This window comes from Planktothrix mougeotii LEGE 06226 (genome assembly GCF_015207485.1).
In the GTDB taxonomy this organism is placed as follows: domain Bacteria; phylum Cyanobacteriota; class Cyanobacteriia; order Cyanobacteriales; family Microcoleaceae; genus Planktothrix.
This window is the reverse complement of the sequence record NZ_JADEWU010000044.1, coordinates 1-46,927: the sequence shown is the minus strand read 5'-3', so window position 1 is coordinate 46,927 and position 46,927 is coordinate 1. Positions and strand designations below refer to the sequence as shown.

The 46,927-nt window shown below is 39.1% G+C and carries 42 protein-coding genes, 1 tRNA gene and 1 pseudogene; 24 read left to right on the top strand and 20 right to left on the bottom strand.

Going from position 1 to position 46,927, the window contains the following annotated elements; translation table 11 throughout:
- Nucleotides 1-220: 220 nt before the first annotated feature.
- Nucleotides 221-1,834 carry a murein biosynthesis integral membrane protein MurJ gene (gene murJ / locus IQ236_RS17570; RefSeq protein WP_193870490.1) on the bottom strand — a complete coding sequence of 538 codons (1,614 nt, stop codon included), beginning with the start codon at nucleotides 1,832-1,834 and terminating at the stop codon, nucleotides 221-223.
- A gap of 72 nt (nucleotides 1,835-1,906) precedes the next feature.
- Between murJ and sfsA the strand changes: the two genes are divergently transcribed.
- Nucleotides 1,907-2,668, top strand: coding sequence for a DNA/RNA nuclease SfsA (gene sfsA / locus IQ236_RS17565; protein WP_193870489.1), 762 nt, complete (start codon nucleotides 1,907-1,909; stop codon nucleotides 2,666-2,668).
- Between the two features lie 8 nt (nucleotides 2,669-2,676).
- Here the strand turns inward: sfsA and IQ236_RS28065 are convergent, their stop codons facing one another.
- The 5 genes from IQ236_RS28065 to IQ236_RS17545 all read right to left on the bottom strand — a co-directional run bounded on the left by IQ236_RS28065 (nucleotide 2,677) and on the right by IQ236_RS17545 (nucleotide 6,508).
- Nucleotides 2,677-2,799: a hypothetical protein gene (locus IQ236_RS28065; RefSeq protein ID WP_255528402.1), complete on the bottom strand. Its 123-nt coding sequence runs from the start codon at nucleotides 2,797-2,799 to the stop codon at nucleotides 2,677-2,679.
- A 37-nt stretch (nucleotides 2,800-2,836) separates the two neighbouring features.
- The gene (locus IQ236_RS17560) at nucleotides 2,837-3,445 is read right to left on the bottom strand and encodes a CHAP domain-containing protein (RefSeq protein WP_193870488.1); all 609 of its coding nucleotides are present in this window, start codon (nucleotides 3,443-3,445) and stop codon (nucleotides 2,837-2,839) included.
- Nucleotides 3,446-3,699: 254 nt separating this feature from the next.
- Nucleotides 3,700-4,785 (bottom strand): 4-hydroxyphenylpyruvate dioxygenase, encoded by a 1,086-nt coding sequence (gene hppD, locus IQ236_RS17555; RefSeq protein ID WP_322744231.1) that lies wholly within the window; start codon nucleotides 4,783-4,785, stop codon nucleotides 3,700-3,702.
- A gap of 32 nt (nucleotides 4,786-4,817) precedes the next feature.
- A complete protein-coding gene (locus tag IQ236_RS17550) occupies nucleotides 4,818-5,069 on the bottom strand; it encodes a hypothetical protein (RefSeq protein ID WP_322744230.1) in 252 nt (83 codons plus the stop codon).
- Nucleotides 5,070-5,107: 38 nt separating this feature from the next.
- Nucleotides 5,108-6,508 (bottom strand): PIN domain-containing protein, encoded by a 1,401-nt coding sequence (locus IQ236_RS17545; protein WP_193870487.1) that lies wholly within the window; start codon nucleotides 6,506-6,508, stop codon nucleotides 5,108-5,110.
- A gap of 350 nt (nucleotides 6,509-6,858) precedes the next feature.
- On the opposite strand from IQ236_RS17545, the gene IQ236_RS17540 reads away from it, so the two are divergent.
- Nucleotides 6,859-7,260 (top strand): hypothetical protein, encoded by a 402-nt coding sequence (locus IQ236_RS17540; protein WP_193870486.1) that lies wholly within the window; start codon nucleotides 6,859-6,861, stop codon nucleotides 7,258-7,260.
- 129 nt (nucleotides 7,261-7,389) lie between these two features.
- Here IQ236_RS17540 and IQ236_RS17535 read toward each other — a convergent pair whose 3' ends face one another.
- From IQ236_RS17535 to crtW, 4 genes are all read right to left on the bottom strand, one after another.
- The gene (locus IQ236_RS17535) at nucleotides 7,390-8,598 is read right to left on the bottom strand and encodes a PAS domain S-box protein (RefSeq protein WP_228041707.1); all 1,209 of its coding nucleotides are present in this window, start codon (nucleotides 8,596-8,598) and stop codon (nucleotides 7,390-7,392) included.
- A gap of 214 nt (nucleotides 8,599-8,812) precedes the next feature.
- Complete coding sequence (locus IQ236_RS17530; protein WP_193870484.1) at nucleotides 8,813-10,144, bottom strand: glycosyltransferase; 1,332 nt, start codon at nucleotides 10,142-10,144, stop codon at nucleotides 8,813-8,815.
- A 147-nt stretch (nucleotides 10,145-10,291) separates the two neighbouring features.
- Nucleotides 10,292-10,564 carry a hypothetical protein gene (locus IQ236_RS17525; protein WP_193870483.1) on the bottom strand — a complete coding sequence of 91 codons (273 nt, stop codon included), beginning with the start codon at nucleotides 10,562-10,564 and terminating at the stop codon, nucleotides 10,292-10,294.
- Between the two features lie 21 nt (nucleotides 10,565-10,585).
- Nucleotides 10,586-11,404, bottom strand: coding sequence for a beta-carotene ketolase CrtW (gene crtW / locus IQ236_RS17520; RefSeq protein WP_193870482.1), 819 nt, complete (start codon nucleotides 11,402-11,404; stop codon nucleotides 10,586-10,588).
- Between the two features lie 429 nt (nucleotides 11,405-11,833).
- Here crtW and IQ236_RS17515 point away from each other — a divergent pair, with 429 nt between their 5' ends.
- The gene (locus tag IQ236_RS17515; RefSeq protein WP_193870481.1) at nucleotides 11,834-12,070 is read left to right on the top strand and encodes a hypothetical protein; all 237 of its coding nucleotides are present in this window, start codon (nucleotides 11,834-11,836) and stop codon (nucleotides 12,068-12,070) included.
- 82 nt (nucleotides 12,071-12,152) lie between these two features.
- On the opposite strand, the gene IQ236_RS17510 is transcribed toward IQ236_RS17515, so the two are convergent.
- A complete protein-coding gene (locus IQ236_RS17510; protein ID WP_193870480.1) occupies nucleotides 12,153-13,160 on the bottom strand; it encodes a ligand-gated ion channel in 1,008 nt (335 codons plus the stop codon).
- A gap of 48 nt (nucleotides 13,161-13,208) precedes the next feature.
- Here IQ236_RS17510 and IQ236_RS28375 point away from each other — a divergent pair.
- Nucleotides 13,209-13,357, top strand: a pseudogene (locus IQ236_RS28375) (IS701 family transposase); the annotation flags it as partial.
- A gap of 100 nt (nucleotides 13,358-13,457) precedes the next feature.
- Here the strand turns inward: IQ236_RS28375 and smc are convergent.
- Nucleotides 13,458-17,114, bottom strand: a complete 3,657-nt coding sequence (gene smc, locus IQ236_RS17505; protein WP_193870479.1) for a chromosome segregation protein SMC — start codon at nucleotides 17,112-17,114, stop codon at nucleotides 13,458-13,460.
- Nucleotides 17,115-17,368: 254 nt separating this feature from the next.
- On the opposite strand from smc, the gene IQ236_RS17500 reads away from it, so the two are divergent.
- The 3 genes from IQ236_RS17500 to glyQ all read left to right on the top strand — a co-directional run bounded on the left by IQ236_RS17500 (nucleotide 17,369) and on the right by glyQ (nucleotide 19,532).
- Nucleotides 17,369-17,728 carry a hypothetical protein gene (locus tag IQ236_RS17500; protein ID WP_193870478.1) on the top strand — a complete coding sequence of 120 codons (360 nt, stop codon included), beginning with the start codon at nucleotides 17,369-17,371 and terminating at the stop codon, nucleotides 17,726-17,728.
- Nucleotides 17,729-17,852: 124 nt separating this feature from the next.
- On the top strand, nucleotides 17,853-18,311 hold the full coding sequence (locus IQ236_RS17495) for a DUF29 domain-containing protein (protein WP_193870477.1): 459 nt from the start codon (nucleotides 17,853-17,855) through the stop codon (nucleotides 18,309-18,311).
- Between the two features lie 354 nt (nucleotides 18,312-18,665).
- The gene (glyQ, locus tag IQ236_RS17485) at nucleotides 18,666-19,532 is read left to right on the top strand and encodes a glycine--tRNA ligase subunit alpha (RefSeq protein ID WP_193870495.1); all 867 of its coding nucleotides are present in this window, start codon (nucleotides 18,666-18,668) and stop codon (nucleotides 19,530-19,532) included.
- A gap of 43 nt (nucleotides 19,533-19,575) precedes the next feature.
- Here the strand turns inward: glyQ and IQ236_RS17480 are convergent, their stop codons facing one another.
- Nucleotides 19,576-21,573 (bottom strand): DNA polymerase III subunit gamma/tau, encoded by a 1,998-nt coding sequence (locus tag IQ236_RS17480; protein WP_193870476.1) that lies wholly within the window; start codon nucleotides 21,571-21,573, stop codon nucleotides 19,576-19,578.
- Between the two features lie 514 nt (nucleotides 21,574-22,087).
- Here IQ236_RS17480 and IQ236_RS17475 point away from each other — a divergent pair.
- Complete coding sequence (locus IQ236_RS17475) at nucleotides 22,088-22,969, top strand: hypothetical protein (protein ID WP_193870475.1); 882 nt, start codon at nucleotides 22,088-22,090, stop codon at nucleotides 22,967-22,969.
- A gap of 66 nt (nucleotides 22,970-23,035) precedes the next feature.
- Here the strand turns inward: IQ236_RS17475 and IQ236_RS17470 are convergent, their stop codons facing one another.
- Nucleotides 23,036-23,776 carry a phycocyanobilin:ferredoxin oxidoreductase gene (locus IQ236_RS17470; RefSeq protein ID WP_193870474.1) on the bottom strand — a complete coding sequence of 247 codons (741 nt, stop codon included), beginning with the start codon at nucleotides 23,774-23,776 and terminating at the stop codon, nucleotides 23,036-23,038.
- 93 nt (nucleotides 23,777-23,869) lie between these two features.
- Between IQ236_RS17470 and IQ236_RS17465 the strand changes: the two genes are divergently transcribed.
- Nucleotides 23,870-24,064, top strand: coding sequence for a Sec-independent protein translocase subunit TatA/TatB (locus tag IQ236_RS17465; protein WP_193870473.1), 195 nt, complete (start codon nucleotides 23,870-23,872; stop codon nucleotides 24,062-24,064).
- Nucleotides 24,065-24,171: 107 nt separating this feature from the next.
- Here IQ236_RS17465 and IQ236_RS17460 read toward each other — a convergent pair whose 3' ends face one another.
- Entirely contained in the window at nucleotides 24,172-25,707 is a 1,536-nt protein-coding gene (locus IQ236_RS17460; protein ID WP_228041705.1) for a tetratricopeptide repeat-containing S1 family peptidase, read from the bottom strand.
- A gap of 251 nt (nucleotides 25,708-25,958) precedes the next feature.
- Here IQ236_RS17460 and hisF point away from each other — a divergent pair, with 251 nt between their 5' ends.
- From hisF to IQ236_RS17435, 5 genes are all read left to right on the top strand, one after another.
- A complete protein-coding gene (hisF, locus tag IQ236_RS17455) occupies nucleotides 25,959-26,744 on the top strand; it encodes an imidazole glycerol phosphate synthase subunit HisF (RefSeq protein ID WP_193870471.1) in 786 nt (261 codons plus the stop codon).
- A gap of 582 nt (nucleotides 26,745-27,326) precedes the next feature.
- Complete coding sequence (locus IQ236_RS17450; protein WP_193870470.1) at nucleotides 27,327-27,557, top strand: hypothetical protein; 231 nt, start codon at nucleotides 27,327-27,329, stop codon at nucleotides 27,555-27,557.
- On the top strand, nucleotides 27,511-27,936 hold the full coding sequence (locus IQ236_RS17445) for a type II toxin-antitoxin system VapC family toxin (protein WP_322744228.1): 426 nt from the start codon (nucleotides 27,511-27,513) through the stop codon (nucleotides 27,934-27,936). Before IQ236_RS17450 ends, IQ236_RS17445 begins: the two co-directional genes overlap by 47 nt.
- Nucleotides 27,937-28,287: 351 nt before the next feature.
- Nucleotides 28,288-28,566 carry a hypothetical protein gene (locus IQ236_RS17440; protein WP_193870497.1) on the top strand — a complete coding sequence of 93 codons (279 nt, stop codon included), beginning with the start codon at nucleotides 28,288-28,290 and terminating at the stop codon, nucleotides 28,564-28,566.
- Complete coding sequence (locus IQ236_RS17435; RefSeq protein ID WP_193870468.1) at nucleotides 28,563-28,982, top strand: type II toxin-antitoxin system VapC family toxin; 420 nt, start codon at nucleotides 28,563-28,565, stop codon at nucleotides 28,980-28,982. The genes IQ236_RS17440 and IQ236_RS17435 overlap by 4 nt, the downstream gene beginning before the upstream one ends.
- 180 nt (nucleotides 28,983-29,162) lie before the next feature.
- Here IQ236_RS17435 and IQ236_RS28230 read toward each other — a convergent pair whose 3' ends face one another.
- Nucleotides 29,163-29,876 carry a rubrerythrin family protein gene (locus IQ236_RS28230; RefSeq protein WP_193870467.1) on the bottom strand — a complete coding sequence of 238 codons (714 nt, stop codon included), beginning with the start codon at nucleotides 29,874-29,876 and terminating at the stop codon, nucleotides 29,163-29,165.
- 136 nt (nucleotides 29,877-30,012) lie between these two features.
- On the opposite strand from IQ236_RS28230, the gene IQ236_RS17425 reads away from it, so the two are divergent.
- The 3 genes from IQ236_RS17425 to IQ236_RS17415 all read left to right on the top strand — a co-directional run bounded on the left by IQ236_RS17425 (nucleotide 30,013) and on the right by IQ236_RS17415 (nucleotide 30,988).
- Nucleotides 30,013-30,477, top strand: coding sequence for a Fur family transcriptional regulator (locus IQ236_RS17425; RefSeq protein WP_228041704.1), 465 nt, complete (start codon nucleotides 30,013-30,015; stop codon nucleotides 30,475-30,477).
- Between the two features lie 121 nt (nucleotides 30,478-30,598).
- Complete coding sequence (locus tag IQ236_RS17420; RefSeq protein WP_072717818.1) at nucleotides 30,599-30,811, top strand: hypothetical protein; 213 nt, start codon at nucleotides 30,599-30,601, stop codon at nucleotides 30,809-30,811.
- Between the two features lie 104 nt (nucleotides 30,812-30,915).
- Nucleotides 30,916-30,988 (top strand) — tRNA-Ala (locus IQ236_RS17415).
- A 4-nt stretch (nucleotides 30,989-30,992) separates the two neighbouring features.
- On the opposite strand, the gene IQ236_RS17410 is transcribed toward IQ236_RS17415, so the two are convergent.
- The gene (locus tag IQ236_RS17410) at nucleotides 30,993-32,522 is read right to left on the bottom strand and encodes a carboxypeptidase M32 (RefSeq protein WP_193870466.1); all 1,530 of its coding nucleotides are present in this window, start codon (nucleotides 32,520-32,522) and stop codon (nucleotides 30,993-30,995) included.
- 287 nt (nucleotides 32,523-32,809) lie between these two features.
- Between IQ236_RS17410 and IQ236_RS17405 the strand changes: the two genes are divergently transcribed.
- From IQ236_RS17405 to IQ236_RS17380, 6 genes are all read left to right on the top strand, one after another.
- The gene (locus IQ236_RS17405; protein WP_228041703.1) at nucleotides 32,810-33,505 is read left to right on the top strand and encodes a hypothetical protein; all 696 of its coding nucleotides are present in this window, start codon (nucleotides 32,810-32,812) and stop codon (nucleotides 33,503-33,505) included.
- A gap of 46 nt (nucleotides 33,506-33,551) precedes the next feature.
- Nucleotides 33,552-35,435, top strand: a complete 1,884-nt coding sequence (locus IQ236_RS17400; RefSeq protein ID WP_193870465.1) for a hypothetical protein — start codon at nucleotides 33,552-33,554, stop codon at nucleotides 35,433-35,435.
- A 215-nt stretch (nucleotides 35,436-35,650) separates the two neighbouring features.
- Entirely contained in the window at nucleotides 35,651-36,358 is a 708-nt protein-coding gene (locus IQ236_RS17395; protein WP_228041702.1) for a hypothetical protein, read from the top strand.
- 41 nt (nucleotides 36,359-36,399) lie between these two features.
- The gene (locus IQ236_RS17390; protein ID WP_193870464.1) at nucleotides 36,400-38,901 is read left to right on the top strand and encodes an ATP-binding protein; all 2,502 of its coding nucleotides are present in this window, start codon (nucleotides 36,400-36,402) and stop codon (nucleotides 38,899-38,901) included.
- A 6-nt stretch (nucleotides 38,902-38,907) separates the two neighbouring features.
- A complete protein-coding gene (locus IQ236_RS17385; RefSeq protein WP_228041701.1) occupies nucleotides 38,908-40,368 on the top strand; it encodes a DUF1802 family protein in 1,461 nt (486 codons plus the stop codon).
- 53 nt (nucleotides 40,369-40,421) lie between these two features.
- A complete protein-coding gene (locus IQ236_RS17380; protein WP_193870463.1) occupies nucleotides 40,422-41,030 on the top strand; it encodes a cyclin-dependent kinase inhibitor 3 family protein in 609 nt (202 codons plus the stop codon).
- Between the two features lie 52 nt (nucleotides 41,031-41,082).
- On the opposite strand, the gene arfB is transcribed toward IQ236_RS17380, so the two are convergent.
- Both arfB and IQ236_RS17370 read right to left on the bottom strand, forming a co-directional pair.
- Nucleotides 41,083-41,499 (bottom strand): alternative ribosome rescue aminoacyl-tRNA hydrolase ArfB, encoded by a 417-nt coding sequence (arfB, locus tag IQ236_RS17375; protein WP_193870462.1) that lies wholly within the window; start codon nucleotides 41,497-41,499, stop codon nucleotides 41,083-41,085.
- 355 nt (nucleotides 41,500-41,854) lie between these two features.
- Nucleotides 41,855-43,072, bottom strand: coding sequence for a glycosyltransferase family 4 protein (locus IQ236_RS17370; protein ID WP_193870461.1), 1,218 nt, complete (start codon nucleotides 43,070-43,072; stop codon nucleotides 41,855-41,857).
- Between the two features lie 288 nt (nucleotides 43,073-43,360).
- On the opposite strand from IQ236_RS17370, the gene IQ236_RS17365 reads away from it, so the two are divergent.
- Nucleotides 43,361-44,176: a hypothetical protein gene (locus IQ236_RS17365; RefSeq protein WP_193870460.1), complete on the top strand. Its 816-nt coding sequence runs from the start codon at nucleotides 43,361-43,363 to the stop codon at nucleotides 44,174-44,176.
- 88 nt (nucleotides 44,177-44,264) lie between these two features.
- Here IQ236_RS17365 and IQ236_RS17360 read toward each other — a convergent pair whose 3' ends face one another.
- Nucleotides 44,265-46,736 (bottom strand): ATP-dependent Clp protease ATP-binding subunit, encoded by a 2,472-nt coding sequence (locus IQ236_RS17360; protein ID WP_193870459.1) that lies wholly within the window; start codon nucleotides 46,734-46,736, stop codon nucleotides 44,265-44,267.
- Nucleotides 46,737-46,927 lie beyond the last annotated feature (191 nt).

Here is a 46,927-nt window from a genome sequence, read left to right as displayed (position 1 = left end):
TTCTAAAATTGGGTGATTATCCATCCCGCCCAAACAACACCCCAAATATAACCCTTATTTCTAAAATTGGGTGATTATCCATCCCGCCCAAACAACACCCCAAATATAACCCTTATTTCTAAAATTGTGTTATTAAGCGTTGATTAATATGGGCGGGAAGGGACACAAGCCCCTACGCAGGATAACGAATAATATGGGCGGGAAGACCCCGCCCCTACCGTTATCGTTGAAACTTTTGGCGGAGTCGAGAGACTAATAAATCGACTTCGGGTAATCTGAGAAATAGAATTAAGATGGCAAAAACCGTTACCCCCACAAGACCCGGAAGCACTAATTCCATTAATAATACTAAAAAGTCATTACTGCTAATTAACAATCTTAACCCTTGTAAAGTTCCCCAACTCACAGCCCCAGAAATAACACTAATAATTGTTAATCCTAAAAACGGTAAACTCCATTCCCGCCAAGGTAAACCATTTAATCTAATATGTAATAACCATAAAAACATTACCATTGAGACAATATTAACGCCAACCGTTGCTAAGACTAAACCGGGCGCACCCCAAAATTTAACCAAAATAAAATCTAAGACCCCATTTAAGAAAATATTAAAAATACTGACTCTAAACGGCGTTTCTCCATCTCCTAAGCCATAGAATACCCGGACTAATACATCTCGTCCTAAATAAAAGAACATCCCCACCGAATAAGCCATTAAAATTGAGGCGACAAACTCTGAAGCTTCTAAATTAAACGCATACCGTTCATAAACGACCCTCACCGTCGGTAACGCTAAAGCGACCATTAATGTACTTAAGGGTAACATCGTAATTGCTGTTAAAATTAACGACTGACGAATGCGGTCTTTTAATTCTGGCCAATGTTCAGGATCTCTCAAACGAGCAAAAAGGGGTAAAAATGGAACCAAAATCATATTAGAAATGATTCCCAAGGGAGTTTGAACTAATAACCCAGAATAGCCCATTGCTGATGCAGCTTGAGGAATATAAGAGGCAAAAAATAAATCCGTATAGACATTAATTTGTAACATTCCTGATGATAAAGTTGCAGGTAACATCACTTTCATCACATCTTCTAACCCCGCAATTTTAAAATTAAATCGGAGTCGTAAGGTTCCTAACCCTGATTTCCACATCGCCGGAACTTGAATAATCCATTGTAAAACCGCCCCCGCTAAGGTTGACCACGCTAAAACTTCTCCCCCTAAAACCATATATTTAGGACTATCAACATCATCTCCTAAAATGCCAATTAATACCCCTAATCCTAAAATTAAAGCCGCACTGGAAAATAACGGACTAATAGACGGTAACCAATACATATCCGCCGCATTTAACGTGCCAAATCCAATCCCAATTAACCCTGCAAATAAGGCCATCGGAGCCATAATTTTTAACTGTTCAATGGCAATACTTCGAGTCGCTATTCCTTCCGGTGTTAACATTAAACCCGGAGCCATTAAATCAATTAAAGGAGTGGCAAAAATGACTAATCCGACGGTTATAATTAATAAAAATATTCCGACTAAGGTAGAAACCGTTTCAACTAAAGCTTCGGCATCTTTGCGGTCGCGGTTGGCTAACGCACTGACAATAGCACTATGAAAGGGGCCGTTAATTCCCCCTAATAATATTAATAAAAATCCAGGGATAACATAAGCATAATTATAAGCATCAATGGCTGGCCCCACACCAAAAGCCGCCGCCATCACTTGTTGACGAACTAAGCCAAAAACTTTACTAATGAGGGTGGCAACTGCAACAATAGTAGCAATTCCGACTAACGAACGAGAGCGTTTTGGTTCTTCTGACACGAAACATCCACAGGGGTTAAAATCCAAACCCTAGTTTAATCGGGAATTGACCAATATTCAAACAGGTTCATCATGGGTTCTTATTTGTATCGCTATCCCTCCCTGGAGTCTGGGGTTTTGCTCAAACGCTATAAACGATTTTTAGCCGATATTCAGTTAAGCTCTGGGGAGGTCATTACCGCCCATTGTCCCAACACAGGGCCCATGACCGGGGTTTGTATCCCTGGAAACCCGGTCATGGTGTCTCACAACTCCGGGAAAACACGCAAATATCCCTACACTTGGGAGTTAATTCAGTTAACTTCGGAGGTTGACATCCTCAATAATCAGTTAACTTGGGTGGGAATTAATACCGCTTTACCCAATAAAGTCATTCATTTAGCATTAATAGAACGTTTATTTCCAGAATTAGGAAATTATAGCGAAATCAAGAAAGAAGTTCCCTATGGAATAGAGTTAAAAAGCCGTGTTGATTTTGTTTTGAAAGGAGAAGATCAAGCTATTTATGTAGAAGTTAAAAATACAACTTGGTGTAAGGGGGAAATTGCTTTATTTCCTGATACGGTGACAGACCGAGGACAAAAACATTTAAAGGAATTAATTGAAATTGTTAGACAAGGCGATCGCGCGGTGATGTTATACTTTATTAATCGTGGAGATTGTACCGAATTTGCCCCCGGAGATATCGCTGACCCGGTTTATGGTCAACTTTTAAGAACTGCCATTTCAGAAGGGGTAGAAATCTTACCTTGTCGGTTTGAAGTTACCCCAGAAGGAATTCAATATTTAGGATTAGCAGCCTTACCCTTTTTGTCCGGTCTTAGTAATCCTTAAAAACTCGGTTATTCTGATTTCTTTTGAGTATTTAAAACCTTCCACATCACGAACAATAAAATACTCAAATATCCGAATACTGCTAACCAGTCGAGGATGCGACTATCAATCGTGAAAGTTGTAGAATTCATGAGCCATAAAATATTGCTTAATCAATTTTTCTGTTATTTATTTTTTATGACCTTTATCCGATTTACCCCCAATTAATCGATCTACTAAATCTTTATGATAATTGGGTGGAACTTTAACAACTTCACGCTGGGGTGGAGTAGGGGTTGGCGTAGTTGGACGAGAAACTTGAGTTTGGGAGGCGACGGGATTGGTATAGGGGGGACGTCCGAAGCCTAAAATAATCCCTGGAGTGCGGGTACGTCGCATGACTTGGCCTCCATTAGCATCATTTCCGACTCCTGTATTTCCTTCAATACTAATAATACTGCCATCGGATTTAACGGATTCCACAATGCCAACGTGATCCGCAATTCCATCTCCTCGCCAACAGAAAAATACCACATCCCCGACCCTGGCATCGTAAAACCATTGACCCCGATTTCTAAACCAAGACACCCCATCGGGACAGTAGGCGAATCCTTTACTACTTCTAATCGGCAGGGGTAAACTAATTTTATCAAAACAGTAGGATACAAAAATTGCACACCAAGGAACGTAATTCATCCCGTACCATTGGCCATACTTATTACCATTACTACCCGCAGGATATTCCGCATACCCCACTTCACCAGCAGCAATCCGAATTAAATTAGCAGCAGTTGTCATTAGAAGTCTCCAAAATTTTAGATTAATGGGGATAAAGTAGGGGGATAGAGGTCTTATTTGTTTCTGTTTTGGCGTGATGGGGGTTCCCGACTAACATTGTGTTTACCACTGTTCTAACATAAGTTCTCAGGGTTTTTAGACCCTCCAGTCCACTTCAGGTTTTTTAAAGAATGATACCATCTCAATATGCCTCATTCTCCTCAAGTACCTGCTCATCTATTTCAGGGAAATTTACGGTTAATCCGACTTGATTTTTAAATTGAGGCTTGGCGTTTAATTTGTTCCCGTTCTATGGCTTCAAATAAAGCTCTAAAATTCCCCTCGCCAAAACCCTGAGCTTGTCGCAGTTGACCTTGAACAGTACAAATTTTTCGTTCAATAAATTCAAAGAAAAACGTCGGTTCTTCAAAAATCGGTTGGGTAAAAATTTGTAATAGCATTGCTTCTGGGGTTAAGGGTTCCCAATCGATTAAAATTTGCTCCGCTTTTAAACGTTCCCAATCGATTAATAAGGGGGAATCATGCCAACGGTTTTGTAATTGCAAATAATATTCATCGGGAACGGTTAAAAAAGATAATCCTCTTTGTCTCAAATGATTAACCTGTTGCCCTAAATTTGAAGTTTTCAGGGCGATATGTTGAATTCCTGAACCGCGATTAATCTCTAAAAATTCTTGAATTTGAGAATTAGCTGATGTGGGTTCATTAATTGGAAACTGAACTTGACCTTGGGGATGAACCAAGACTTGACTATTTAATCCAGAACGTTCAGTTTGAATTTCAAAACTCTGTTGCGGTTGAAACCCTAAATAATTTTGATACCAAGAAATGGCGGTTTTTAGATCTCCAGATTGTACATTTAAAACAACGTGATCAATGGACAGTAAACCCGGAGCAGCGAGAGGAAATAGCTCTGGAAAACCCGGAAGCAATTTTCCAGGGAAAGAGCCCGTTTGTTCAGTAAAGGTATGACGTAATCCTTGCCATCCTTCTAAGGTTAAGCATTTTAAAGTTTCTCCTTGATAGGAATAAGATTTTAAGGGGGAAATGACCCGAACGCCTTGTTCGAGAAGGGGTTTAATCCTTAATTCTAAATCTTGAACTTGAAAGCCAACATCTACCACCCCAGACGGATGAGCCTGCAAAAATTGCGCCACAGGACTCTCAGGAGTCAGGGGGGAAGACAATAGAAAATAAACTGAACCTTGGTAAACGATTTCGGTTTGGGTGTGAAAAAGGTTCCGACTCCCAATTCCTTGAAATCCTAAATTATGAATAAACCAATCCCGTGTTCGTTTGGCATCTTGAACATAGAAATGGACATGATCAAACTCCATCATTCAGCGTTCAATAAGCAACACTATAATTAATTTTAGAAGAATAAATGACTTTCGGGTTGAATATTAATTTCCATTGGAATGGCCTGGGGTTCTACTGATAACGCATAAAGAATGGAGTTAGCGGCCGTTTCCGCACTCAACATTTTTGAGCGATCAACTTTTAAACTGACGTTATCCCAAAAGGGAGTATCGACACCCCCAAAATAGAATAAGGTCACTTTAATTCCATAGCGTCTGACTTCATCATTCTTTACATTTCTTAACGATTGTTCTGAGTATAACAAATCTTGTCAATTTTGTAGAGACGTGGTAGGTTACATTTCTAGGGGGATTGTAATTTAACTTTCCAATCTTTATCGGTTTTTTCTAAATTAAACGAATTGCTTAACGTTAAGAGCTTTTGAAAATTTCCTCCTAATCTTAATTTTTTGATAATTTGAGTAATCGGAACGCCATATTTTCGATTGAATTGGCTGCCTAAAATTGATAAAGAAACATGATTTTCAGAAGAATTTAAGGTCAATTCCTGCATAATTTCAATTAAGGCATTTTCCAGATCTTCTAAAGACTCAATTACAGGAAGTTGAGAGAATTCTGTTTCGGGTAAAGCGTGGGGTTGAGTTGAGGAAGGTTGAATCTCAAATAAAGTAACATAGCTGGGAGATTTCTCAGAAGGTTGATGAACGACAAAAATATGGGGATTTTTGACAAAGATATCTCTGCCTTGATAATCGGAAAAATGGGAAGCCACAACTTGGCTAACGGTTAAATGATAAGTATCTTTATACAAAAAGGCAACCCGATTCAGTTTAATCCATTGGCAATGAGATCGTTTTTGCTCTAATTTAATAATTTCTTGTAATTGCACAATAAATTGATCTAAAGTCGGAATGGGAGGAATGGGAGTTAAGGAATAAGTATTGATTTGACCTGTCCGGGTATTTAGCACTGTAATTTTAGATCTATTTTTACTCACTTGATAAACGGTTAACCCATGATTTTGTAAGGTATTGCATAAATGAGTTAAACCAAGATCGGAAGAACAAACTAACACTTCTTTTGCCGTTGGATAGTGAACAAAAATAGAGGAACCCACCGTTGACATTTTTAAATCCGCGCTATCTTTGCCGGGGGGAACGTGAATTAATTGATAACCCCGTTGATGATATTCTAAATCTTTTTTTCCCATGCTACGCCAATTCGCAAAGGCGACTTTAATTTGCACGGGATATAAGCAAATGGTTTCTAAAAATTTCTCCGTTTCCAAATCTAAGGGCAGATTTTCAACATCTAGTAATAAAATACTAATTCCGACTTCGCTGGGACTTCTGCCATTAAATAAACCGTGAGAAGGGGATTGATTCACTAAAGAATAATCCGCAAATAATAACGCTAAATCGGGGTCTGTGAGTTGTTCTAGTTTAACAATTAAGGATTTATACTCAGGAGAGCGTAAAAATTCAACACTGAACAAGCGGTTTAGATAGGCTTTTAGTTTAACAAATAGTGCCTCTTGATGTCTAGCTTGACTTAATCCTTGATTAAGCTGACGAATCAATGAGGATTGATATTCAGATTGTTGCCAAGGAATATGACGATAACGGGAGTTAATCCAGTTAGGATGTTGATGCTGAAAATTCACTAATGTTCGACAAACATAGTGACTGATGGCGGGAACAACAAGGGTTCCATTGTCTTGAATTTTGCTGGCTTGCTCGAACATAACCCTGACTTGGCTACGGGTTGTCTTGTGTTATTAAGGTTAGCACGTTTGGGAGAAACCCAACAGATAAGCTATCCCTACCACAACTTACGGTTGAGATCGGGCGTGGTGTGTCCCCCAGGTGGCAGATGTCAGGAGTTGCTGATTTCTACCTCGGTTGATTTGAGGTGAAATCAAGAGATTTTAAAGGCTTAAACAATCTATATCTTCTGCTAGAGAGAAAATTAAAGAAAGGGTTTGTGGGAAACTAATAACTTATTACTTATGATAGAGGAATAATTATTTTAATCTCGTTACCGTAGATTTGGATTAAAAAATAAAATCCTTTTGAAAATAGGAATAAATTAATCATGAAATCTGGCTTTTTTAGAATGGTTTCTAATATCCGTTCTTTTTTAATGCAGCTTCAAGTTCAACGTTTTTTTGCTGTGGTTTTAGTAGGCTTTGTCTTGCTGAACACAACGGTTGATGTTCAAAAATATGATAGAAGTAACCCGGTTAATAAGGAAAGAATAGACCAAGTTGCTCATCAAAAAGATTCCGATAGACCCAAAACGACCGGAGAATTTTTAGACGAAGCGGAAGGAGATGTTCCCTTAAATGAACGCTTCAAAAATATTACCAGAGATTCAGCAGAAGCCTTTAAAGATTGGGGTGAAACTTATTCAAAAGGAGTTCAAAACACGGGTGATAAATTAAAAGACAATACCACAGAAGCAGGCAAAAATATCATTGATAAAGTTACACCGTAATTTATAGTCACGGTTGTTTCCGGCATTGCTTAAAAAATCCTTGGGAACACATTCCCCTGTAGGGGTGAGGAAACCTCGCCCCTACGATGCCCCGTAATTTGTACACCGGAAGATAGGGGATTTTAATTATCAATTCCTATTGTTTGAAAGCATTAAATTCTCAATCAGAATAATCTGTCTTTTTTCATTAAAGGTAATTTTTTTCTGCTCTTGAAGTTGTTTGAGTAAGCGAGTAATGGTAACACGGGTTGTGCAACAAGCCATCGCTAATTCTTCATGGGTGAGACGAATATTCAGACAAATTCCTTCATCAACAGGTGTACCGACTTCCTTTTTTAATAAATGAAGTAACTGATACAAACGAGTGGCAAGTTGTCGTTCTCCCGATAATGCTAATAAAGCTTCAGTTTGGTGCAGACGAGAAATAATACCCGTCAATAAAAGTTGAGTTAAATCATGAGATGCTGCGACTTCAGCAGGGGTAAAACTGATTAATTCAACATGAGAAAAAGCACTCGCTTCATAAATTGCTAGAGACGTTAATTCTTTACCAAAAGAAGCTCCTGGCCCTATTAAACCCATGAGAATTTCTTGACCTTGGTGATTGAGGGTTGTTAATTTAACTAATCCTTGAACGACATACCACACCGTTTCTTGAGGGAGGGAAATTAATTCCCCTAAATGATAACTGAGCAAAGGATAATTTTCCATACAAATCGTCCTTTGCTCTGAAGAATTAATCGGGTTTTGTTGTAATAAAGCAAGGCGTTTGCGTTCAGTCAGATCTCTTAAAACCCAATGAATACTAACGGGTTTGTTAGTTTGATCTCGGTTAATTTGGGTTATACAAGCGACATCTAAAGATTTTCCATCCCGACAGGTTAATCCGATTTCCCACTCATGAAAACAATCTCGTTCTTGTCGGCGAATCAGTTCTGAACGAAAGAATTGACGGTCTTGTTCACAGATATATAAAGATAAGGGTTTTCCTACAATAAATTGTTCAGGAATTCCCAATAGTTCTGCGGCTGCGCGATTTGCTTGTTGAATAGTTCCTTCTAAACTTGTGATCAAATAAGGTTCTGGAGCTAAATAAAATAAATCTTCATACCGTTTGCGTTCATGAACAGAAGCTTCTAATGCTTCTGCTAAAACCATATTTTTCTGTTGTAATTCCTCCTGAGCAACTTGTAACTCCTCCAACGCCCAACCCATCTCCATGACAAAGGTAGAGCTTAATTGGGGAGTTAAAGCTTTGATGGGTTCAGCCCCATGAAGTAACCTAGAAAAGCGATCTTGCATCGCCAGAACTTGTTTAGAGAAACGATTCAGATCCATGCCCATAGACTCTACGAGGTTTTATGAATCAAGACTATAGAAAATTTTTTCTTTTTAACATGACCTAAAGACAGAAATCTTGAGTTTGACTAAAAATCAATTCTGTCTATTGATGATTATTTATGATGATGAAGGTTTGAACCATTTTAGAACATTTAACACAATATTGGCAGGAATAGTATGACCGCCCGCAAACTCTTGATAAACGACTTTATTATGGTTTTGCTTCATGGGTCTTGCTGATAAGTATCCGGTTTGAGTAGATGGGTTCATGATAATTGTGGGGGTTTAGAGGTTGTTTAAGACACTGTTCTATAAGATCTGCGGCTCGTTTAACACCTCCAGCTTGGCGAATAGAATCCCTAATTTTTAAGGCATTTTCTGAATAAGAGTTTTCGGTTAAAACCTGTTGAATTGCTTGTCGCAATTTAGAAACATTTAAACGGCTAACCGGGATGACTTCTCCGGTTTTTGTCCAACGAATGCGCGCCCCGGTTCCCGGTTGTTCAAAGGTAATGGGAATGGCGACTAAAGGAACCCCATAACTTAAAGAATCCATCACGGTATTCATTCCTCCATGAGTAATTGTTAAACTTGCTTTTGCTAATACTTCAACTTGAGGTGCATACTCAACGACTAAAGGAGAACCGGGTAAGGTTTTAACTTCAGTTTCGCTCATCCCCCCTCCATGAGTAATTACTAATTGAGCATCTAATTCTTGACAAGCTTCTGCAATTGATCGAAATAAATTAACCTTTGTATTTTGTACACTTCCTAAAGACGCATAAATTAAAGGTTGTCCGGTCAAACGTTCATAAGGAAAGGAAACATTTTGGGGTGATTGATTACGAAAAGGGCCTGTATAGTAGAAATTTTTGGGTAAATTCGGAATCGGAAAATCAAAGGCTTCTGGTTGTTGGCTAATATGGGCGAGTCGAGTTGAAGTTGCGCCATATAAATGAGGATAAGGCGGTAATTTCCACTGTTGTCGGTAATGATTAATTGTGTTTAAAATCCGTTGACAACTATAATCTAAAATAAAATAGGCAATTTGATTGCGAAGTTTTGCCCAGGGTTGATTTTGATATAACCAAGGGGTAAAAAAAGGAGGAACATCCCCACGACGATGAATCGCTTGACCACAGGACACCACAATTAAGGGTAAATTGAGGTATTCTGCAATCGTTTCTCCCACAGGTTCAAGTTGATCAACTAATAAAGCTTCTATTCCTAATTTAGCGATCGCTTTGGGTGCATCTTGACACAAAATTTCTGTGAAGTGTTGACAGAAATCGACGGAATATTGCAGAGCTTTAATTCCACTTAATTGACCCAGTTGCTGAAAGGTTTCTGCTAAGAGTCCCGGTTGATAAAGAGACAGTCCAACAGAAAAAAATTCTAAGCCTTCGGATTGAACTTTTTTCTCCAGATCAATTAGTTGTAAAACGGTAACTTGATGTCCTCGTTTTTGTAATTCTCGCCCTAAAGCAGACTGAGGATTTAAGTGACCGGGATAGGGGGGGCAAATAATACCAAAATGCGTCATAAATCATTAAGGGTTAGGAATGATAGATAGCAGAGATATACTTAATTTTGCAAAAAAAATACTATCACTGACATCATCCTTAATGTTGACTATTAGCGGTTAACTGTTAACCGTTGATGTTCACTTTTAACCTAAGTTTTATTAATTTTAACTAGATGGAAATTCATCAATATGAGCATTGGCTTTAAGATGTAACCAACCTGATGTAATTTCAAATTGATCGAGGGTCAGGGTTGTCCCTGCTTTTTCCAAATTTTTGAGATCAAGAATTTCGCTAAAGGTCGTAAAGAGATGGGTGATTTTTTGCAGATTTGTTTCAATATCAACTTCTAATTTTTGTGCCTTAATTTGGGTAGAAAGGGCAACTTCTGCAATTTTATTCAGGGTTTGTTTTGCAAATCCAGTTTTTTCTGACATCATTTTTCCAGGGAGGGTAAAGGATTAAGGGTTGAGTTGAGGGTTGCGAACATTGGGAAGTTGCCACCAAGGAACATTAGGATATTGATGGTGTTCTTGATGATAACCAAAGTGATAACAAGTCATAAACGACCAAAAAATAGGTAAGGAATTACTTTGAGCACAGTGATCATTTTGATATCCTCCTGGGGGTTCTCGATGGGTGAGAAAAGTTCCAAAATAAAATAATTGAAAGGAACTACAGATAAACGGAATGATCCAAAATAAAGCCAAATTAAGGATAGAAATATGAAATAAAATTTGAATGCTATGGAATACAAATGCCCATTTAATTAACCGCCACCAACTCCAGTATCGGCTCATAAAATAAAGATACCAAGAGATGAGATTTTGATGCTCACCATCATGGAAGTCAGGATCATTGTCACTGGCGGGGTAGCGATGATGCAGCCAATGTTTTTTGAGCAATTCTTCATAGGAGAATAATCCATAAAGCGTGACCGCAATCGACCCAATTAAATGATTCAGCTTTAGATTATTAGGATAAAGAGAACCGTGCATGGCATCATGAGCCGTAATAAACAAACCTGTATATAAAAAGGTTTGTAAAAGCAGGGCCAACCCAATTATAACCCAATTAGTTTGAGGCAGATCTAAAGATAAAAATCTGATGAAGCAAACTGTCCAGATTGCTATAATAGTGAGGGCAATCCATAACCCAGCTTGGGTTTTTGTTGTTGAGTTAATCTGAGCTTCAGTAGAATTTTTATTGATTGCTAATTCTGAAGGAATAGAATCTTGGATATCAAGATAGTGGTAATCTAAGACTGAGGGATTAGACATAAAAAAATCTGTATTTTTATATACCATAAATAGTTAATTTGTTTTTTATTGGCTACACAAAATATTCAACGACACTGTTCTGAGTTTACGGAATTCATATCAAAAAACTGTCTATCAAAAGAAATAAAAAATAAGGGTAATGCGAGGCGACCGATACTACTTGTAGCTTATTTATAATGATTGAGATTAGGATATCAAAAATAGTTATCATCGTATCCATCACACTCAGACTGGTGGCAAAGTTAGGATATAATGTTAATTTTTGATGTGATTGCCTGAACTCGTTTCAATCGGAATAGGGAATTAGGAACAGAAAATAGATCAAGGTTGAGATTAAATTATAGCTTTAGATTGAAGGATTATTGATTGATATTTTTTAGAATTAAACCATTAAGAAATTAATTGTTAATCGAGTTCAAGGTTAATTTTATGATATTCCCATTGATTATTTTCTATTCTCCTACACCGCCCGTTATTGCTCAAATTAGCCCCATTCCTGACCCAACGGTTCCCGATCCACTTCCGAACCCAAACCCCATTCCTGACCCAATTCCGAACCCAATTCCCAGCCCCGACCCCATTCCTGACCCAGTTCCACCCATTCCTCAGCCTGTCCCTGGGCCAATTCCTCAACCTGTACCTGGGCCAATTCCTCAACCGTTATAAGGGTTTTAAAGTTTAATACCCAAGACTTGGGTGAACGCACCTCTGGCTTGGGTAACACTGATTTAGACTTGCTATATCATATTTAATTGTGAGTCGCTGCTCCTATCATTAACACCACAATACAAGCCAATAAAGCCAATGTACTCACTACACCAACTTGCGAACTAATCCGTGTTAGAGCAGGTAAATCGCCTTTTTTTTGAACTTGCAACCAAATATAAATTGCAATTGCAGTCGCGACTAAAATATATACAATCACTGCCAAATGAATACAATCAATCAGTGTTAAATATGCCATTGAACCTAAGTCGCCACTATTACTACGCAGACTCAAAATAACGGCAAATAGGGAAGTTCCGTGTAGTCCAAAGCGGGTTAGAAGTGATCCGATATCTGGCTCATAAAGAAAGTAGGACACTAAACATAATCCTACCGATGCCAATGCTCCAGCAATCATTTTAAAGAAGCCAGTAATATTTGTGCGCTGCAATTCAATCATAATTTCAAATCGGGAATATGCACTGGCTGCACCGGGTGGTAAAGTTGGATTACCAAAGTTAGAAAGATACTGTTTATCAATCGCATTAAGGGTAAATTTCTTGATTTTCCAACCCTCTAATTGAATATCCTGATCGATGGAAGAATTACCGATATCGGGTTGATAACTAAATGAATGAATATCATCTTCCGTTTCTTCAAAAATAATTTTCAGCTTTTGCGTATCAAATGGAAAATTTCGCATATTCCAATGATGACGAAATGTTCCACTTACCTTTTTTTGAACCCAAATTCCCTTAGATGTAGGAATAGTTAAATTGTTAGGTGTTTCTATTCTAAGAGCATTCATAAATTCCAGAGAATCAAAGGGATTTTTTTCGCCTTTATCAATGAGGCTCCAGAGCCAGAAGTTTGCTGAAAATGAACCATTAGAAATGTTAAAGTCACTCAGTGTATCTATGAAGATACCTATAGGAGCTTGCTGTTTTTGGGTTAGTGTTTTTGCGTGGACTGGTAATGGGTTCTGGATCAGAAGAATAATGAGACAACCGAAAAAGAGTGCTAATTTAATCAGACGTTTAGGTAATATCATATAATTTAAGCCTTCAAAGTTACCAAACCAAGATTAGTCGTTGATTTACACAGAAAAAGCGGGAACTTGACATGGGGAGTCCGACGGCAATATATCGAGGAAATTGGCAAAACAGACAATGGAATCGTCGCAGCGACTAGCCATCTTTATGATTGGAAAAAGATTTCACCCTGACAATAGAATTATATCAAAAAGCAGATGTCGATTGCCCAATTATTTGTCAGTGATGATTGGAAAAAACAAGAGGAACTGAACTTTTTCAATACCAGGGCCAATTCTTCAACCGTTATACGGGTTTTAAAGTTTAATACCCAAGACTTGGGTGTAGGCGCCTCTGGCTTGGGTAACGCCAATAGTTCGTTGAGACGCTTCCATCATCGGACGGCGTAAACTAACAACAATAAATTGCGCTTGTTCGGTTTGACTTTTAATCATTCTTGCCAATCTTTCCACGTTTGCCCCATCTAAAAACATATCCACTTCATCAAAGGCATAAAAGGGTGAAGGACGATATCTTTGTAGAGCAAAAATAAAGCTTAAAGCCGTTAAGGATTTTTCACCCCCTGACATTGAGGTTAACCGTTGAACGGGTTTTCCTTTCGGGTGAGCAATTAAATTTAACCCACTACTAAAGGGGTCTTCTGGGTTATCAATTTCTAAATAACCATCCCCTTCAGACAGTTGAGCAAAAATGGTTTGGAAATTCTCATTAACGGCATCAAAGGCTTCTTGAAAAGCGCGACGGCGTAAGGTGGTAAAATTCTCAATTCTCAGCAGTAATTCGGTTCTTTCCCCTTCTAAGGTGGTTAATTTTTGGGTTAATTCTTCTAAGCGAGCTTGAGTGCGTTCAAATTCTTCTAAGGCTAACATATTCACAGGTTCTAAGGCTTCCATACGTTTTTGGAGCGATCGCAATTCTCGCTGTAAACTAGCTAAATCTAAATTTTGAGGAATATTCGGTAACGGTTCAGGAAGTTCAGTCCGAATAGCGGCAATTTGTTCTAATTTAATCGTTAATTGTTCCCGTCTTCCCTGTTGGGTTTCTTGCAATTTCTCAATTTGCCAATCTAATTGTTGTTTGGCTAACCGCAATTCTCCTAACTGCGTTTCTACCTGATCCCGTTGTTTTTTCTCCTCTCCTAATTTCCCTTCTACTTGGGACACTTTTACACGGGTTTGTTGAATTTTTTGATGAATTTCTGCCAATTGAACCTTGACATTTTCTAGTTTTTGTGTTAAAGATTTCTGTTCTTGACGAATGGCTTCTAATTTCTGATTTCCCTCTTGAATTTTATCCTGTAAACGGGTTTGTTGATTCTCAATTTCAATTAACCGTTGTTGCACAGTTCTGAGGGCATTTTCCTTTTGTTGTAACTCGGTTTCCTGGGTTCTTAATACCCCTTGAAGTTGTTGCCATTCACTATGACTATGGGTGGCTTCTAATTGGGCTAACACTTCCCGATCTTGTTGTAATTTCGTTTCTAAATTAGGAATTTCTGCCTCTAAATTTTTTAAGCGAATTTGGGCGGTATTCAATTCTTGGGTATTTTTTTCTAATTGCGATCGCAATTGTTCTTGCTGATTTCTTAACGTTTTAATTTCCGACTCTAATAAAGAAACTTGCTGTTGATGATCTCGCAAGGTTTGTCTAACTTCATTCAGTTGTTGCGATCGCAATTTCACCGTTTGACTCGTTTCTTCAATACTGCGGTTACACCGTTCTAAAATTCGTTCAATTTCCTCTAACCGTTCCTTCAATGCCGCAATATTTCGCGCTTCCGCCGACCCTTGATCCGTGCCAAAATGTAAGCTCGACCGAGAGGAAACACTTCCCCCCGTCATGGCTCCAGTTGTTTCTAGTAATTCCCCTTCTAAAGTTACAATGCGATATTGTCCTAACACTTTTCGAGCATTACTTAAATTATTAAAAACTAACGTATTGCCAAAAACATAAGCAAAAATATCTTGATATCTGGGTTCATATTCGATTAAATTCACCGCTAAATCAATTAACCCTGGCAAATTTCGCATCGTGGCTAAATTAGGAAGATTTGAACGATTTCCCTGAATTTTATTTAACGGTAAAAACGTCGCCCGTCCCGCTTGTTGGCGCTTCAAAAATTCAATAGCCGTCGCCGCCACACTATCATCTTCAACCACAATATGACCCAACCTCGCCCCCGCCGCCGTTTCCAAGGCTAACTGATATTGAGGTTCAACTTGTCCCAACTGACACACTAACCCACAAAGTCCCGAAATACCCGACTGAGCAATAATTTTAGTCGCATAACTGCCCGTCGCCTCCTGTTGGGCTTGGTGTTGGGCTTCTAATTTATCCAATTTGCGCTGACGTTCCCGTTGTTCCTGTAACAGACGGGTTTGGGTTTCCTGCTGTACCTGTAAGTCAGTTTCCGCCTCCGTCACCTGTTGAGTTAGAGTCGTCACCTGTTGAGACGTTACATCCCGTTGAGTGGTAGCACTTTCTAGTGCTATTGTTTTTTGCGATAACTCCTCCCCCAAGGTCGCCAAAGACTGTTGCTGTTCAGAAAGTTGCTTTTGCAGTTGATCAACCCGTTCCCGTAGTCGCGCTTGTTCGGTACGATGGGGGTCAAGGGTTTTTTGTAACATCTCAATTTGTCGGTGCAGTTCCGTTTGTTGCACCATCCAACTTTCCGCCTGTTGTGCCACCTCAGACGTCGCCTCCCGACTGCGTTCTACTGTAGCTTGCAGGGTGTCCCGTTCCCGTTGGCGTTGACCCAAATTTAAGGTTTCCTGGTCTTTTTCAATAGCCAGACCATCCAAGGTTTGATACTGTTGACGGAGTTCCTGTTCCGTTTGGTGAATTTGGGTAACGGTTTGTTGCAGCGCGGTTTCCAGTTCCGCAGACCGGGTTTGCAGTTGACGCTGTTGGGCTTCTTCGGTTGCCAAACTCGACTGAAGGGCGATCAGTTCTTCCTCCCCCATCGCCTTAACATGAGCGTTGAGAGCTTCGAGTTGTACCGAGGTGGTGTGAATTTGTTGATCTTTTTGTTGACGTTGTTCGTTGAGTTCCGTTAACGTGCGATCATCGGCTTCAATTTGTTCCCGCAGTCGTCCTTGTTGTTGTTGTAACGTTTGATAATTAAGAACCGTTTCCCACTGACTTTTTTGTTGAAATTCTTCTCGAAGTTGTTGATATTTTTCAGCTTTTGAACGATCCTTATCTAAGCGATCGCGTTGAGTAATTAATTCTTGTTCTACAATACGACTCCGTTCTTCTCGATCCTTAACCGCATCTAATTTTTCCTTGGCTAAGGTAATTTTTCGATCAAAGGAAGCCACCCCCGCCAACTCATCAATAATTTCTCGACGTTCACGGGGTTTCATGGTAATAATACCCGTCACATCCCCTTGTAAAACCACGTTATATCCTTCAGGATATATTCGCAATTTATTTAACTGTTCATGGAGTTGTGTTTGAGTACAAGCTTCCCCATTAATATAATAAGTTGAGGTATAAGTTCCCTGTTTTGTAACTCTTAATTTCCGCGCAACCGTCCATTCTAAATCAACTGGAACTCCCAGTGGAACAGGCATCTTGCCTGTCTCTGTCTCAATTTCTAATCCCGTTTCTTCCCCTAACTCTTCCATTTCCGAGGATAAACCATTATCTATTTCCTCACTATCCCTTCCCAAAGGTTCACCCTCATAGTCAGAGAGGTCAAAGGTAACGGTAACAAGGGTTTCAACGGTTCCCTTACGGCTTTGGGCATTATTCACCAGATCGGGTAAACGTTCCGCCCGCATTCCCTTAGAAGAGGATAACCCCAAAGCAAATAATAACGCATCCAGAATATTCGATTTCCCCGAACCATTCGGCCCAGAAATGACCGTAAAACCCGGTAGTAATGGGACTGCTGTTGTCCCACCAAAGGATTTAAAGTTAGTCAGTTCGACGCGCTTGATATGAACCATTTGGGCGGATGTAAACGAATCATCTGAGTGGGGACAACTCAAGGGGGTAGTTGTCGGAAGAATCAACAATATTATCAGTTTAGCGTTAATCAAGCAAGGATGAGAGCATTTTTCAACTATACCATTTATAAATCGAGAGATGGGTAGCCCGATTTTTTTAGGTAACAACGAGTTAACATTTATCTAACCCGTCTCAATCAGTTATAAAAATCCATTATAATTGATAACAAGATTTCTAAAAAGTAGGTGATAAGATGTCTTCAATTCTCACGAATCCTCAACCCAGTCAGTCTGAACCCATGACTCAAACGGCCTCTGAAGTCTCCTTTATGGAATTATTAAACGAAATCCCAAAAACCCCTAGAGAATATTGGTTTCATTTGTTCCAAATTCTGCACGCCTTTCGAGAAAGTGTTACCCTTCAACCTGAGCAGTTCACCTCTGTAGAAAAAAAGACTAACTCTGAAGTTCAGGAGTCAGAAATTTTAATTAACCAGCATGAAGCACTGAAGGCATTAACAAAACAATGGATGGAAGAAGGAGACGAAACAGAACAAACAGAAACCTGGGAATATTTGCGCCAAGCACTGGCAGAAGATTCAGTTAAAATTTAATCAGGGTTGCCATGAGCAGATTAATTTTACTCGATACAAATATTTGTAGATGCTAGAGAATGGCAATCTATTGAAGTTTGCGATCGCTAATTTATTATATGATTAAATTCAGGAAAAATCAATCATGCAAAGCTTATATGAACAGGATTTTTATGGCTGGACACAAAAACAAGCTCAGTTACTCCGTGAACAACAATGGCATCACCTGGATCTGAACAATTTAATTGAGGAAATAGAATCTTTGGGAAGACAAGAACGCCAACAATTAAGAAACAGACTCAGTATTTTAATTGCTCATTTATTAAAATGGGAATATCAACCCACAAAACGCAGTCGGAGTTGGTTAGCAACCATTCGGGTACAACGGATTGATTTATATCAATTACTAGAAGATAGTCCGAGTTTAAAACCCTATCTAACAGAAGCGATCCAAAAAGCTTATATTAAAGCTGTAGAATTAGCAGCAAGTGAAACGAATTTACCCTTAAAAACATTTCCGTCTGAATGCCTTTATACTCTTGAACAAGTATTAGATAATCGCTTTTATCCAGGCGAACCAAGTCTTGAATTAGAAGGAAACTAATTTCCCGCCACTAGATCTCAATGACTCGACCTGCTAAAGTTTGAGAGACAAGCAGCCGCAGTAGTACCAGAAACCGGGTTTCTGAAACTCTTTTAATTTGTAGTAATTAATATAAAGGAGAAACCCGGTTTCTAAGTTTCTCAGATTTAATATCGTGATAAAATAAATTAGGAAAATAGGAGGAGATTAAGACTAAATGGAAAATACAGGGGTATTAGATGCAGTCATGGGAGGAATAGCGATCGCAATTGTGATCGGAGGATTAATCATGCTATTTAAAGGCATTTCATCGATGCCCAAAAACTAATGGTAAAATTGATCAACGTTAAACCCATTAGAAAAATATTGCGTCCCGTGAATTTTCAATCAATTATTGCTACCCTGAATCAATTTTGGAGCGATCGCGGCTGTTTGATTGCTCAACCCTATGATACCGAAAAAGGGGCGGGAACCATGAACCCCCATACCTTTTTACGCGCCATTGGCCCCGAACCCTGGTCTGTCGCCTATGTCGAACCTTGTCGCCGTCCCACCGATGGCCGTTATGGAGAAAACCCCAACCGTTTTCAACATTATTATCAATATCAAGTCTTAATTAAACCGTCTCCTGATAATATTCAAGAGATGTATTTAGACTCCTTGAGACTGTTAGGAATTCACCCCGAAGATCATGATATTCGGTTTGTAGAAGATAATTGGGAATCTCCTACTTTAGGCGCTTGGGGTGTGGGTTGGGAAGTGTGGTTAGATGGGATGGAAATTACTCAATTTACCTATTTTCAACAATGTGGTAGTCTTGATTGTCGTCCCGTTTCCATTGAGATTACTTATGGCTTAGAACGTTTGGCAATGTATCTGCAAAATGTCGATGCGATGACTAAAATTTCTTGGACAGATACCATTAATTATGGGGACGTTCACTTACAAGGCGAAATTGAACAATGTACCTATAATTTTGAAGCCTCTAACCCAGAATTCTTGTTTACCTTATTTGGATTATATGAACAGGAAGCCGAACAATTAATCGAAAAAGGGTTAGTTTTACCCAGTTTAGATTATGTTCTCAAATGTTCCCATAGCTTTAATTTACTAGATGCACGAGGGGTGATTGCAGTAACAGAACGGACTCGTTATATTGGTAGAATTCGTAATTTAGCCAGACGAGTCGCCCAACGTTATTTAGAACAGCGAGAACTCTTAAATTTCCCCCTAAAAAGATAATTCAGTAGGGTGCGTAAGCGCAGCGCACGCACCACTCCATCCATTAAAAATCATCATAATTATCTTCTTCTATCTCATCAGATTCTATAAAATTATCATCCTCACTGCTGTCAACAATATCATCTTTTTGGCTTAATAAAATAGCTGTTTTAGAAGTTTGTTTTTCTCCTAAATCAATCATTTGACCTTTGAAAAATTCAGCTAATTTCTGAGAAGCCATCAGAACAGCTTGAGCATCCATTTCTTCAGGAGTTAATTCAACTTTTTCAAGTGGAACAGGCATCTTGCCTGTTTCCATTTCCCTTTCCATTTTAACCTGATCTATTTGATCAGATTCTCGAATATCCTGATCAGGAGAAGAAGAAATTTGTTGTTGTTCTTGATGATTAATTGAAGAATTGGGTGATATTTCTGGAGAAGAAACCCTAGAAGTTTCAACCGGGGAATAAGAGGGAGATGGGGGAGTGACTTCTTGTACGCGATAAGCAGACGTTCCTCCTCCGGTATCAAAATTAATTTTAACCGGATGACCAAAAACCTGTTGAAATGCCTTTTCTAAACTGGATAATTTTTGTTTAGTCTGTGCCATTTTTAATAAGGTTGAAGAAGCCATTTTAATCATAGCAACTCCAGCATTATATTGAATTAAACGACCTTGTTGACGAAACATTTGTTGTGTTCCGAAAGGTTGAACATAAGCTAATACTTGTTGCCAAATTTGTTCTATATTACCATCAATAACAATAGGAGGTTCTGGGGGAGTTGCCGGAATTTCTGCTTTAACTTGAGGTTGAGGTTCTGGGTTAGATGTTGGTTGATAGACAGGAACATTAACGGGGTTTTGGGGAGGAGGTGAAGGTTCTGAACGTTGTACATATTGAGGTGGAGTTTGAACCGTTGTTTGAGGGGTTTGAACAACAGAAACCGTTTGAGGAATAACTGATTTTTGTAACGCTGCGGGAAGTAACCCTAATAAGGTAATTTCTAACCATAAACGCGGTTGAGTGGTATGTTTAATTTGAGCTTCACTTTCCCGCAAATGTTTCTGACCTGCTAAAATAATAGCATGATCCCAATGTTGAGAAAATTGACATAATTTTTCCCAAGTGGGTTGAGTTAAGGCAACTAAATCTGGACGATCTGGTGCGCTTTTAGCAATTAATAAATCTCGATAAAATCCGGCTAAATTTTGCAGGACAATTAAAGGTTCCCGTCCTCGGTTGAGCAACTGACGAATACAGTCTAAAATAATCGCTGTATCCCCTGAGTTAATAGCTTCTAATAAACTAATTAAATCTCGTTCAGGAACTGCCCCCACTAAATCCCAAACTTTTTCAACGGTAATTTCACCGGATAATAAACTAAGTTGATCGAGTAAACTTTCTGCATCCCTTAACCCCCCTTGGGCAATTTGAGCCACCATAAAAATAGCATCGGACACAATATTAATATTTTCCTGTTGGGCAATATAGTGTAAATGTTTAACCATTGAATCTAACGGAATTCGTCGAAAATCAAACCGTTGACACCGGGAAATGATGGTAGCTAATACCCGTTGTGGATCGGTAGTTGCTAAGACAAATACAACTCGATCTGGAGGTTCTTCTAAGGTTTTTAATAAAGCGTTAAATGCTGCGGTACTTAACATATGGCATTCATCGACAACATACACTTTATACCGACATTGAACGGGGGCAAATTGCGATCGCTCAATTAATTCTCGAATATTATCAACTCCAGTATTACTCGCAGCATCAATTTCAATGACATCTAAAGTAGACCCATTGGTAATGCCTTTACAAACATCACAAACACCGCAAGGGGTGGCCGTCGGCTTCCCAGTGGCCAAACAATTTAAAGATTTCGCTAAAATTCTCGCACTAGAGGTTTTTCCCGTTCCTCTTGGCCCGGTGAAGAGATAGGCGGGAGCGATGCGTTGAGACTCGATCGCATTGGTGAGGGTAGTTGCGATCGCTTCTTGTCCGACCAAATGGGCAAAGGTTTGGGGCCGATATTTGTGGTGTAGGGGCTCGTAACTCACAACGTCACACCAAAATCAAGGGAACAGGAAACACTCTTAGCTCGAATTGCAGTAGAGTATAGAGATAAACTGGGCTTGTAATGTAGCATAAAAACTTAAGGATGACCGTATTGCTGAGAGGGAATTGTCTAGCATCACTGTTTAGGATCGAATCAGTACAATTTTACCCATTGAACTGACCTGAACCATTCACTGAATTTTACCCAAATCCTAGGCAATGTAAGTAAATTTTTGATAACTTAGAGTTAAGTAGGGTCATCTTGCCAAGATCAGGACGTTAATGGGGTTTCTCTTAATAGCCTGATCAGAAATTTATCAAACTGAAAAGGATGTAATTTCGGACTGACATTAAAGGAGAAAAACACTAACGATTTCCCATCAATAAATTCAGGACATTAAAAAACTACAGAGCCAGGATTGTTGACCTGTTTTTATTTTAACGTATTCTGAATCCGTTGAAACCTTGTAACCCCAAATTGAGTAAATTAAGTATACAGCTTAATCATTATAACGTATGTCTAATCAACTGATCAGTGTTCAGCCTTGGCTGGCGGCAACTCCCCCTAAACCCCATACCGCTATCACCGCCAAACTGGGTAGTGATGTAATTTGGATGGGTTCGTCCGGTGTTTTGTTTTTGTTACTGTTGGGAAGTATCATTTTTTTTCAACTCAAAACTCGTTCCCTGGACAAACAATTAAAAACCGAACTGTTTAGAAATAAAGAACTGCAAAAAAAATATAAATTGGCGGTCGGTACAATTGCCAAAATGGAGAAAAATCCCGATTTAATTCATTCACGGGAGTTTAACTTAGATTATTTGAGAATGCGGATGGCTGAGGATGTTTTTCACTACGCCATTATTGTTCAAATTAAGATGAAAGTTAAACAACAAATTTCCATCGCCCTGCGTCCAACACAAGCCGCCGTTGGAGAACAAAGTAATGCAGGAACAGCCCGCCAAGTTGATTCTATTTTTGATGTTGAATACGAAACAGGTATTGCTGGAGACACTAAAAAACGGGTGTTATTTCGCATTCAAATTCGCCTAATGAAATTACCCACTCAATCCACATCAACAACCATAAATGAAATTATTGATTGTTTGGAAACCTATTTAAGTCCTACCGATGAACATGATAATTGGCAACCGACCATCCAAGGACGTATTGTTCATATTGAATGGGATCAAAAAGCAAAACCGACTCCCTTATTAGTCTTAGAACAATCCAATGAAGGGGTGAATGTTACCTTCCGCACAACTCGACCTGGAGGAGTTAAAGCCTCACATCATGATGATTCTGGAGATCTCAGCCAAGGTAGAACTCAAGGCAAAATTCAGGGTAAAACCCCAGGCAAAAAACGCAATAAATCAGAAGTTACAAAATCGAATTAATAACCGGAAGTAGCTTCACCCAGATAAACTGAACTTAACTAAACAAGAGAATTATTTTGTAAGCTGTTAAGTTTCTACACAATCAAACAAAACCGTTGTCATATAATTACTTGCCCAGTCTTGACCAAAGGCTTTTTCCAAAACACGGCGAGTTTTATCGTTTTGTTGTTGTTGTGTACAATAATGTTTTTGACCCGCAATCATTTCCAATTTTTGTTCTTCGGAAATCGGAGATTGAGCGATCGCATATTCACAATGAACTTTCAAATATTGGGTGACAACTTGTAAAAATTGGGCTTCTTCTTCCGGTGTTGTCGGTCGCACAAATAAACAAAATTCAGAAAAAATTTCTCCCCAAGTCGGAACTTCACGGGGCTGGGAAAAGTATTGTTGGGGTTGGGGTTGTAATTGTTGTTGATAAGATAAGGGTAAACTGCGGTCTAAATGGGTTGGGGATAAATCCACAATGGCGGCACTAATTTGCCCCCGTCCCCCCACTAAATCAGCCCCAAACATAGGAATATCATATTCCACTCTGGGAAACATCACACAATGAAGAATATCCAGGGTTTCGCCAACTCTAGCTAATTCTAAATGCAGCTTACGAAAGTGTTGGGTTTGATAGCATCTATTCTCAATAATGAGTTTTTCCCCTTCTAGGCGACCCTCCACATACCCTAAATCTTCTGGGAGATGGTAAGGTTGTAAATCCAGATATTGACTCCAACTCACTTCAATTTGGTTGGCGAGTTGGCGGATGAGGGAGTGTTGTTGTTCTCGAATAGAGACAGCAGAAGTATTGACCATTATAGGATTTTCTCATGACAAGTTTATATTTCACAATATCAGTTTAGGATAAAGGTTGACTGAGTAGGTTGGCAGAACCAGGAGTTTAAGATTATGTTTGGTTTAGGATGGCCGGAAATCGCAATTATTTTAGTCGTGGCCCTCTTAATTTTTGGCCCGAAGAAAATACCTGAAATTGGAAAAAGTTTAGGTCAAAGTCTACGAGGGTTTAAAGATGAACTCTCTAACCCCTCCGATGGCTCTGAGCCTATTTCAGAAGAGACAGAGCAGAATTCCCATAAATCTTGATAAGTTCGGTGTCCAGTGTCGGATATTGCGTTAATTATTTTTATCTTTATTTTTGATTAGGCGCACTATTCCGACCGGGGTAATTTTGATTAAATTAAGTTCAAATTTTAACGACGGGGTGAACTTAAGGAACGAATAAAATTAATAATTTCTTGATCACGGGGTTTAAATCTTAAGGCGGTTAATGCTGAAGTCCTAGCTTGTTGATATTGCTTCATTTTAGCTAAAATTTGAGCTTTTAATATCCACAATTGAGGATTTTCTGAATTTAAAGCTAAAGCCTTTTCCGCCGAATTTAATGCTTGAGAATAAAGTTGTAATTTTAATAAGATTTCTCCCCGTAGCTGCCAAATTTTTTCTTGTTGGTGATCTAATTTTAACGCTTGGTCAAAGGATAGAATTGCTTCTTCATAATTTTTTAATTGCTCATAAGCCATGCCTCGATTTGTCCAAGCTTCAACGAAATCTGGTTTTAAATTTACAACTTGCTCATAGGATTTAATCGCCTGTTCATACTGTTTTAAATGATTCATTAATAAATTTCCCCGCAGATACCAAATTTGATAATCATCGGGTTTAATCTTAATGGCAATATTCCAGGCTGATAACGCATCTTCATACTGTTGTAATTTAATTAAAATTTTCCCTTTTTCTCGCCAAGCTAAATAAAAATTGGGCTGAATTTGTGTTGTCCTAGAATAAGCTTGAATTGCTTCTGAATACTGCTTTAATTGTGCTAAAGTATTACCCCTTCCGTACCAAGCAGGATAAAAATTAGACTGAATTTTTAGGGCTTGATTAAAGGCATTTAACGCCTGATGCCATTGTTCTAATCTATAGAATTGATTTCCCCGATTTGACCACTCTAAGGCTGTTGATGCTCCCCCTAATTCCGGGGCTTTTAAAACTTGATTAATCGATTGTAATTCCGTTGCTTTTAGGGGGGAAGGCGGTTGACGAGTGATGTTAAAATTTAACGCAATTCCTGATTGTAAAAACTTCCGAATAGGAATTCCCGCACTATATCCTAAAGTCACACGGGAAACTGATCCGAATTCAGGATTTTCAAAAATTTGTCCTTCGGATTTCCCATGAATTCCAATTACCCGACCCTCACTATCTAAAATCGGTGAGCCACTCATTCCCACTTGTGTTCGATTCGTATAAAATAAATCATATCCTCTGGTAAAGGGTTCTTTAATTAAGGTAGCTTTTTCCGCTTCACTCATTAATACTCCGGCTGTAAATAGTCGTCTGCGGTCAGCAAGCGGTAATTTAGAATCCGGCCATCCTGAAATAAAAATATATTGAGCTTTCCGCTCATAATCATAATCCGCTAGATGGGCGATCGCATAAATTTTATCACTGGTAAAAGACAAAATCGCTAAATCAATTCCCGGTAATTTAATCACTTGATTATAATCAATCGGATACTGCTCACCATCAACAGTAATAATGGTATATTCATCAGGCGTTTTAACAACATGATTCGCCGTTAATACAGAATAAGTATTGTTGTTTTTAGCAATAATCACTCCCGATCCTGGATTTGCCCCCTCAATTAATACGGTAATCGGTTGACTAATACGATTGATTTCTTGAGCCGTTAATGCTATACTTTTAGAAGTAAAAATTAAAACCAATATCAAGCTAATTATGGTCAAAAACCCTAGTTTAAAAAAAGGATAACGGATGAAGTGATATTTCATGTTTGTCCCCCCAAATTTGTTCTGAATGATGACTGCTTATTCCTTCCAGTAACTTCAGATTCATCCGGTTCCGGTTTCTCATTCCTCCCAAAACTTCAGAAGTGTTTCCTGGCTAAAATTGCTATAAACTGAAACCAGGGATTTTTTACCCTAAATTTTGGTGTCCCAATGCACAAAGCGTAATTATGCTTGCGAAACGAATTTTGCCTTGTTTGGATGTTAAAGCGGGTCGAGTAGTGAAGGGGGTGAATTTTGTTGATCTCAAAGATGCTGGTGATCCGGTAGAATTAGCAGCGGCTTATAACGATGCAGGAGCCGATGAATTAGTCTTTTTGGATATTACGGCGACCCATGAAGACCGAGATATTATTTTTGATGTGGTCTATCGCACCGCCGAACAAGTCTTTATTCCCTTAACCGTCGGGGGTGGAATTCAAAACTTAGAAATGATTAAAAATTTGTTAAGAGCCGGGGCGGATAAAGTGAGTATTAATTCGGCGGCGGTTCGTGATCCTGACTTAATTAATCGAGCCAGCGATCGCTTTGGGGTACAATGTATTGTGGTAGCCATTGATGCTCGTCGTCGCACTGATCCCGATAATCCGGGTTGGGATGTTTATGTCCGAGGCGGTCGGGAAAATACCGGAATTGATGCTCTTAAATGGGCTGAAGAAGTCACCCAACGCGGCGCCGGGGAATTGTTAGTTACGAGTATGGATGCGGATGGAACCCAGGCGGGATATGACTTAGAATTAACTCGAAAAATTGCCGAATCTGTGGAAATTCCCGTAATTGCATCAGGGGGTGCGGGAACTTGTCATCATATCTATGAAGCGTTAACGGAAGGTAAAGCCGAAGCAGCTTTATTGGCGTCGTTATTACATTATGGTCAATTAAGCATCGATGAAATTAAGACCTATTTAGCCGATCATCATGTTCCAGTTAGACAACTGGAGAAACCCGGTTTCTAATTCAATAATTGCATCAAATCCAGATAGTTTCAGAAACCCGGTTTCTGTGGGGCGATCGCAAAAACTCAAGAAACCGGGTTTCTAATTAAATTAATGGCATCAAATCCAGATATTGTGAGAAACCCGGTTTCTGTAGGGCGATCGCAAAAACTCAAGAAACCGGGTTTCTAATTCAATTAATGGTATCAAATCCAGATATTGTGAGAAACCCGGTTTCTGTAGGGCGATCGCAAAAACTCAAGAAACCGGGTTTCTAATTAAGATAGTTTCAGAAACCCGGTTTCTGTAGGGCGATCACAAAAACTCAAGAAACCGGGTTTCTAATTCAATAATTGCATCAAATCCAGATATTTTGAGAAACCCGGTTTCTGTGGGGCGATCGCTAATATCCAACACCTCATCAATTGTTATTTAGGTTGTTTCCCTATTGCAATAATAACATCAACATCTGTCCACAACAGTCCTCAATCTGTACAAGTCACTCAACAACCCCACCCAACCCTAACTCAATCGCAATCTTCGCTTCTGTCCATCCTAAATTGCTATAATAACAATCAGCCCAAAAATCTCAATATTAAGATAATGTCTACTTATAGCGAGGTACTGAGTCAGGCTCAAAATCTCACTCCTGACGAGCAACAAAAACTTTTAGAAGTATTGTCAGCATTGATGCGTGATCGGGTAACAACCCAGACTCAGGGTAGCCGTGAAAGATTACCCAGAAAAAATTTCAAGAGATGGCGCGGTTTTTTGCCGTATCGTGTCGATGCTTTGGAATTCCAGTTGCAAATTCGAGAAGAATGGGATGATTAATAAATATCTTCTCGATACCAACATCTTGATTTACTACTTTAATGATGGGTCAGAAGTTCAGCCTATATTTGATGAAATTGAAGTGGGAGATGCAGAGGCATTTTACTGTCCGATTAGTTGGGTGGAGTTACTTTGTTACCCGGCATTGACGGAAGAAGAAGCGAATGAGATGCGAGAATTTTTGAGGCTTCTTAACTGCGTATCATTGACAGAATCAGTTTTAGATCGTGCAGCCCAAATTCGTCGAGATTATCGCTTGAAACTAGGTGATGGTATAATTGCAGCCTGTGCTTTAGTTGAGGGATGTGTTTTGGTAACTCGTAATGCTAAGGATTTTAAGCGCGTTAATGGGTTAACTATATTGAATCCATTTGATTAGGTAAAAAAAGGGGCGATCACAAAAACTCAAGAAACCGGGTTTCTAATTCAATAATTGCATCAAATCCAGATAGTTTCAGAAACCCGGTTTCTGTGGGGCGATCGCAAACACTCAAGAAACCCGGTTTCTAATTCAATAATTGCATCAAATCCAGATAGTTTCAGAAACCCGGTTTCTGTTTCCCTCGTTCCCAGGCTCCGGCCTGGAAATGCTATGATAGAGGCTCCGCCTCTATTCTTTATTGGTAAGAGAGCCACCTTTTGAGCATTTCTAGGTAGAACCTAGAAACGAGGGAACAAGGGATTTAGAAATAATGTTAAAATCAAATTGTTACTTAACGTCTAAAATAGGATGAATTCACTAACAGAAGTTGAAGTGGCTATTCAAAAATTATCTGCTATTGAAGTCCGTCAATTGGCAGAATGGTTACAAACTTATCTGAATACTGAAGGGAATACAGAACACGAAGAAGAAACTGAGCAAAAGGTAACTTGTGTTCAAAATCAACAAAATGCTTGGGATGTCTTAGAATCAATAATGGGAACTGTTGAGGCTCCTCCAGATTGGTCAATCAATCATGATCATTACCTATATGGAACAGCAAAACGTTACCCAGATAATTCTCAATGAGCAATTCCCGTTTACTACTAGATACGGTTTTTATTCAAGCCTTATTAAATCCTCGTGATCAGTATCATGATCAAGCTAAAAAATGGTTAAATCCCGTTAGAAATGCTGCTGAAGTGTGGGTAACAGAAGCAGTTTTAACGGAAGTTGCCAATGCGTTGAGTGCTATTAATCGGAATTATGCTGTTAGATTTATTCAACAATGTTATGAAACAGACAATATTTATGTGGTTACTGTAGATACAAAGTTACTAATTCGTGCGCTTCAACTTTATGAAGCACGCCCTGATAAAACTTGGGGTTTAACAGACTGTATTTCATTTATTGTTATGGCAGATCAAGGTTTAATCAATGCCGTAACGGCTGACCTTCATTTTATACAAGCTGGTTTTAGAGCTTTATTGTTAGAAAATCCTTAATAAAAAAGTTCAGATAGTTTCAGAAACCCGGTTTCTGTGGGGCGATCGCAAAAACTCAAGAAACCGGGTTTCTAATTAAGATATTTTCAGAAACCCGGTTTCTAAGATTAGGCTGCGATCGCAAAAACTCAAGAAACCGGGTTTCTAATTAAGATAGTTTCAGAAACCCGGTTTCTAAGATTAGGCTGCGATCGCTTCTTCGTAAACCATAAAGGTCTTTTTCGTTGCGCCACAAATCGGACAAGACCAATCATCAGGAATGGCTTCAAAAGGTGTTCCGGGGGCGATTCCAGAATCAGGATCACCCATAACCGGATCATAAATCATAGAACATTGACGACAAATCCATTTTTGAGTTTGAGGATCGGAACTTGCCGATTTTGGGGTCGGTGCGACTCCATCTAAAGCATTCAGGGCTTCCGTATATTGATTGGCGTGATGATGCTCAATGGGAGTTAAAAAGCCAAAGTTAGAAGCCGCTTTGCGGAAAATTCCGGCGTGTTCACGAGATTCCGCTTCCTGCTCTTGGAATTCTGCTACAGCCTTTTCATCGCGGTCAGTAACAGCTTGGGCGGTGAATTCGGGGTACATCGTGGTGTATTCGTAGGTTTCCCCTTCAATCGCCAACTCTAAACACCGGGCTGCAATTTTTTTCTTTTCTTCGTCGGATAAAGCATCGGGGTCAGTGACGACTAATTCAGGATGCAGCAGGCGGAAATGGGCAAAAGCGTGTTCTGTTTCTTGGTTTGCGGTTTCCCGAAACAGTTTGGACAAATCCCCCATCCCTAATTTTTTGGTGACTTCGGCGAAAAACAGATATTTGCGGTTCGCCATTGATTCGCCACCAAAGGCTGCTTCCAGGTTTTTGACGGTTTGTTTGTTGGATAAGTCCATCGTGTCTCCTCTTTTTGAACTTGTTATATCTAAGAATAATTCTTAGTTTTGAGTTTGTCAAGAGCTTGAATGAGATTAATGTAAAGTTAAGTAACTTAAAATAAACGTTATGATATGTAACACTAGATTCAAGCGAATGTCATACCCAGTTATGGAAGGTCACAATAAAACGGCTGAGATTAGTCAACAGATGAAACAGAAGGGTTTACGCATTACCCCGCAACGGTTTGCGGTTTATGCCAATCTCTTGTCCCGTTGCGATCATCCGACGGTGGATGATATTCTCACGGATATTAATCGGGAACTTCCTATTGCCTCAAAAGCCAGTGTATATAGTGCTTTGAGCGTTTTACGCGAAGTGGGATTAGTGCGGGAGGTGCTTCTGGATGAAGGCGTAACTCGCTATGATGCCAAGGTGGAGCCCCATCACCATTTTGTCTGTGAAGGCTGTGGTCAAATTCAAGATTTAGCCTGGGATGTGTTCAAAAATTTACAGCTTAACCCCTTACCATCAGGGTTTCAGGTGAATGCTTATGAGATTACCGTTAAAGGGTGTTGTGATCGCTGTAATGCAGACCGGGTGGAAGATCAAAATCCGTAAAATTACACAGAGCAAGAGCAGAGAACATTTTGAGGCGATCTGGGCTGTGAAGGAATCCCTTGTACTCGCATTCTGTTCCGAACACCTGTTAGAATAGAAGAAATGTTACGAAACGTAACTTATGCTGATTCCTATTCTAATAATTGATGTCGCCCTCGTTGCTTGGTCATTACACCTGATGAAACAAGCCGTCGAGTGCAAAGAATTTTCCTTTATGCTGGCTGGTATTTTAGTCGCCTTATCAGCCGCTGCTATGGGGGTTGTGTATTTCCTGATGGGATCTTGCATTGACCACATTGCCCAAATGTCTCAACACGCTTATTCCTATTTTTAGTGCCGATTTGGAGTGTCCCAGACACCCTTGTCTGACACTCCAAAAAAATTTTTGTAAACCCCTTGACAAACCATCGGATTAACGACTATATTGGAATACTGCAAGGGGTTATAGCTCAGTTGGTAGAGCACCGCAATGGCATTGCGGGGGTCAGGAGTTCGAGTCTCCTTAGCTCCATATTTTACAATTTACAGTTGTAGAGATATTCATATTTATGACGAATATAGTCCAGAAATGGATTAATGGTTAACGGGGAACCTGTGACCTGTTCAATTAACTCTTGGGTTGTAAATTTACGACCGTGTTGATAAATATTGTGTTGTAACCAGTCTAACAGTCGCTTCACGTTTCCCCGTTCAATTTCAAAGGGAATTTCAGGATCGTTATGAACAACTTTATCATAAATTTGAGCCGCGATTAAATTTCCTAATGTATAACTTTGAAACATTCCGCCAATCAATCCAACATACCAATGTACATCCTGTAAAACTCCCTCGACATCTGTTGTGGGAATAACGCCTAAATCCTGTCTATATCGTTCATTCCACGCTTGAGGTAAATCAGAAATTGCTAATTTTCCTTCTAACATCGCTAACTCTAAATCAAAGCGAATCATGATGTGTAAATTATAGGTAACTTCATCCGCATCCGTCCGAATTAAAGAAGGTGTCACTTTATTAATGGCTTGATAAAATTGCTGGGTGGTAACTTGTCCTAACTGTCGCATAAATACCCCTTGTAACCGAGGATAAAACCATTCCCAAAATCCACGACTACGACCAATAATATTTTCCCATAAACGGGCTTGACTTTCATGCAAACTAGAGGACGCACCCCCCGCTAAAGGTGTCCCTTCTAACTCTGGAGAAATTCTCTGTTCATAGAGAGCATGACCGGTTTCATGAATGGTACTAAATAATGCTTGTTCGAGATGGTGTTCATAAACACGAGTGGTAATTCGGACATCATCAATGGAGAACTTTGTCATAAAGGGATGGAGAGTTTTATCTTGTCGTCCCCGTTTTAAGTCATAACCCAAACAGTGAATGACTCCGATAGTAAATTTTAATTGTTCTTTAGAAGAAAAATTCTGATATAAATAAGAGTCATCTAAAAGAGAGGAGTTTGCAATTGTCTCGACGATGGGAACTAACTGTTGACGCAAAGGTTCAAACAGCGATCGCACCGTCGCCACCGTTATTCCTTCATCCTGTAAATCAATTAAGGGATCGGCAATATGGTCATACCCTGGAAAACACCGAGCATACTCCTGGCTTAATTCTAAGGTTGTTTGTAAATAAGGCTGAACAATGGCAAAACTTTCGGCTTCCCGTGCTTTTCCCCAAGCATTATAGGTGGCTGATTGATGTTGAGAAATCTCGGCCATGAGTTGCGAGGGAACCCGCACCGCCCGATGATAATCTCGACGGGTGACACGAATTAAACTGGCTTCTAGGGAATTATAGGGAAGATGAGTTTCTTCGGTTTGTAAGTCTTCTAATAGTTTTCCCAAAACTGGATCAATCAATTTTTCATGGGCGAGACGGCGTAAGGTTGCCATTTGTCGCCCTCTGGCGATCGCACCACCAGGAGGCATATAGGTTGCTTGATCCCAATGCAATAGGGAAATGGCTGCTTTAATATCGTTAATTTCCGTGAGGCGATTAAGCAGTTGTGTGAATTTAGGGTTTGGGGACAGGAAAGCGGACATGAGGAAACCGAGCAATCGGATGTTGTGATTTAAGAACAGCTTAATCGATGAATGGGTAATGGGCAATTACGAATTACGAATTACGAATTACGAATTACGAATGGGCAATAGGGAATGGGCAATGGGCAATGGGTAATGGGGAAATTAAAATTAACCTGGGTATCAAAATTTTTTAAACTTTACAAGAATATACGGATAAACGCTCATTAAAATGAACATTCAAGCTTTTAATTGAGCCTGATTTGATGTAGAATTTAAGCGGCTTATTCAATACTGTCATCGATAATATGTCATCAACACCTTCTATAGATGCTTCTAATTCCGTTTCTTCTACAACTGAAACGATTGAAAAAACTCGTTTCCTCTTGACATTATGGGCAATGAGTTGTACCGATGGCGAGGTCAAAAAAAGTGAATTGACCAGTAAAGTTAAGCAAAAACGCAAGGGAAAAAAGGTTGGTGTTTCTCAAAGTCTTTACGACGAACTACAAGCGGCGGATATCATCAAAATTTATAAGCGAAATCAAACGCCTATGGTATCGATTACCGATACTGGAAAACAACAGTTAATCGCGGCGTTAACAAATCCTGACTTTGTTTTTGATGCAACGGTTGTGGCGTCTCGGTTAGCCAATGGGTTAGTTGAGTTAATTCGAGAATTTTATCAAGGGGGAATTCCGGCTACATCGGTTAAACAAGCTGTTATTGCTTCTTATGAGGAGTTTAAAGCGATCGCCCTTCAGGTGTATGATCAATTAAATAAGGATTATAACTACGATAACTTAGTTCCGATTTATCGCATCCGACGGACGATTGGTGAGCAGGTTACTCGTTCACAGTTCAATGAATGGATGTTAGAAATGCAAGCCAATGATATTTTTCAGTTGATTGGAGGGAGTGTAGAAGATAGCGCACCCGACAAAATTGAAGATTCTATCAGCACAGAACTGGTTGGCTTACGTTGTTATGCCAAACGGTTATAAAGCTTTTCTAATCCTTCATTATTCACCCCTTATTTTTGGTTAAATTATGACGACTTCTGAGTTTAGCAACATTGACGATCTGATTCAGCAACATAATCCGTTTGCTGGACATACAGTAGTTAGAAATTCTCAAGTTTGGGGTAAAAGTTTACCTGATGTCCCCTCAATTAATGCTCATGTTTCTGATACGGTTTTTGAGGCGATTCATAAAATCAATCAAAACTCTATGCAAACTGTAGGGATTACAGTTGTTGGTGAAAAAGGATTAGGTAAAACTCAAGTGATTAGTCGCATTCGCCATCATTATAAACAAACCGATCAAGTCTTGTTTATTTATATGGGAGACTATGGCGAAAAACTATCTAAAATCAAAAGCAAATTTCTGGAAACCCTAACTTCCAGTTTAAGAGCTTATGGTCAATATGAAGGAATCATGCAATGGCAAGAAATAGCTGCCCATTTAATTAATGAAGCCAAAGGATGGAATTATACCGCAGAACAATATATTCAAAGATTTCCTGATTGGTTAAATAAACATTCAACTAAGGCTGTTGATCATTTTACAGACTTAATTTTTTCCAAACAAAATCAAATCATTGAAAATCCCTATATAGTCAGAGCTATTTTATGGACACTTTCTCGTCCCCATGCTATCTATGCAACTTATTGGTTATCGGGGATGGAGTTAGCAGAAAGACAAGCTCAAGATATGGGATTACCCAACTTCAAAACTGGAGAAAAAGAACTAGAATCTTTTAAGACAACTTGCCAAATTCTGAATTTAGTGAGTCAATATAAAATTCCGGTTATCTGTTTTGATGAACTTGATACAATTCATGTTGATGAGTTAACGGGTTTTTCCTTAGTCCAAATCACTGCAAGTATGGCTAAAGATTTATTTAATAATATTAAGCGGGGTTTATTGGTTCTAGCAATGTATGAAGAAACTTGGGGACAAGTTAGATCTTTGCCCCAAGCAGAAGCCGTTATTCATAGAATTGCGAGTTATCCTCAATTGGGACAACGGATTTCTTTAAACTATTTAAAGCCAGATGATATCATCGCATTAGTATCTCAATGGTTAAAGGAATTTTACACCCAGTATCAAGTTGTTCCTCCTCATTCTTTATATCCATTTACGGAAGCTCAACTGATAGAATTAGGGAAGCAAAGACCAATGACTAGAGGTGTTTTAAGTTGGTGTGCTTCCCAGTGGAAAAAAGACAAAATTGATCCTCCAGCTAACCTAGATGTCGTTAAACCTGCTTTTGAAAATGAACTCACAGAAATTGAACAGAAAATTACCGACCTTTTAGAAGACAGTGATCAACTTGCGGAAACCTTAGCTTTTGGCTTTGAACGCATTATTGGAAAAACGATTGAAAATGTCGAAATTAAAAGTATTGAAAGATTTAAACAGAGAAGCTGTTATCTTCATTTCAAAATCAATGGCATAGAAAACGGTCAACTTGTTAAAATTGGATTAGCTGTGATGCAACAATCAGGCGGAAATGCGCTTCAAGCTATTCTTAAACAACTGGGAGATTATAAAAGATTTGATTTAACGCGAGGGTGTTTAGTTCGGTCTAAAAAAATTAGTCCTAGTGCCAGATTAGCACACAAATATCTCAACGAACTTCAAAACGAAAAAGGTGGAGAATGGGTTCGTATCCCAGAGGAAGATATTAAACCTTTATTAGCCATATACGCAGTTTACAAAAATCAAGAAAGTTATGGGTTAAAACCCGAACAAATTGTTGATTTTATCGAAAAATCAGAATTAGTTGTTAAAAATCCGATCATTTGTGAAATTCTGAGTGACCCTTCCGGTCAAGCACCCGATGGTTTAATTGATGAAGATATCCCCATTAGTATTCCTCAAGTTACCTCTGGTTTAGACAGTGACTTGACCTATAACTTTTTAGATTGACAGAACTACAATTTTATCGGAAAAATTCAGTTTTTCTCGACTGTGTTTTGAGTCGTGGGGTTTGATTGTTTTCTAACAATCTCCTCTGGTATCAAAATATTTTAACTTTCCCTCAATGTACGGATTGATGCGAGTTAAACTGAATATCTCAGCTTTTAATTATTCCCGATTTGATGTAAAATTTAATCAGCTTATTCAAGACGGTCATCGATAATATGTCATCAACACCTTCTATAGATTCTTCTAATGCTGTTGCTTCTACCACTGACGTAACAAACAAAACTCGCTTTCTGTTAACCTTATGGGCCATGAGTTGTAGTCAGGGTGAGGTTAAAAAAAGTGAATTGAACAGTAAACTCAAACAAAAGCGTCAGGGAACAAGCTTTGGCGTTTCTCAAAGTCTTTACGACGAATTACAAGCCGCAGATGCGATCAAAATTTATAAGCGAAATAAAACGGTCATGGTGTCTCTGACGGATACCGGAAAACAAATGTTAATCGCGACGTTAACAAATTCTGATTTTACCTTTGATACAACGATTATCGCCTCTCGGTTAGGGAATGGATTAATTAAGTTAATTCGAGAATTGAATCAAGGGGGAATTCCCGCTACATCGGTTAAACAAGCTGTGATTGCTTCTTATGAAGAGTTTAAAGCGATCGCCCTTCAGGTGTATGATCAATTAAATAAAGATTATAACTTAAATGATTTAGTCCCAATTTATCGCATCCGACGCACGATTGGGGATCAGGTTAGCCGTTCACAGTTCAATGAATGGGTTTTAGAAATGCAAGCTAATGATATTTTGCAATTGATGGCTGGAGAAATGCCCGATATAACACCGGATAAACGGGAAGACTCCATTACTCTACCCAGTGGTAAGTTTCGCTACTACATTAAACGTTTAGATTCTGAAAACTAAAACAGATTTCTTTGTTGTTTCCACCCTCACACCTAAAGACTATGACTAATCCTTCGGTTTCTCCACTTAACGAAATTCATGCAGCGATTAAAAGTTATAACCCTTTTAAGAATGCTGGTATTGTTCAAGAGCAAAATATCTGGGGTAAAGGCTTTCCTGATTTAACATCATTAAACAAAAAAGCCTCAGATACAGTTTTTAAAGCCCTTGAACAAGTTAAAAATAGTCAATCCAGTCATGAAAAAGTAACAACACTGGTTTGGACAGCTTCACAAGGAGTTGGAAAAACTCACAACTTAAAACGCATTCGGAAACATCTTGAAAAAGAAGGAGGAGGATTATTTGTTTATGGTAATGCCAATAAATATAGTGATCTCAATTTAATTAAATATCAATTTCAACAAACTTTAGCAAATAGTTTGGCGTATCCGGGTAGTCAAGGCGTATCACAGTGGCAAGAAGTGGCAGCAGCAATGGCAAATGAAGCTCTTAAAGCAATTAACCCGAATGCAGCTATCGCTTCTCCTCCTCAACTGGTTAACCGATTTGATCAAGTTTATACCAATTGGTTGAATCAGGGTAAAAACTTAATGACTAAACTGAGTCAAAAAGTTTTGCAATCTAAACGTCAAGCCGATCCATATTTTGTTCGTGCAATTTTATGGACACTTTCTCAAGATTATTCACCTTTAGCCATTAAATGGTTAGCGGGAGATGCTCTGGATCAAACAACTGCGGATTATTTAGGACTTCCTTCCAACTTCAATAAAACAAATCAAGAGCGAGAATCTTATGCTTTTGATTCTATATTGAAGATTCTTAACTTAGTGAGTCATTATAACTCAGTTATTATTTGTTTTGACGAAATTGAATCATTAAAAGTTAATGATGCTGGGTTTACAACCCCTCAAGTCATAGCTGAATTAGTGCATAATATTTATAACTCTTTAACACAATCGGAATTAGGTCAAGGAGTTATTATTCTTACAGTTCTCTTACCTGATACCTGGCTAAACTCAATCTACTCTACTATAAAGGGTGGTATTGTAGAAAGAATGTCAAAATATACTAATGGGAAACCTATCAATTTAGCTCCTCTAAACAGTAATTCTATTGTTGATTTAGTAAGTTTATGGTTACAAGAGGAATTATACAAACCTCGACATTTAACTCCGCCTCATCCAGTCTACCCATTTGATGAAAATCAGCTAAGAGCTTTCGGTAAAGAAAAACCTTCAGTTAGGGAAGTTTTAGATTGGTGTGCAGAACATTTTGATGTTGATGCTCCTTTACCCGATAATCCTTCAGAAAGATTCAAACTAGCTTTAGAACAAACCAGTCAATCTATCCCTGAAAATTATTTAGAAGACAATAATTTTATTGCTGAGGTTTTAGCTTTAGCCTTTAAAACCTTAAAAGATGAATGTTTAGAAGGTGAAACTTCAAGCGGAGAAAAACTTAACTCAGTAGTGGTTCAAGATATTGCTGAAGTCGAACCTAAAGCTATGAATCAAGGTTGGATTAATTTTAAATTAATAGGTCAAGAACAGGATAAACCGTTTAAAATCGGTGTTGCAGTGATTCAGCAACTACACGGAATTTCTGTGGGTGCAGGAATTAAACGATTAAGTGATTATAAAACCTATGATCTAAGTCGTTGCTGTTTAGTTCGCTCCAAAGATAGAAAAATCAAAGAACAGTGGGACTCCTATAATGTTCTTAATCAAATGATTGAAAAGCAAGGAGGAGAATGGGTAGATTTAAGCGGAGAAGATTTAAAACCTTTGATTAATATATATTCTGTTTTTCAAGAAAAAACCAACTATCGATTAAGCGAAGAAGAAGTCTTAGAATTTTCTAAAGAGTTAACAAAAAATAACTCATTGCTAGTAGAAATTTTAAGTAAGCCATCTGGTCATATTGAACCTGATAATGATGATGATATAGAACTGCTTAAAGCCCTTACTGAACATAAGAAACCGAATCTTCAACCTGATAAACTGAATACTGAAAATGGCAGTAAACTTCTAACTACTGACATTACAAATGGTAATGATAAAGCCTTGATTGATGCTTTTACCGAACAGAATAAACTGAATCCTGAACTTGATGGTAAACTTCTAACTACTGACATTACAAATGGTGATGATAAAGCCCTGGTTAATGCTTTTACTGAACAGAATAAACTGAATCCTGAACTTGATGAAACGAATCCTAAAAAAGAAAAAAATATTGCATTTCTTTTCAACGATTCTAAATATGAAGTCAGTTCTTGGAAAGAATTACTAATTACGGTTTGTAATTTAATGAAAAGTAATCATGAAAGCGAATTTGATAAAGTTCTTGACCTTAAAGGTCGTGAACGTTATTACTTTAGTAATGATCCGAGTCAATTAAAACGATCAGAGCAAATTCAAGGAACCGATATTTATGTAGAGATTAACTTAAGTTCCGAGAAAATCAAGAAAAATGTTAAAAATATTATTGCTTTATTCGGATATCCAGAAGATAGCATTTCATTTGAAATTAAAGGAGAAAATTAATCAATCATGGCTATCATGAATCAGCTACCTATAGCAACAGGTTTCTGTCTCCCTGCGCCTGACATTGAAGCCTTAAACCAAGGTCGAAATATCTTAGTAATGCCTCGAATATTTATGAACCCAGGGCGACTATTTGCCCTTTATCCAACGGATATAGAATTTAATTCCTTACCGTTAGAACAATATTATCGTCCGGGTTTTATTCCAATCGCTCAACAAAGTCTGGCAGAACTAAATCAAGATAAAGTTAAAATTAAAGTTTGGGCTAAATGTGAACTTTGCCAAACCCTGAATGAACCAGAAGAGCTTGAAACCTTATCAAAATTAACCGTTTGGACAGCAGAAGCCTTACACAAAACCCTTGAACAACGGGGCCATATTTTTCTAGCTTATTTTCGGGTTTATCGACTTCCAAAACCCCTAGAAATTGATCCCGTTTCTAATAGTCGGTTTATTTCCCTTCCTGCTACTATAACCGTTGATGAAAGTCAAGCCATTCTTGATTCTAATCAGTTTGAAGCTCTATATCGAAAAATTCTCAATCGTCAACCCCCAGAACATCCTGAATTAGAAGAATTAGAAACAGCGATCGCCCAGTTTCAAACTAACTCTTTATCTCAGGAAGAACAACTCGGTTTAAACCTTTTACAAGCCAATATTCATCAATTCTTAGGTTGGAAAACTTCACAACCTGCCAATTTAACCGATGATTCCAGCTTAAATTGGATCAATGAAATAGCAGTATTAGGAAACCGAAGTAAAGAACTAGATGAAGGCAAAAGCAACTATCAAGCCGGAACAGACTTTGAGAATATTGTCAAAAAAAGTTTAGAATTTTTAGGTTTTACTATAGACTATGCTCATAAAGGAGGTGCAGGAGGATTAGATTTATTTTGTTCAAAACCATACCCCTTAGTAGGAGAATGTAAAGCTGGGAGAAAAATCCCTAATCCTACAGTCGTTCAACTCTTGAATTTAGGAACACTGCGTTTAAAAGATGAGAACCTGTTTAAACAAGCAGCTAAATTAATTATAGGCCCCGGTGAATTAACTCCAGCAGTGCGTGATGCAGCAAAAGTACATGGTATGGCAATTATTAATCCGATGACATTAGAAAAACTGGTAAAACTCGAAGCTCAATATCCCGGTTCAGTTGACTTAATTGAACTCAAAAACTATTTACAAAAAGGTCAAATGGATGATAACATAGATGAATATATTAAAATCGTGTTTAATCGTTTAAAATTGCGATCGCATATTGTTCAACTATTTAAAAAACTCAATCAACCCATCAATTTAGATAATGTCATCGGGGCTTATTCCTTTTCTAACCCCCCACAACCCTTAGAACCGGAACAATTAAAAGAAATCCTAATTGAACTGTCTTCACCCCTAACAGGTTACTTAGGACGCACACCCGATGATCGCTTTTACTTTCTCAGAGAACTCATAGTAGACCAAAATTGATGTTTTGATTAAAATTCGTAAAGCAGTTTGACGTCAAATTTATTGACATAACCATGAACTACGCCAGAACATCAAATAACTTCCCCATTACCGTTGATTTTCTCCCCCCTGACGTCATCCCCTTTAACGGAAAAATCGGCATGACCTACGCCCCCGGAAAATCCCATCAAGGGATGCACGTCCTCTGGGATCGTAGCTTATATCACGACCTAGACCGCCTGCGCTATTTCTATCACACCGATGTTTTGGTTTCCCTCATTGAACCCCACGAATTTCATAAAGTCCAAATTCCCACCCTCTTTCCCGAAGCCGAAGCCAGAGGAATGGAAACAATTTGGTTCCCCATTCCTGACTTAAAAGTTCCGACCTCAATGGAAGGCGTTATTAACCTAGTCCCCCAAATTCTCGATCGCGCTAAAGCAGGTAAAACCGTTGTCGTTCACTGCATGGGAGGTTTTGGACGCACGGGAACCATTATATCTTGCTGCTTAGTGACGTTAGGCTATACTCCAGAAAATGCGATCGCCATTGTCCGCCATACCCGTGAATATTGCGTTGAAACCAGCGAACAAGAAGAATATGTCAGCAAATTTGCCCAAGCGTGGAAACAGTTATCAGTAGAGACGTGCCATGGCGCGTCTGTACCAGTTATCAGTAAATAAATGAGGCTTTAACAACTCGTGGGTGGGCTTTTTTTTAACCCTAAATTCACTCTTACTCTGTATCAACTTTGCCGCGCATCATTTTTAGGTGCGATCGCTTCGTTTTACTATCCATCCGCTTTCTTTGGGAACTGCGAGAGGGTTTACTCGGTTTGCGAGGTTTAGGAATTGCGATCGCACGTTTAATTAACTCTTGAAGTCGTTGCAGTGCTTCTTCTCGATTCTGTTCCTGAGTGCGGTGTTCTTGCGCTTTAATGACAATTACCCCATCTTTAGTCAGGCGCTGATCATTAAGGTTCAATAGTCGATCTTTGTAATATTGGGGTAATGAAGAAGCCATAATATCAAAACGCAGATGAATTGCACTAGCAACCTTATTAACATTTTGTCCCCCAGCACCCTGAGAACGAACTGCACTCATCTCAATTTCCTGTTCTGGGATGCTCACCGTCTTAGAAATTTCTAGCATAGTTTATTAATAATCTTATAAGAATATATAGCATTGTTAAATAATTTGTGAACGGCGTTGAAAAACTTATTTCATAAGGATTAATGATTTATATCCCAAATGAAAACGTGGAACAGGCATCTTGCCTGTTTCTGTGATGTGACCTGTGACGACCTGTGACGGGCAAGATGCCCGTTCCACATTCAGTAGAAATAAATCAAGGATGTGATAGATCTATACTCAATATTCTGGTTATTTAGACGATATTATGCTTGTTTATTTCTGGGCTGAAATTAACACGCTTTGCTATTTAATTTCAAACTGATAACTGATAACTGGTACAGACGCGCCATGGCACGTCTCTACTGATAACTGATTAAACAACATGGCTGAATTCTAAACGTTGTTCTTGAACTAAATCTCGATAGAGATGTTCTAATTGAGTAATATTTTGGCTGAGGGTATAACGTTCTAAAACCCGTTGACGAGCTTTCTGACCCACAATCGGAATCATTTCCGGGTGATCTCGTAATAGAGGTAATAGGGTTCGCAGTTGAGACGTAACGCCTTGAGTCTTCATAATAATTCCAGCGCCGCCTTCCATGACTTCCCCATCGGCCCCCGCATCCGTCGCCACACAAGCCGTCCCACAGGACATTGCCTCTAATAACGAGATCGATAACCCTTCCACCATCGACGGTAACACAAACACATCCGCCCCCCGCAGAATTTCAATCCGTCGATCTTCATCTCCTATGAACCCAAGCCAGATAATCCCCTCTTCTCCGTTATAAGAGGCTTGTAACGAAGCTTCCATCGGCCCATCACCCACGATGACTAATAAACAACCTGGCCCCATTTCCGACTTTTTCCAAGCTTTGAGCAGGGACTCTACATTTTTTTCCGTTGCTAAACGGCCTTGATACACAAAAACCCGTTCTGCACTCAATTCTTCCTTAAACCGGGATGGCCCTGGAGAATATTTTTCCACATCCACGCCATTTGGAATCACCGCAACCCGATGTTTCGCTACTCCCAAACGGTTGAGCATTTCCCGTTGAACTTGGGAAAACACAATCACACGGTCATAGTTTGCCAAAAATGGCGCGTAGATTTGATAGGTTAAATGTTGGGTCCCCGATTTGATATTGCGTAATTTGTGATCAAAAGGGGTGTGAAACGTCGCCACCAAAGGAATATTCAGTTCTGCACAAATTTCAGGTAAAACGAAATCTAACGGCGAAAGGGTCAAAGACGCATGAACAATATCCGGTTTCAACCGTTGTAGAGACTCCGTTAGGACTTTGCTGGAACTGAGGGTGGGAATGGTATAAACCTGGGACTTATACAGACAAGGCAAAGACACCTCCTGAGTCATGGGGAAGGGTGTCACCTTACTATTTTTGTCCGGTGTAGAAATTTTCCAACTGCCATTTTCCAGTTGCCATTCAGGGGTGCGGTCATTCGTTGCTTCATGGGCAAAGTGCAGAAAGCTGACTCGATGGCCCCGGTCTAACAGGGCGTTCGTGATTTCCCTAGAATAAGTAACGTTACCGCAAAAGGGTGATTTTTTTCCAAGCCAAGCAATGTGCATTCAAGTGATTTGGAATTTCTTAAAATTTGTTTGTTGAGCATGACTTTACCACGATTACTGCGTTCTGTCCTCAAATTAGTGGAACTCATCAGAAGGCTGACGTTATTTGGGCAAGTTGGCATCGGAATGTCGGCGGTGGAGTGACTGAGTGGGGGGATAGGAAATTGAAGACAATTAAATTTTAGATGTACAATAGCTTATTCAATTTATTGTAACGATAGAAGAACCTAAAAATATAAGTTTTGGGATTCATCGGTTTACAGGGGATGTTTTTAACTTTACAAAAATATGGCAGACAAACAAAAAGATATTTGGGACAAAGCCGCAGTGATTGCTAATCTCGTTTCTGCTGCGATTATTGCGGGTATTGGCATGGTGATTAATAGTTACCAACAGCAACAAAATTTAATGATTCAAGAGCAAAGGGCGATGATTGAACAAGTTCAAAATCAAGCCAGAAATCAACAAGTTAATGCTCAATTAGTAGAAGCTTTAATTGATGAATTGTCGGATAATAATACACAAAATAATTTACGACAAGATATTGCTTTAAGTGCTTTATATAACACTTTAAAAGATCAAAATAAAGCCTTGATCACGGATATTACAGAGCGAATTCTCGTCAATATGATGAGTTATAATGATCTGACGTTTCTTTATGCCTATGAAATTTTGAAGCAGGAAGCACCCGAACGGGCAAAACCTGTTTATAATAAAATGTTAAAGAAATTTCATCCGGTTTTAGTTTCAGGACAAGAAGTAAAACCAAATCCTGATTTAATGTATAAAATTTCTCAATTAAATAGTGAACATAATTTGCATTTTGTCTATATCCACTTTCAAAACGAACAATTGAGATCGACGGCTAAAGCGTTACAAAATAGTTTAAATCAAATAGAAGAAAAATTATTAGCTCCTAGTATTAAATTAATGCCCGGAGAATATTCTCCTGAAATTCGCTATTTTTATGAGGAAGATTTACCGACCGCGACCCAAGTTAAAACCTTGGTGGAGAAACAATTGAGTAAACCCTTTATTCTCAAAAAGTTGGGAACAGAAGGGGAATTACCCCAAGGTCAAATTGAAATTTGGATTCCTCAATAAGTCGCTTTTCTAGGCTTTTCCCTCGGAATTTACAAGAAAAGAAAGAAAAACCCATCCTACTCAGTAAAATGGGTTTTTCTCAAGGGAATTATGAGTGAGTAATAGCGTATTCACTCATCGAATTTAGGGCTTGTTCTCCGGGTAAAATAATAACTTTCCCGTCAGCACCTAAGTCAACCAAGGCACTATCCCCATCTTTAAGATTTCCGGCTAATAATGCTTCTGCTAAAGCATCTTCTAACAGATTCATAATTGCCCGACGTAACGGTCTTGCGCCATACTTGGGATCAAAACCAACATTAACTAAATGTTCCTTAAACCGTTCACTCACCGTTAAGGTAATCTCCCGTTCAGTTAACCGAGCTAAGAGTTCTCGCAATAAGATATCTGCAATTTCCTTAACTTCAGATTTCTGCAATTGACGGAAGACAATAATTTCATCCAAACGGTTGAGAAATTCAGGACGGAAATATTGTTTTAGTTCCTCATTGACTAAATTCCGAATACGGTTATATTGTTGATCTTCTTCCGAAGCTGACCACTCAAATCCTAAACCGCCGCCGCCTTTTTCAATTACCTTAGAACCCACATTAGAGGTCATGATAATTAAGGTATTTTTGAAACTGACAACGCGACCTTTAGCATCAGTTAATCGTCCATCTTCTAAGATTTGTAATAACAAATTGAAGACATCCGGGTGAGCTTTTTCAATTTCATCAAATAACACCACCGTATAGGGACGACGACGCACGGCTTCCGTTAATTGTCCGCCTTCATCATAACCGACAAACCCTGGGGGAGAACCGATTAATTTAGATACCGTATGTCGTTCCATATATTCCGACATATCTAAACGAATCATCGCTTCTTCTGACCCAAAGAAATAGGCAGCTAAGGCTTTGGTTAATTCCGTTTTTCCGACTCCTGTAGGGCCAGAAAAAATGAAACTGGCAATAGGTCGATTAGGATTTTTTAACCCCACACGAGCTCGACGAATGGCGCGAGAAACGGCATTCACCGCTTCATGTTGACCAATTAATCGTTGATGTAAAATATCTTCCAAATTCAATAATTTAACCGATTCAGATTCAGTTAATTTATTGACCGGAATTCCTGTCCAAGCCGCTAACACATCGGCGATATCTTCTTCGGTAACAATTAAAGACCCAGAAGCAGAATTGACTTTTTCACTGGGGGTTTCCAGTTTGTCTTTAATTTCTAATTCGCGATCGCGCAATTGGCTGGCTTTATCAAAATCTTGCACTTTCACCGCCGTTTCTTTTTCGGCAATAACTTTCGTTAATTCCCGTTTTAATTGACGCAATTCGGGGGGAACTTTAGAATTCATCACCCGAACTCGCGAACCCGCTTCATCAATTAAATCAATGGCTTTATCGGGTAAAAAGCGATCGCTAATATAACGGTCGGATAAGGTCGCGGCGGCATATAAGGCTTGATCAGAAATCGTTAATTGATGGTGTTGTTCATAGGCGCGACGCAACCCAAACAAAATTTCAACGGTTTCTTCAACGGAGGGTTCACCCACCATCACGGGTTGAAACCGACGTTCTAAAGCGGCGTCCCGTTCAATATATTTGCGATATTCATCCAGGGTGGTTGCTCCCAAACATTGCAACTCACCCCGCGCTAATGCAGGTTTAAGCATATTAGAGGCATCCATTGTGCCTTCAATAGCCCCTGCACCGACTAGGGTATGCAGTTCATCAATGACTAAAATAATATTTCCGGCGGTGCGAATTTCCTCAACAATGGTTTTTAGTCGTTCTTCAAATTCTCCCCGGAACCGGGTTCCCGCCACTAAGGTTCCCATGCTTAAGCTGATCACTTGTTTATTTTCCAGCACATCGGGAACATCATTATTGACAATGCGTTGAGCCAAGCCTTCCGCAATGGCTGTTTTCCCAACACCGGGTTCCCCAACTAACACGGGGTTATTTTTCGTCCGACGTCCTAAAATTTGAATCACCCGCTCAATTTCCCGTTCCCGACCGATCATTGGATCGAGTTTACCTTCGGCGGCTAATTGGGTTAAGTTCGTGCCAAATTCATCTAAGGTGGCTGTTTTAGCGGAACCCCGACGACCGCTTCCTCCAGAGGTTACGGTTTCATCGCCTAATGCTTTAATGACTTCGGTACGGAGTTGAGAACGGTCAACGCCCAGATTTTCTAGGACTTTGGCGGCAACGCCTTCGTTATCCTGCAATAATCCTAATAAAATATGTTCTGGGCCAATATAGTTATTCCCCATTTGGCGAGCTTCTTTCATCGCCATTTCAAAGATGCGTTTCGCCCTAGGGGTAAAGGGAATTTCAACCGGGACAAAACCTGAGCCCCGACCAATAATGGCTTCAACTTCTTTCTGTACGTCGCGCAGGACTAACCCTTGGGCTACCAGTATTTTAGCGGCAATATTGCTCCCTTCGCTCATCAAACCGACTAACAGTTGTTCGGTTCCCACAAAGTTATGTCCCAGGCGTCGCGCTTCTTCCTGAGATAACATCACCGCCTTAATTGCTTTATCAGAAAAATATTCAAACATTCTCTGTGCTCACTCCCGTATAACGTTTGCTTTTTATGGAGTTGTCATCCCTCTGGCGAGAGTGATGATAGGTTTTAAGATCCAGATGTAAACTTTTGTTTAGATACTATACCTAATTTATCGTTATCGGGTTGAAAGTGTAGTGAGGACAGCCGTAATTTTTGGACGGGGGGATGGGGGGACAAGGGGAC

Bases quoted from the DNA above. Each gene is read 5' to 3' on its own strand.
- IQ236_RS17525 (WP_193870483.1), bottom strand. From the start codon at position 10,564: ATGATGTCAGAAAAAACTGGATTTGCAAAACAAACCCTGAATAAAATT.
- arfB (WP_193870462.1), bottom strand. From the start codon at position 41,499: ATGCTAGAAATTTCTAAGACGGTGAGCATCCCAGAACAGGAAATTGAG.
- IQ236_RS17370 (WP_193870461.1), bottom strand. From the start codon at position 43,072: ATGCACATTGCTTGGCTTGGAAAAAAATCACCCTTTTGCGGTAACGTT.
- IQ236_RS17395 (WP_228041702.1), top strand. From the start codon at position 35,651: ATGTCATCAACACCTTCTATAGATTCTTCTAATGCTGTTGCTTCTACC.
- IQ236_RS17360 (WP_193870459.1), bottom strand. From the start codon at position 46,736: ATGTTTGAATATTTTTCTGATAAAGCAATTAAGGCGGTGATGTTATCT.
- smc (WP_193870479.1), bottom strand. From the start codon at position 17,114: ATGGTTCATATCAAGCGCGTCGAACTGACTAACTTTAAATCCTTTGGT.
- IQ236_RS17470 (WP_193870474.1), bottom strand. From the start codon at position 23,776: ATGGTCAATACTTCTGCTGTCTCTATTCGAGAACAACAACACTCCCTC.
- IQ236_RS17405 (WP_228041703.1), top strand. From the start codon at position 32,810: ATGTCATCAACACCTTCTATAGATGCTTCTAATTCCGTTTCTTCTACA.
- IQ236_RS17380 (WP_193870463.1), top strand. From the start codon at position 40,422: ATGAACTACGCCAGAACATCAAATAACTTCCCCATTACCGTTGATTTT.
- IQ236_RS17465 (WP_193870473.1), top strand. From the start codon at position 23,870: ATGTTTGGTTTAGGATGGCCGGAAATCGCAATTATTTTAGTCGTGGCC.
- IQ236_RS17540 (WP_193870486.1), top strand. From the start codon at position 6,859: ATGAAATCTGGCTTTTTTAGAATGGTTTCTAATATCCGTTCTTTTTTA.
- crtW (WP_193870482.1), bottom strand. From the start codon at position 11,404: ATGTCTAATCCCTCAGTCTTAGATTACCACTATCTTGATATCCAAGAT.
- IQ236_RS17445 (WP_322744228.1), top strand. From the start codon at position 27,511: ATGCTTTGGAATTCCAGTTGCAAATTCGAGAAGAATGGGATGATTAAT.
- IQ236_RS17450 (WP_193870470.1), top strand. From the start codon at position 27,327: ATGTCTACTTATAGCGAGGTACTGAGTCAGGCTCAAAATCTCACTCCT.
- IQ236_RS28230 (WP_193870467.1), bottom strand. From the start codon at position 29,876: ATGGACTTATCCAACAAACAAACCGTCAAAAACCTGGAAGCAGCCTTT.
- IQ236_RS17475 (WP_193870475.1), top strand. From the start codon at position 22,088: ATGTCTAATCAACTGATCAGTGTTCAGCCTTGGCTGGCGGCAACTCCC.
- IQ236_RS17440 (WP_193870497.1), top strand. From the start codon at position 28,288: ATGAATTCACTAACAGAAGTTGAAGTGGCTATTCAAAAATTATCTGCT.
- IQ236_RS17515 (WP_193870481.1), top strand. From the start codon at position 11,834: ATGATATTCCCATTGATTATTTTCTATTCTCCTACACCGCCCGTTATT.
- IQ236_RS17500 (WP_193870478.1), top strand. From the start codon at position 17,369: ATGTCTTCAATTCTCACGAATCCTCAACCCAGTCAGTCTGAACCCATG.
- hisF (WP_193870471.1), top strand. From the start codon at position 25,959: ATGCTTGCGAAACGAATTTTGCCTTGTTTGGATGTTAAAGCGGGTCGA.
- IQ236_RS17410 (WP_193870466.1), bottom strand. From the start codon at position 32,522: ATGTCCGCTTTCCTGTCCCCAAACCCTAAATTCACACAACTGCTTAAT.
- IQ236_RS17390 (WP_193870464.1), top strand. From the start codon at position 36,400: ATGACTAATCCTTCGGTTTCTCCACTTAACGAAATTCATGCAGCGATT.
- IQ236_RS17365 (WP_193870460.1), top strand. From the start codon at position 43,361: ATGGCAGACAAACAAAAAGATATTTGGGACAAAGCCGCAGTGATTGCT.
- sfsA (WP_193870489.1), top strand. From the start codon at position 1,907: ATGGGTTCTTATTTGTATCGCTATCCCTCCCTGGAGTCTGGGGTTTTG.
- IQ236_RS17400 (WP_193870465.1), top strand. From the start codon at position 33,552: ATGACGACTTCTGAGTTTAGCAACATTGACGATCTGATTCAGCAACAT.
- IQ236_RS17420 (WP_072717818.1), top strand. From the start codon at position 30,599: ATGCTGATTCCTATTCTAATAATTGATGTCGCCCTCGTTGCTTGGTCA.
- IQ236_RS17545 (WP_193870487.1), bottom strand. From the start codon at position 6,508: ATGTTCGAGCAAGCCAGCAAAATTCAAGACAATGGAACCCTTGTTGTT.
- hppD (WP_322744231.1), bottom strand. From the start codon at position 4,785: ATGATGGAGTTTGATCATGTCCATTTCTATGTTCAAGATGCCAAACGA.
- IQ236_RS17385 (WP_228041701.1), top strand. From the start codon at position 38,908: ATGGCTATCATGAATCAGCTACCTATAGCAACAGGTTTCTGTCTCCCT.
- IQ236_RS17530 (WP_193870484.1), bottom strand. From the start codon at position 10,144: ATGACGCATTTTGGTATTATTTGCCCCCCCTATCCCGGTCACTTAAAT.
- IQ236_RS17535 (WP_228041707.1), bottom strand. From the start codon at position 8,598: ATGGATCTGAATCGTTTCTCTAAACAAGTTCTGGCGATGCAAGATCGC.
- IQ236_RS17425 (WP_228041704.1), top strand. From the start codon at position 30,013: ATGTCATACCCAGTTATGGAAGGTCACAATAAAACGGCTGAGATTAGT.
- IQ236_RS17560 (WP_193870488.1), bottom strand. From the start codon at position 3,445: ATGACAACTGCTGCTAATTTAATTCGGATTGCTGCTGGTGAAGTGGGG.
- IQ236_RS17495 (WP_193870477.1), top strand. From the start codon at position 17,853: ATGCAAAGCTTATATGAACAGGATTTTTATGGCTGGACACAAAAACAA.
- IQ236_RS17510 (WP_193870480.1), bottom strand. From the start codon at position 13,160: ATGATATTACCTAAACGTCTGATTAAATTAGCACTCTTTTTCGGTTGT.
- IQ236_RS17435 (WP_193870468.1), top strand. From the start codon at position 28,563: ATGAGCAATTCCCGTTTACTACTAGATACGGTTTTTATTCAAGCCTTA.
- IQ236_RS28065 (WP_255528402.1), bottom strand. From the start codon at position 2,799: ATGAATTCTACAACTTTCACGATTGATAGTCGCATCCTCGACTGGTTA.